Origin of the sequence: Streptococcus oralis subsp. tigurinus (genome assembly GCF_002096275.1) — a bacterium.
GTDB lineage: Bacteria > Bacillota > Bacilli > Lactobacillales > Streptococcaceae > Streptococcus > Streptococcus oralis_CN.
Genome location: NZ_NCUG01000018.1, coordinates 403,701 through 461,371 on the forward strand (window position 1 = coordinate 403,701; position 57,671 = coordinate 461,371).

The 57,671-nt window shown below is 41.3% G+C and carries 61 protein-coding genes and 1 other annotated feature (2 of these 62 cut by a window edge); of the genes, 2 read left to right on the top strand and 59 right to left on the bottom strand.

Features of this window, described 5'->3' with window-relative positions; genetic code table 11:
- The 32 genes from B7725_RS10005 to ybeY form a co-directional block, all read right to left on the bottom strand.
- Positions 1-145, bottom strand: the 5' portion of a protein-coding gene (locus tag B7725_RS10005; protein WP_000502578.1) for a hypothetical protein. 20 nt of this gene lie to the left of the window's left edge; 145 of the gene's 165 nt are visible here — the first part of the coding sequence; the start codon lies at positions 143-145; its stop codon lies beyond the left edge, outside the window.
- Between the two features lie 9 nt (positions 146-154).
- Complete coding sequence (gene obgE / locus B7725_RS07080) at positions 155-1,465, bottom strand: GTPase ObgE (RefSeq protein ID WP_084875365.1); 1,311 nt, start codon at positions 1,463-1,465, stop codon at positions 155-157.
- Positions 1,466-1,536: 71 nt separating this feature from the next.
- Positions 1,537-1,671 carry a DUF4044 domain-containing protein gene (locus B7725_RS07085; protein ID WP_000863851.1) on the bottom strand — a complete coding sequence of 45 codons (135 nt, stop codon included), beginning with the start codon at positions 1,669-1,671 and terminating at the stop codon, positions 1,537-1,539.
- 30 nt (positions 1,672-1,701) lie between these two features.
- On the bottom strand, positions 1,702-1,890 hold the full coding sequence (locus B7725_RS07090; RefSeq protein WP_000735791.1) for a PspC domain-containing protein: 189 nt from the start codon (positions 1,888-1,890) through the stop codon (positions 1,702-1,704).
- A gap of 20 nt (positions 1,891-1,910) precedes the next feature.
- The gene (locus tag B7725_RS07095; RefSeq protein ID WP_084875367.1) at positions 1,911-3,236 is read right to left on the bottom strand and encodes a glycosyltransferase family 4 protein; all 1,326 of its coding nucleotides are present in this window, start codon (positions 3,234-3,236) and stop codon (positions 1,911-1,913) included.
- 8 nt (positions 3,237-3,244) lie between these two features.
- Positions 3,245-4,288 (bottom strand): glycosyltransferase family 4 protein, encoded by a 1,044-nt coding sequence (locus B7725_RS07100; RefSeq protein ID WP_193431822.1) that lies wholly within the window; start codon positions 4,286-4,288, stop codon positions 3,245-3,247.
- Between the two features lie 112 nt (positions 4,289-4,400).
- On the bottom strand, positions 4,401-4,730 hold the full coding sequence (locus tag B7725_RS07105) for a metal-sulfur cluster assembly factor (RefSeq protein ID WP_000331931.1): 330 nt from the start codon (positions 4,728-4,730) through the stop codon (positions 4,401-4,403).
- A gap of 14 nt (positions 4,731-4,744) precedes the next feature.
- Positions 4,745-5,854 (bottom strand): RNA polymerase sigma factor RpoD, encoded by a 1,110-nt coding sequence (gene rpoD / locus B7725_RS07110; RefSeq protein ID WP_000201893.1) that lies wholly within the window; start codon positions 5,852-5,854, stop codon positions 4,745-4,747.
- Between the two features lie 2 nt (positions 5,855-5,856).
- Complete coding sequence (gene dnaG / locus B7725_RS07115; RefSeq protein ID WP_084875368.1) at positions 5,857-7,617, bottom strand: DNA primase; 1,761 nt, start codon at positions 7,615-7,617, stop codon at positions 5,857-5,859.
- 195 nt (positions 7,618-7,812) lie between these two features.
- Positions 7,813-8,571 (bottom strand): ABC transporter ATP-binding protein, encoded by a 759-nt coding sequence (locus tag B7725_RS07120; protein WP_084875370.1) that lies wholly within the window; start codon positions 8,569-8,571, stop codon positions 7,813-7,815.
- Positions 8,568-9,434, bottom strand: a complete 867-nt coding sequence (locus B7725_RS07125; protein ID WP_084875372.1) for an ABC transporter permease — start codon at positions 9,432-9,434, stop codon at positions 8,568-8,570. Before B7725_RS07125 ends, B7725_RS07120 begins: the two co-directional genes overlap by 4 nt.
- Before the next feature lie 65 nt (positions 9,435-9,499).
- The gene (trpX, locus tag B7725_RS07130; protein ID WP_084875374.1) at positions 9,500-10,495 is read right to left on the bottom strand and encodes a tryptophan ABC transporter substrate-binding protein; all 996 of its coding nucleotides are present in this window, start codon (positions 10,493-10,495) and stop codon (positions 9,500-9,502) included.
- Between the two features lie 117 nt (positions 10,496-10,612).
- Positions 10,613-10,828: a binding site (T-box leader), on the bottom strand.
- Between the two features lie 96 nt (positions 10,829-10,924).
- Complete coding sequence (ppc, locus tag B7725_RS07135) at positions 10,925-13,621, bottom strand: phosphoenolpyruvate carboxylase (RefSeq protein ID WP_084875377.1); 2,697 nt, start codon at positions 13,619-13,621, stop codon at positions 10,925-10,927.
- A gap of 24 nt (positions 13,622-13,645) precedes the next feature.
- The gene (gene ftsW / locus B7725_RS07140; RefSeq protein ID WP_084875379.1) at positions 13,646-14,869 is read right to left on the bottom strand and encodes a cell division peptidoglycan polymerase FtsW; all 1,224 of its coding nucleotides are present in this window, start codon (positions 14,867-14,869) and stop codon (positions 13,646-13,648) included.
- 187 nt (positions 14,870-15,056) lie between these two features.
- Positions 15,057-15,998 carry a peptidylprolyl isomerase PrsA gene (gene prsA / locus B7725_RS07145; protein WP_084875381.1) on the bottom strand — a complete coding sequence of 314 codons (942 nt, stop codon included), beginning with the start codon at positions 15,996-15,998 and terminating at the stop codon, positions 15,057-15,059.
- Between the two features lie 67 nt (positions 15,999-16,065).
- The gene (locus tag B7725_RS07150) at positions 16,066-16,779 is read right to left on the bottom strand and encodes an O-methyltransferase (protein ID WP_084875382.1); all 714 of its coding nucleotides are present in this window, start codon (positions 16,777-16,779) and stop codon (positions 16,066-16,068) included.
- A gap of 1 nt (position 16,780) precedes the next feature.
- The gene (pepF, locus tag B7725_RS07155) at positions 16,781-18,583 is read right to left on the bottom strand and encodes an oligoendopeptidase F (protein ID WP_084875384.1); all 1,803 of its coding nucleotides are present in this window, start codon (positions 18,581-18,583) and stop codon (positions 16,781-16,783) included.
- Between the two features lie 18 nt (positions 18,584-18,601).
- On the bottom strand, positions 18,602-19,558 hold the full coding sequence (locus tag B7725_RS07160) for a competence protein CoiA (RefSeq protein WP_084875386.1): 957 nt from the start codon (positions 19,556-19,558) through the stop codon (positions 18,602-18,604).
- A 77-nt stretch (positions 19,559-19,635) separates the two neighbouring features.
- The gene (locus B7725_RS07165; RefSeq protein ID WP_084875387.1) at positions 19,636-20,784 is read right to left on the bottom strand and encodes a PDDEXK family nuclease; all 1,149 of its coding nucleotides are present in this window, start codon (positions 20,782-20,784) and stop codon (positions 19,636-19,638) included.
- Between the two features lie 174 nt (positions 20,785-20,958).
- Entirely contained in the window at positions 20,959-21,819 is an 861-nt protein-coding gene (gene tehB / locus B7725_RS07170; RefSeq protein ID WP_084875389.1) for an SAM-dependent methyltransferase TehB, read from the bottom strand.
- A gap of 13 nt (positions 21,820-21,832) precedes the next feature.
- Positions 21,833-22,300, bottom strand: coding sequence for an SsrA-binding protein SmpB (gene smpB / locus B7725_RS07175; protein ID WP_001051742.1), 468 nt, complete (start codon positions 22,298-22,300; stop codon positions 21,833-21,835).
- On the bottom strand, positions 22,263-24,617 hold the full coding sequence (gene rnr / locus B7725_RS07180; RefSeq protein WP_084875390.1) for a ribonuclease R: 2,355 nt from the start codon (positions 24,615-24,617) through the stop codon (positions 22,263-22,265). The genes smpB and rnr overlap by 38 nt, the downstream gene beginning before the upstream one ends.
- A 35-nt stretch (positions 24,618-24,652) precedes the next feature.
- Positions 24,653-24,973 (bottom strand): hypothetical protein, encoded by a 321-nt coding sequence (locus B7725_RS10140; RefSeq protein ID WP_239823780.1) that lies wholly within the window; start codon positions 24,971-24,973, stop codon positions 24,653-24,655.
- Positions 24,952-25,881, bottom strand: coding sequence for a hypothetical protein (locus B7725_RS07185; RefSeq protein ID WP_239823781.1), 930 nt, complete (start codon positions 25,879-25,881; stop codon positions 24,952-24,954). Before B7725_RS07185 ends, B7725_RS10140 begins: the two co-directional genes overlap by 22 nt.
- A gap of 58 nt (positions 25,882-25,939) precedes the next feature.
- The gene (gene secG / locus B7725_RS07190; RefSeq protein ID WP_000282517.1) at positions 25,940-26,173 is read right to left on the bottom strand and encodes a preprotein translocase subunit SecG; all 234 of its coding nucleotides are present in this window, start codon (positions 26,171-26,173) and stop codon (positions 25,940-25,942) included.
- 39 nt (positions 26,174-26,212) lie between these two features.
- Positions 26,213-26,362, bottom strand: a complete 150-nt coding sequence (rpmG, locus tag B7725_RS07195) for a 50S ribosomal protein L33 (RefSeq protein WP_007519517.1) — start codon at positions 26,360-26,362, stop codon at positions 26,213-26,215.
- Positions 26,362-27,561, bottom strand: coding sequence for a multidrug efflux MFS transporter (locus tag B7725_RS07200; RefSeq protein ID WP_084875392.1), 1,200 nt, complete (start codon positions 27,559-27,561; stop codon positions 26,362-26,364). The genes rpmG and B7725_RS07200 overlap by 1 nt, the downstream gene beginning before the upstream one ends.
- Positions 27,548-28,153, bottom strand: coding sequence for a dephospho-CoA kinase (gene coaE, locus B7725_RS07205; RefSeq protein ID WP_084875394.1), 606 nt, complete (start codon positions 28,151-28,153; stop codon positions 27,548-27,550). The genes B7725_RS07200 and coaE overlap by 14 nt, the downstream gene beginning before the upstream one ends.
- Positions 28,153-28,977: a DNA-formamidopyrimidine glycosylase gene (gene mutM, locus B7725_RS07210; protein ID WP_084875395.1), complete on the bottom strand. Its 825-nt coding sequence runs from the start codon at positions 28,975-28,977 to the stop codon at positions 28,153-28,155. Before mutM ends, coaE begins: the two co-directional genes overlap by 1 nt.
- Positions 28,978-29,025: 48 nt before the next feature.
- On the bottom strand, positions 29,026-29,925 hold the full coding sequence (gene era, locus B7725_RS07215) for a GTPase Era (RefSeq protein WP_084875397.1): 900 nt from the start codon (positions 29,923-29,925) through the stop codon (positions 29,026-29,028).
- Positions 29,926-29,941: 16 nt separating this feature from the next.
- Positions 29,942-30,337, bottom strand: coding sequence for a diacylglycerol kinase family protein (locus tag B7725_RS07220; RefSeq protein ID WP_084875398.1), 396 nt, complete (start codon positions 30,335-30,337; stop codon positions 29,942-29,944).
- Positions 30,318-30,815 carry an rRNA maturation RNase YbeY gene (gene ybeY / locus B7725_RS07225; RefSeq protein ID WP_084875400.1) on the bottom strand — a complete coding sequence of 166 codons (498 nt, stop codon included), beginning with the start codon at positions 30,813-30,815 and terminating at the stop codon, positions 30,318-30,320. The genes B7725_RS07220 and ybeY overlap by 20 nt, the downstream gene beginning before the upstream one ends.
- A gap of 104 nt (positions 30,816-30,919) precedes the next feature.
- On the opposite strand from ybeY, the gene pavA reads away from it, so the two are divergent.
- Positions 30,920-32,575: an Rqc2 family fibronectin-binding protein PavA gene (pavA, locus tag B7725_RS07230; protein WP_084875401.1), complete on the top strand. Its 1,656-nt coding sequence runs from the start codon at positions 30,920-30,922 to the stop codon at positions 32,573-32,575.
- Between the two features lie 200 nt (positions 32,576-32,775).
- Here pavA and B7725_RS07235 read toward each other — a convergent pair whose 3' ends face one another.
- The 11 genes from B7725_RS07235 to B7725_RS07285 form a co-directional block, all read right to left on the bottom strand.
- Entirely contained in the window at positions 32,776-33,507 is a 732-nt protein-coding gene (locus B7725_RS07235) for an NAD-dependent protein deacylase (RefSeq protein ID WP_084875403.1), read from the bottom strand.
- A 144-nt stretch (positions 33,508-33,651) separates the two neighbouring features.
- On the bottom strand, positions 33,652-34,362 hold the full coding sequence (gene deoD, locus B7725_RS07240; RefSeq protein ID WP_084875955.1) for a purine-nucleoside phosphorylase: 711 nt from the start codon (positions 34,360-34,362) through the stop codon (positions 33,652-33,654).
- Positions 34,363-34,683: 321 nt separating this feature from the next.
- Positions 34,684-35,394 carry a type 1 glutamine amidotransferase gene (locus B7725_RS07245; protein WP_084875957.1) on the bottom strand — a complete coding sequence of 237 codons (711 nt, stop codon included), beginning with the start codon at positions 35,392-35,394 and terminating at the stop codon, positions 34,684-34,686.
- Positions 35,391-36,626 carry a chloride channel protein gene (locus tag B7725_RS07250; protein WP_193431823.1) on the bottom strand — a complete coding sequence of 412 codons (1,236 nt, stop codon included), beginning with the start codon at positions 36,624-36,626 and terminating at the stop codon, positions 35,391-35,393. Before B7725_RS07250 ends, B7725_RS07245 begins: the two co-directional genes overlap by 4 nt.
- 4 nt (positions 36,627-36,630) lie before the next feature.
- On the bottom strand, positions 36,631-37,440 hold the full coding sequence (locus B7725_RS07255; protein WP_061598545.1) for a purine-nucleoside phosphorylase: 810 nt from the start codon (positions 37,438-37,440) through the stop codon (positions 36,631-36,633).
- Positions 37,437-37,997, bottom strand: coding sequence for a DUF1697 domain-containing protein (locus tag B7725_RS07260; protein WP_084875406.1), 561 nt, complete (start codon positions 37,995-37,997; stop codon positions 37,437-37,439). The genes B7725_RS07255 and B7725_RS07260 overlap by 4 nt, the downstream gene beginning before the upstream one ends.
- Before the next feature lies 1 nt (position 37,998).
- Positions 37,999-39,210: a phosphopentomutase gene (locus B7725_RS07265; RefSeq protein ID WP_084875408.1), complete on the bottom strand. Its 1,212-nt coding sequence runs from the start codon at positions 39,208-39,210 to the stop codon at positions 37,999-38,001.
- Positions 39,211-39,233: 23 nt separating this feature from the next.
- Positions 39,234-39,917: a ribose-5-phosphate isomerase RpiA gene (rpiA, locus tag B7725_RS07270; RefSeq protein ID WP_084875410.1), complete on the bottom strand. Its 684-nt coding sequence runs from the start codon at positions 39,915-39,917 to the stop codon at positions 39,234-39,236.
- A 105-nt stretch (positions 39,918-40,022) separates the two neighbouring features.
- Positions 40,023-40,952 carry a peptidase U32 family protein gene (locus tag B7725_RS07275; protein WP_084875411.1) on the bottom strand — a complete coding sequence of 310 codons (930 nt, stop codon included), beginning with the start codon at positions 40,950-40,952 and terminating at the stop codon, positions 40,023-40,025.
- Between the two features lie 126 nt (positions 40,953-41,078).
- A complete protein-coding gene (locus B7725_RS07280; protein ID WP_009730039.1) occupies positions 41,079-41,759 on the bottom strand; it encodes an ABC transporter ATP-binding protein in 681 nt (226 codons plus the stop codon).
- Between the two features lie 13 nt (positions 41,760-41,772).
- Complete coding sequence (locus tag B7725_RS07285; RefSeq protein ID WP_084875413.1) at positions 41,773-42,828, bottom strand: ABC transporter permease; 1,056 nt, start codon at positions 42,826-42,828, stop codon at positions 41,773-41,775.
- A 385-nt stretch (positions 42,829-43,213) separates the two neighbouring features.
- Between B7725_RS07285 and B7725_RS07290 the strand changes: the two genes are divergently transcribed.
- Positions 43,214-43,498 (top strand): DUF3270 domain-containing protein, encoded by a 285-nt coding sequence (locus B7725_RS07290; RefSeq protein WP_009730037.1) that lies wholly within the window; start codon positions 43,214-43,216, stop codon positions 43,496-43,498.
- A gap of 63 nt (positions 43,499-43,561) precedes the next feature.
- On the opposite strand, the gene B7725_RS07295 is transcribed toward B7725_RS07290, so the two are convergent.
- From B7725_RS07295 to B7725_RS07365, 16 genes are all read right to left on the bottom strand, one after another.
- The gene (locus B7725_RS07295; RefSeq protein ID WP_084875414.1) at positions 43,562-44,899 is read right to left on the bottom strand and encodes a sensor histidine kinase; all 1,338 of its coding nucleotides are present in this window, start codon (positions 44,897-44,899) and stop codon (positions 43,562-43,564) included.
- Entirely contained in the window at positions 44,889-45,563 is a 675-nt protein-coding gene (ciaR, locus tag B7725_RS07300; protein ID WP_000590630.1) for a two-component system response regulator CiaR, read from the bottom strand. Before ciaR ends, B7725_RS07295 begins: the two co-directional genes overlap by 11 nt.
- Before the next feature lie 109 nt (positions 45,564-45,672).
- Positions 45,673-48,219 carry a M1 family metallopeptidase gene (locus B7725_RS07305; protein WP_084875416.1) on the bottom strand — a complete coding sequence of 849 codons (2,547 nt, stop codon included), beginning with the start codon at positions 48,217-48,219 and terminating at the stop codon, positions 45,673-45,675.
- A gap of 120 nt (positions 48,220-48,339) precedes the next feature.
- Positions 48,340-48,780, bottom strand: coding sequence for an ASCH domain-containing protein (locus B7725_RS07310; RefSeq protein WP_084875418.1), 441 nt, complete (start codon positions 48,778-48,780; stop codon positions 48,340-48,342).
- Positions 48,777-49,625, bottom strand: coding sequence for a putative PEP-binding protein (locus B7725_RS07315; protein ID WP_084875419.1), 849 nt, complete (start codon positions 49,623-49,625; stop codon positions 48,777-48,779). The genes B7725_RS07310 and B7725_RS07315 overlap by 4 nt, the downstream gene beginning before the upstream one ends.
- A 41-nt stretch (positions 49,626-49,666) precedes the next feature.
- A complete protein-coding gene (locus B7725_RS07320) occupies positions 49,667-50,272 on the bottom strand; it encodes a DUF6707 family protein (RefSeq protein ID WP_084875421.1) in 606 nt (201 codons plus the stop codon).
- 61 nt (positions 50,273-50,333) lie between these two features.
- Positions 50,334-50,705: an Imm51 family immunity protein gene (locus tag B7725_RS07325; protein ID WP_000568347.1), complete on the bottom strand. Its 372-nt coding sequence runs from the start codon at positions 50,703-50,705 to the stop codon at positions 50,334-50,336.
- A gap of 241 nt (positions 50,706-50,946) precedes the next feature.
- Positions 50,947-51,102 carry a hypothetical protein gene (locus B7725_RS10145; RefSeq protein WP_229035102.1) on the bottom strand — a complete coding sequence of 52 codons (156 nt, stop codon included), beginning with the start codon at positions 51,100-51,102 and terminating at the stop codon, positions 50,947-50,949.
- Positions 51,103-51,119: 17 nt separating this feature from the next.
- Positions 51,120-51,542, bottom strand: a complete 423-nt coding sequence (locus tag B7725_RS07330) for an SMI1/KNR4 family protein (RefSeq protein WP_084875422.1) — start codon at positions 51,540-51,542, stop codon at positions 51,120-51,122.
- 17 nt (positions 51,543-51,559) lie between these two features.
- On the bottom strand, positions 51,560-51,895 hold the full coding sequence (locus B7725_RS07335) for a hypothetical protein (protein WP_084875424.1): 336 nt from the start codon (positions 51,893-51,895) through the stop codon (positions 51,560-51,562).
- A gap of 36 nt (positions 51,896-51,931) precedes the next feature.
- Positions 51,932-52,630 carry a 3-oxoacyl-ACP reductase gene (locus B7725_RS07340; protein ID WP_084875426.1) on the bottom strand — a complete coding sequence of 233 codons (699 nt, stop codon included), beginning with the start codon at positions 52,628-52,630 and terminating at the stop codon, positions 51,932-51,934.
- Positions 52,623-52,859, bottom strand: a complete 237-nt coding sequence (locus B7725_RS07345) for a DUF2829 domain-containing protein (protein ID WP_049479736.1) — start codon at positions 52,857-52,859, stop codon at positions 52,623-52,625. The genes B7725_RS07340 and B7725_RS07345 overlap by 8 nt, the downstream gene beginning before the upstream one ends.
- A 113-nt stretch (positions 52,860-52,972) precedes the next feature.
- Positions 52,973-53,788, bottom strand: a complete 816-nt coding sequence (locus tag B7725_RS07350) for an EbhA (protein WP_084875427.1) — start codon at positions 53,786-53,788, stop codon at positions 52,973-52,975.
- 114 nt (positions 53,789-53,902) lie between these two features.
- Complete coding sequence (locus B7725_RS07355) at positions 53,903-54,928, bottom strand: DNA/RNA non-specific endonuclease (RefSeq protein WP_084875428.1); 1,026 nt, start codon at positions 54,926-54,928, stop codon at positions 53,903-53,905.
- Positions 54,929-55,099: 171 nt separating this feature from the next.
- Positions 55,100-57,352 carry a glucosaminidase domain-containing protein gene (locus B7725_RS07360; protein WP_084875430.1) on the bottom strand — a complete coding sequence of 751 codons (2,253 nt, stop codon included), beginning with the start codon at positions 57,350-57,352 and terminating at the stop codon, positions 55,100-55,102.
- Positions 57,353-57,462: 110 nt separating this feature from the next.
- Positions 57,463-57,671 carry the final stretch of a dihydroorotate dehydrogenase gene (locus B7725_RS07365; protein WP_162279021.1) on the bottom strand. 778 nt of this gene lie beyond the right edge of the window, so 209 of the gene's 987 nt are visible here — the last part of the coding sequence; its start codon lies off the right edge, out of view; the stop codon is at positions 57,463-57,465.

Consider the following 57,671-nt stretch of genomic DNA (forward strand, 5'->3'; position numbering starts at 1 on the left):
CTTCTTTCTTTGTACGTGCTAATCGAAGGGCACGTTTAGGGTTGAGACGATTAAACAATTCTTCTAGTTTCTTTTCATTCCATACATCTGCTGCAGAAACAAAATTTCCATCTGCATCTCGGAATGATATCGGTTTATCTCCCATATCAATCTCCTAGTCTACAAATTCAAATTCAAATTTACCGATGCGAACCAAATCACCATCTTTGGCTCCACGCGCACGAAGGGCTTCATCAACCCCCATACCACGAAGCTGGCGGGCAAATTTCATAACTGATTCGTCACGGTCAAAGTTGGTCATGTTAAAGAGTTTCATGAGTTTTTCACCAGAAAGTACCCATGTCGCATCATCATCACGACTAATCTCAAAGGCTTTTTCTTCCTCGTCAAAACCGTAGTACGCCTCTTCTACCATATCAGACTCATCATAGATTGGGAATTCTGGAGTCTTGTCTAACAATTCAGCTGTCGCATCCAAAAGAGTTGCCAAACCTTGCTTGGTCAATCCAGAAATAGGGAAGATGGCTGGAAGTTCCTCAAACTCGTCGTAGTTTGCTACCAACTTTTCCTTGAAAGTTTTAAGATTTTCCTGACTTTCAGGCATATCCATCTTGTTGGCCACAATGATCTGCGGACGTTCCATGAGACGAAGGTTGTAGGATTCTAATTCCTTATTGATAGCAAGGTAATCCTCATAAGGATCACGTCCTTCGCTAGCTGACATATCGATGACATGGAGGATAACTCGTGTACGTTCGATATGACGGAGAAACTGGGTTCCAAGACCAACCCCTTGACTAGCCCCTTCAATCAAACCTGGAAGGTCTGCTACTGCAAAAGATTCACCTGACTGTGTACGAACCATACCCAAATTAGGGACAATCGTCGTAAAGTGGTAAGCACCGATTTTAGGTTTAGCTGAAGTGATGACACTAAGCAAAGTTGACTTTCCGACAGATGGGAAACCGACCAAGCCGACATCCGCTAGAATCTTCAATTCCAGTTGCAACTCACGTTCTTGACCTGGCTCTCCATTCTCAGAGATTTCAGGCGCAGGATTTTTTGGTGTTGCAAAACGGATATTCCCACGACCACCTCGGCCGCCATGAGCCACGATAAATTCTTGACCATGTGCAATCAAGTCTGTAATGACTTTACCTGTTTCTGCATCACGTACAGTAGTTCCCTGTGGCACACGAACACGAAGGTCTTCTGCACCACGTCCGTGCATTCCTTTGGTCATTCCTTTTTCACCAGAATCAGCCTTGAAATGACGGTTATAGCGGAAATCCATCAAGGTACGCAAGCCCTCGTCTACTACGAAAACAACGTTACCTCCACGTCCACCATCACCACCCCAAGGACCGCCATTCGGGACATATTTTTCACGGCGAAAGGCAACCATGCCATCGCCACCATTACCAGCCTTGACCTTAATCTTGGCTGTATCTAAAAACATACTCATATTTTCTTCTCACTTTAAAAAGGCTGGGGAGAACCCAGTCATTAGTTATTGTTTCTATCCACGCAGCTTGCTTAGAATCTGCTAAATGCTCCAAGCGCTGTCGCAAAGATACCAGCAAGGGTTACAAACAACATGATGAGCACGACAACAAGTGTCACTTTCTCAAACAATGTTTTTTTACGTTTTCCATTATCTCCAAAAGCCATAACTTCTCCTTTTCACTTTATAATTCTAGTTTAATAGTCTGTCGAAACTGGTGCAACCACCCATAAAATGATGTAAGCAAGGATTCCTGCTCCATAACAAAATGCAAGAACACCCCAAACAACACGAACAATTGTTGGGTCAATATCAAAATAATGGGCAACTCCTGCACAGACTCCACCAATTATTTGGTTTTTTCCACTTCGCATTAATTTTTTCATAATATTTTCCTCTTATTCTATTATTTGAATTCGTCTCTCCAATAATCTCTGATACTAGACAATTGTTTTCGAGACGCTCTTAAAATACGCTTGGATTCTTTTACTGGGCTTGTAACAGCCTGTTGAGGTAGATAGAGAATCGTTTTTAAGAAGCGCTGAGTGACAGGTTGTCCATCATGTAGCTCATGTTCAAAGTTATTTGAGATAATGGCATCAAGGTAAAACTCATGAACTCGTTTCCCAAAATTTTCAGCCGAAATCTCGTACAACTTATCCGCTAACTTTTGTTCAGACATATCAGGAGTAGCGATCAAAGCTTCAAGGATAGCTCCTGCAAGCTCTCGTTCTCCATAGTAGAGGGTCCCAAACATTTTATCATTGATCAGATTTTCAAGATAGGGATTGCCATGAGCAATAACAGGCGTTCCACTGGCTAGACTTTCTAGATAGGTTAAACCCTGAGTTTCACTCGTAGAGGCTGAAATAAAGAAATCAGCTGCTTTATAGTACAAGGCTGTCTCACTTGGAGCAATCATACCTGTAAAAATCACATGTTTTTGTATGTTTAATTTCCCTGCTTGTTCTTTCAGACTATCCAGATAAGGTCCGTCTCCAGCAACAACCAACTTCACCTTGTCTTCTTCTTTCAATACTTCAGTAAAAGCATCTAGAACTGCTTGGATATTCTTCTCGTAAGAAATACGCGAAAGGCTCAGTAGCATTTTCTCGTCTTCCTGAATACCTAACTTCGAACGAAGTTCTTGCAAGTTTTCCTCTTTAATCTCAGGTCGTTCAAACTTAGCTAGCTCAATTCCGGTTGGAATGACACGTTTTTCAACCTTCACTTTGTATTTAGATAAAAGGTCCCGAACAATCTCGCTAGGACAGATTACTCCATCTACATCACGAAGGAAACCACGTACCAGATATTTTACCATACTTGGACGAATCAACATCCCCTTAGCAATATAATGCACATAGTCTTCGTACTGGGTATGGTAAGTATGGATAACAGGAATTCTCAATTCTCGTGCAATCCAAATTCCTAATAATCCAAGTGAAAATTCTGTCTGGGTGTGAATGATATCGAGTTGATACTGCTTGGCGATTTCAAGTGCCTTTGTAAAACCTCGATAGGCAAATCGTCGATCCTTAAATGCAAAGAAAGGAACACTCGGAATTCGAATGATTTGCCAATCCTCGTAGCGATTCACATCTTTATCTGTTGTTGTAAAGATAAAAACTGCATGCCCCTGCTTCTCAAGCTCTGTCTTCAAGGTTCGAATACTGGTCGCAACCCCGGAAACCTGAGGAAAATAGGTGTCTGTAAATAAACCAATTCGCATAGATTACCTCACTTTTTACCTAGAGCAGCCTGTTCCCGATAAAATTTTAACCAAATTCCCAGTAAACGCTCTTCCGAATACTGCTTGGATATCCTTTTCGCTTTTTCTTTCAATTCTTTCAACGCTTCAGGATTTTCTTTATATTCTAGGATTGCTTCTCTCATCTCTGAAACATCACTTGTCGCACGATAATTCCCTTCAAGGATGACCTTGTATAGATCTAAATCCCTCAACATAATCGGTGCTTCACAACTAGCTGCCTCTAAGATAGTCATAGGGAATAGTTCATTGTAACTTGGTAGCAAGAACAAATCTGCCAAAGCGTAGAGCTCTCGCATTCGCTCTGGAGGAACAATACCTGAGAAAATTAGATTTTTAGGTGGATTCTCCATGATTTTTTTATAGCGTTCATAACCATCTGTCATCCCGCCAAATGAAAAACCTCCAGCCCAGATAAAAGTAACTTCTGGCAATTCCTCCGCAAGACGAATAAAGTCATCAATTCCTTTACGTTTCTGAACCTGACCCGCACCGATAACAACAAACTGTTCTTCAGCTAAATCCATTTCCTGACGAAGTTTTGCTACTTGGTCAGCTGGCAGTGGATGCCATTTTTCCTTATTTACAAAGTTTGGAATATAAGTTACTTTTTCACGTGGAATACCAGCTGCCACCAAATCCTCTATAAACATGGGATTAACCACCACCAGGTGTTCCATTCGGTTGTAAAAGGAAAAAACATAGCGTTTGACAATTCCTTTTAAGAAAAATGGAATTTTCAAACTCCCCTCAAGCGTATCAGGCAAAAAATGCACATAGCCAATTTTTCTCCCAGAGCGTTTCTTTTGGAAAGTAGATAAATAATAGGGGAAATCAATGGTATGAAAGTGGGTTACATCTGCCTCTACAGGAAGATTCTCCGTAACAATCAACTGATCTTTGGCATCACGATGAAGGAGACTCACCAATTCACGGTAGGCTCCTGACACTCCTTGACCAGCCACCTTTTCACTTGAACTTAGCATATTAATACGCAATTTTTTGTTTTCCATACTACTCATTATACCATTTTATTTCAAGAAAATCAGTAAAAGAAAGAAGAGACCAGAGGAAAATGGAGGAGCCCCTCTCTTTTCCAATCGTCTCTCGCAATTTTCCAATCGATTACTTAATTCCTAGGGCGATACGCGCATAGCGACTCATTTTTTCAACCGTCCATGCTGGATACCAGACCAATTTGACTTCGATATTGGTTACCTCAGGAACCTCAGTCATCGCATCGTGTATCTGGTCTGTTAAGAGGTCAGCCAGTGGGCACCCCATAGTTGTCAAGGTCATATCAATTTCAGTGTGACCAGTTTCACCATCAAAACGAATTTCATAAATCAAACCTAGGTTGACAATATCAATTCCCAACTCAGGGTCAATTACTTCTTCCAAGGCATTTAAAATGCGTGTTTTAATCGTTTCAATTTGCTCTTCTGTATAAGCCATGTTCATCCTCACTCTTAATCTTCAATAAAATCACGAAGCGGTTTGCTGCGACTTGGTTGACGTAGTTTTCTCAAAGCCTTAGCCTCAATCTGACGAATACGTTCACGAGTCACGTTAAAGACTTTACCAACATCTTCAAGAGTACGCATTTTCCCATCATCTAGCCCGAAGCGCAAGCGCAAGACGTTTTCTTCACGGTCTGTGAGAGTATCCAAGACTTCATCCAACTGCTCACGTAAGACGATACGAGTTGTGTAGTCTACTGGATTTTCAATCACTTCGTCTTCGATAAAGTCCCCAAGATGACTATCGTCCTCTTCACCAATCGGTGTTTCAAGTGATACTGGCTCTTGGGCGATTTTTAGGATTTCACGGACCTTGTCAGGTGTCATATCCATACGCTCAGCGATTTGTTCAGGAGTTGGATCTTGACCCAATTCCTGAAGGAGATTCCGCTGTTCACGGACAAGCTTGTTAATGGTTTCCACCATGTGGACAGGGATACGAATAGTACGCGCCTGATCAGCGATGGCACGAGTAATCGCCTGACGAATCCACCAAGTTGCATACGTAGAAAACTTAAATCCTTTTGAATAGTCAAACTTATCCACGGCCTTCATCAAGCCCATGTTTCCTTCTTGAATCAAGTCAAGAAACTGCATGCCACGACCTACGTATCGCTTAGCAATCGAAACTACCAAACGAAGGTTGGCTTCCGCAAGACGTTGTTTGGCTTCGATATCACCAGCCTCAACTGCAAGTGCCAATTCTTTTTCTTCTTCGTTGGTCAAGAGAGGAACAACCCCAATTTCCTTCAAATACATACGGACAGGGTCATTAACCTTAGCAGAAGTTGAACCAATCAAGTCCTCATCACTGAGTTCAGGCTCTTCTTCTGTACTAAGCACACGCGCACTTGGATTTCCTTCGTTATCTGTGATAGAAATTCCAGCATCCTGAATCCGTTGCAAAAGGTCTTCAATGCCATCTGCATCCAGGGTAAAAGGAATAACCAGACTTGAATTGATTTCGTCGTCTGTTGCTGTTCCTGTCTTTTTGTGGTTACGGATAAAATCTGCTACTTGCACATCAAATGTAGTTACTTCTTTTTGTTTTGTTGCCATTATTACTCCATTCTTCTCTTTTGGGAAATCAATCGTTGCAATTCTTCCAAGGCCATGTCTGTATCTCCTACATGACTAGCTTCCTGCACTTTCTTTTTAATCCTTAAATTGTCCTTGCTGAGGAGGGCACGGTTTCGAGTCGCTTCGACTTCCACTAGCTCTTGAGGCGACATCTCAGCTGGCAAATCCAGGCTAAGCACGTGGTACCAGGCATTTTCAACTTCAGGTGTCTGATGAGAAAGCTCCTCTGAGCCGATTTCTCCCTGCTCACTTAATAATTCGTAAAGAATCTGAAATTCTGGGGTATCAAAGAAAAAATCTTCTCTTAATCGATAGTCATTCAAAACAACTGGATTCTCAGCCATCCTATAGAGGAGATGAGCCTCTGCTCTCATGACTGCTGTCAGTTGCCGCGTTACAGGTAGACTAATCGCTGCCGGAGGTTGCTCCTCTTTGACTCTTTCCTGCCTTCGAACAATCCGACTTTCATTTACAATCTGCTCCACCTGCTGGTAATCAAAAGAAGGTAGATTATCCGCCAGAATGTGGATATAGGAATTCTGGGCGGTGATAGACTTTTCCTTGGCGATTAGGGGCGCAATCTTTTCAATAAATTCGATTTGTGCCTGCAAGTTGTCACTATTTTCTGGCTTGAGCTGATGAATATAGAACTCTATGGGACTAATCCGAGTCTTTGTTAAGAGGTAAGCCAGGTCTTCAGCAGAATTCTTTTGTAAATACTCATCTGGGTCCATGGCATCAGGTACTCGGACAACTTCCACCGAGAAGTCTTTTAACTCCTCTAGTGCCTTGGCTGTTGCTGCCTGCCCTGCCTTATCGCCATCATAGCTGAGAACTATCTTTTTGGTAAAGCGTTTGAGGTGGTCGACATGCTCCTTGCTTAAGGCTGTTCCCATGGAAGCTACAGCATTTTCTATACCAGCACGGTAGGCTGCAATCACATCCATGAAGCCTTCCATCAGATAGAGCTCTGTGATCTTCCCTGTTCCCTTTTTTGCCTTGTCCAAATGATACAATTCGTAACTTTTGTTAAAAATTGCAGTCGAACGACTATTTTTATACTTAGCAGTCTGACTATCCGTTTCTTGCCAAATGCGACCTGAAAAAGCAATAACCTGCCCCTTGTCATTGGTCAAAGGAAAGATGATACGTCCAAAAAAAGTATCATAAAACTGATTGCCATCTGACAAGTAAAACAAGCCCGAATCCAATAAATCCTTTTCCTCAAACTTGTCAGATAAACGTTGGTAGAGATAGGTTCTCTCTGCTGGAGCCAGTCCAATTTGAAAGTGCTTCAGAACATCATCCGTCAATCCACGTTTGTAGAGATAAGCCCTTGCTTCTTCTCCCATCTTGGTCGTCATGAGAATTGCATGGTAAAAACGGGCAGCTTCTTCATGCATATCATATAAAGCTTGATGAGGCGAAGCCTGTTGAGGACGAGACTGGACAGGCATGGCTAATTGAATACCGACGCGCTCCCCTAAGAGCTGAACAGCTTCCATAAAGGACACACCTTGGTACTCTTCGATGAACTTAAAAACATCTCCTGAACGACCACATCCGAAACAGTGATAAAACTGCTTGTCTTCCACAACGTTGAAAGAAGGGGTCTTCTCACCATGAAAAGGACAGAGCCCTAAATAGTTCCGTCCAGCCTTTTGTAAAGAAATCACGTCGCCTATGACTTCCACAATGTTGGTATTGTTTTTGATTTCTTCAATAACTTGCTTGTCAACCATACACAATACCTCCATCTTATCATAGTTTTACGTTAACTAGTATAGCTTATTTCTGAAAAAAAGTAAACCATTTCATACGCTTTCCGGAATTCTCTTTGCCATATTTTTCTGGATAGAAAAGGAAGATAAAAAACTCAGAAACACTTTCAGGATTCTAAGTTTTTCTTCACTATTTTTGATGATAATTTAACTCATCTATTCAAATAATTGATAGTAGTCTGAAATTTTCATCTTAGCTTTTTCTTCTTTATTGAGGTCTTGGATGATACGGCCTTCCTTCATGACAATCAGACGATTTCCATACTTCAGTGCATCTTCCATATGGTGGGTAATCATCAAGGCTGTTAGATGACCCTTGTTGACAAAGTCATCTGTTAATTCCATCAAGGCCACACTCGTTTTTGGGTCAAGGGCTGCTGTGTGTTCATCCAACAAGAGCAACTCTGGTCGCTTCAAGGTTGCCATCAAGAGACTCAATGCCTGACGCTGACCGCCTGATAGAAATTCAATAGGAGTGTCCAGATGTTTTTCAAGCCCATTTCCCACTTTTTCAATGGTAGACTGAAATTCTTCCCGATGGCTTGAAAGTCTTCTAGGAAGGAGTCCTCTCTTCTCACCACGAAACTTGGCAATCAAGAGATTTTCCGCCACCGTCATACGGGGAGCCGTCCCCATCTTAGGATCCTGAAAGACACGAGACAAATACTTAGCCCGCTTTTCAGGTGAAAAATGCGTTACATCCTCGCTCATGATACGGATACTTCCACTTGTTAAAGGTAGGGTACCTGCAATAGTGTTAAAAAGTGTTGACTTCCCAGCTCCATTTCCACCTAGAATGGTAATGAAATCATGTTCGAAAATTTCAAGAGAAACATCATTAAGAATGATTTTTTCCTCATTAAAGCCATTCGTGATGACTTTGGTAGCATTTTTTAATTCTACAATTGCTGTCATTTGCTAAACTTGACTCCTTTCAGATATTTGCTTTTGAAGGTTGGAATCATAAGGCAAACTGCCAAAATCAAGGCGCTGTACAAACGAAGATAACTTGTATTAAACCCAAGAGCAATCACTCCCCAGACGAGGAACTGATAAGCAATAGACCCTACAACGATGGTCATGAGTCGCTCTGCCAAGCTCAAACTCTTGAACAAAACCTCACCAATAATCAAGCTAGCAAGCCCTACGACAATCACGCCGATTCCTCGAGAAACATCCGCGTATCCTTCTTGTTGAGCAATTAAGGCTCCTGCAAGTGCGATGATCCCATTTGAGAGAACCAAGCCCATAAGTTCCATTCGTCCTGTATTGATACCAAAGCTACGAGCCATATCGGGATTGTCACCTGTAGCGATGTAAGCCTGACCTAGTTTGGTATCAAGGAAAAAGAGCATAAGGCCAATAACAAGAGCTACAAAGATTAATCCAGTCAGGAGTTGGTTAAGATCTGAATCAAAAGGAAAGACATCCTGAATTTGCTTGGTTCCAAGAAGCCCCAGATTGGCACGTCCCATAATCATCAGCATGATGGAATGGCAAGAAGTCATTACTAAAATTCCTGATAAGAGAGTTGGAATGTTTCCTTTAGTATATAAGAGTCCCGTCGCCATTCCAGCTAGACAGCCAGCTCCTACTGCGGCTAGGGTTGCTAAAAATGGATTGACTCCCTGCGTTATCAGGGTTACAGCTACTGCTCCCCCTAGAGGAAAAGAGCCCTCAGTAGTCATATCAGGGAAATTCAAAATTCGAAAAGTCATAAAGATTCCCAAACCTAAAATCGCCCAGACCATCCCCTGAGAAATAATGGATACTATCATAATCTTTCACTCATTTCTTTCTTTAGTAAAAATGGGAGGAGATGTGTCCAGCTCCTCCTTTATCTTTATTCAATCACTTGTCCTGCTTCTTTTAGAACGGACTCAGGAATAGTGACACCAAGTTCCTGCGCTAGTTTTTTATTAATCACTGACTTACCAGTTGAAAAGACATTAACTGGCGTATCAGCTGGTTTTTCACCTTTCAAAACTTTGGCAATCATTTTACCAGTAGCCACTCCAAGATCGTGTTGGTCAACTACTACAGATGCTAATCCACCTGCTTCTACCATGGCAGTAGCACTTGGGTAGATTGGCTTTTTAGCTGTTTGGTTGCTTGAAACAACTGTTGAAAATGCGGATGCGATGGTGTTATCAATTGGAACCCAAATCGCATCGACCTTGCTTGTCATAACATTGACTGTTGAAGCAATTTCGTTAGTCGAAGGAACGGCAAAGGTTTCGACTGTCAAACCTGCTTTTTCAGCATAAGCCTTGAATTCTTCTACCTGTGTTTTTGAGTTATCTTCGCTACTTGAGTAGAGAGCGCCAATTGTTTTGACATTTGGTGTGAGGGTTTTAATCAATTCCACTTGTTGTTCTGCTGGGTTGTGGTCTGATACCCCTGTGATGTTGCCACCTGGTTTTTTCAAATCTTTAACCAAGTTAGCACCGATTGGGTCTGTAATAGCAGCCATGATAACAGGTAGGTCTTTTGTAGCACTAGCGAGTCCTTGAGCAGCTGGTGTCGCAATCCCAACAACAACATCGTTTCCATTTGCCACCAATTGTTTACTCATGGTTGCGACCTTGCTCTGATCGCCTTCAGAGTTCATAAAGTCGATTTTTACTTGGTCGTCCTTATAGCCTTCTTCAGCTAGTCCATCTTGAATCCCTTGGTAAATCAAGTCCAAGGATGGGTGACTAACAAATTGAAGGACACCAACCTTAGCAACCTTTTGCTCTTCTTTAGATGCTGGCTTGTTCATTGATGAATAAATCAAGCTAGCCACCACCAATATAGCTAATCCAGCGATAATTCCAATCAAACGTTTATTTTTCATATTCTTTCTCCTTTTAAATCACTTGTATAATACTCTTTTCACTCAAAACAAGCGACACCATCGTTTAAATTTCATCATCATCCTCCTAATAGAAAAAGTCCTCACACAAAAAACTTGTGTGAGGACGTCGATGCGCGGTACCACCTCAATTATAGGGAATATCCCTATCGCTCTTTCTCGCAATAACGAGTTGCACTGTAAGGTGTGCTCACCGAATTTTTATGATTTCAAATTCTTTATAACATTCAGCCCAATTTCATCACTTTCATCTATCTGTTTCCACCAACCACAGACTCTCTAAAAAATGAGCATGATTACTTTCTGAATGTTTAAATTATATCATTTTTCAACTACTTGTCAAGGCTATTTTTAGAATTTTTTAAACAATTCAAAAACTTCCCCTTGAAAAAAGAGGAAGTTTGTAGAATATCAGCCTGAATTACGCAAACCAGTTGCAATTCCGTTGATAGTTGTATGGATCAGTTTTTCTTCGTCAACTGACAATTCGCCGCGACGTTGACGTTTGATCAACTCCAACTGGATGTAGTTAAGGATGTTAAAGTAAGGCATACGATAGTTTAGGCTGTCTTTTAGGTAAGAGTTTTCTGCCAAGAGTTCGTCATAGCCTTCGATAGCTAGAATAACGTCCTTGGTCAATTGCCATTCATCTAAAATAGTGTAGTAGATAGCCTGCACTTCTTCATCTTCACAGAGCTTGGCATATTCAAAAGCAATGTTCATGTTAGACTTAGATAAGACCATGTCTACATTGGAAAGCAAAGATTGGAAGAAAGGCCAGTTTTGGTACATGTCACGAAGAAACTCGATGTTCTTCGGATCTTGATCTATAAACTCTTTAAAGCTGGATCCCACACCATACCATCCAGGGAACATGACACGACTTTGTGACCATGAGAAGACCCAAGGAATGGCACGTAGACCACCGATTTCAGTGATGGTCTTACGAGCTGCTGGACGCGAACCGATATTGAAGCTTGAAATAGCCTTGATTGGGCTTGACTCGAAGAAATAGTCATAGAAATGTTCATTTCCAAAGACCAAATCACGGTAGATATCGTAGCTACGGTCCACCACTTGATCCATAACAGCTTCATAACGATTTGACGTGTTGGTATCGCTCTTCTTCTTGGTAATCATACGGTTAATAGCTGCAGAAACCAACATTTCAAGGTTATAATAGGCAGCGTCTTTGTTTCCGTATTTGTTTCCGATCACTTCTCCTTGCTCAGTCAGACGGATACGGTCCTTGATAGACTTGAGCGGTTGAGATGTGATGGCTTCATAAGTTGGACCGCCACCTCGACCAACAGTACCACCACGACCATGGAAGAAGGTGACTTTAACGCCAAATTCATCCCCAATAGCAGTCAGTTGTTGTTGAGCTTTATAGAGAGTCCAACACGATGATAGATAACCACCATCCTTGTTACTATCAGAGTAACCAAGCATGATTTCTTGGTAGTTGTCTTTTGAAGCAATCCATTTTTTAGCCAAAGGTAGAGAGAAATATCTTCTCATGGTTTCTTCTGAGTGATCCAAATCTTCAATCGTTTCAAAGAGGGGAACAATCTGAACGCGGGCTTTTTGGGCATCCACCAAGCCGACTTCCTTGAGCATGATGGCTAATTCTAGCATATCAGATACACTTGTCGCGTGAGAGATGATGGTTTGGCGAATGACATTTTCACCCAGTTTATCCTTCAACTTGCGAGCAGTTTTGAAGATAGACAATTCTTTCTCAAGCAATTCTGACTTTTCAGCATGAGTAGCTGAGAGGATACGAGGATCTTCTTCCAACTCTTTTAAGAGGAGGGCGCATTTTTCATCTTCAGAGAGATCGCTATAATGGTCGTTGATGCCAGCAGATGCTAACAATTCAGCCACACAGGCTTCATGAACACTAGAGTCTTGGCGCATATCGATAGAAGCAAGGTAGAAGCCAAAGATTTCAACGGCTTGCATCAGTTCAACAAATTCTCCTGAAATCAGGTATTCCCCTTTGTTCTCAAGGAGAGAATCTCGAATGGCCAACAAGTCTTGATAAAATTCATCTGCAGTAGCATATCTAGGCTGAAGATCCTTGTCTTCAATCAAATAAGCCTTAGTTGCCTGCATCTTAGCTTGGATATCAAAAAGAGCACGACGATAGAGTTCTTTTTCGCGATAAATGGAGTTATCTTGTGACTTAAGCGCCATCTCACGAACTTTATCACTGACATTCACAATACTGGTTGACAGTGAAAATTCACGATAAAGATTATAAATCTTTTCATCGTAGTAGTTCATGATGACTTCGCACTGAGTCAAGGCTGATTTGTTGAGGGTTTCCGCTGTTACGAAAGGATTTCCATCGCGGTCTCCCCCAATCCACATCCCCATAGTAATTGGTTTTGGATGTTGGAGCTCAATTCCTTGTTCTTTAGCTAGTTTCTTATATTCAGCCGTCAAACGTGGCACAGCATTCAGGAATGAACTTTGATAGTACTCCATCACGTTCGTGATTTCGTTGGTTACCTTCAATTTCTTCTCACGAATCATGTCTGTTTGCATGATAATTTCAATGTAACGACGGAGATCCATGTTCCATTTTTCTTTATTAATCAAACCTAGTTTGACATCACGATACTTGCGCAAGAGAGTATGGATATGGTTGGTCAAGTCCAGCATACTCTTGCGTTGTACTTGCGTTGGATGGGCGGTCAAGACAGGAACGACATTTAACTGTTCTAAAATTTCAGCTGCATTTTCTTTTTCAGCTACCATCTTTATGGTTGTAGACAATTTCCCTAGATAGTCTTGGTCCACATTGTTCTGGTGGTTAATTTTATAGGCTAAGTCCACATCCTCAGATATATTAATCAAGAGTGGAAGGATAGAGAAATAACGAGAAATGTAAATCATTTCTTCATTGGAAAGGCTAGTCACCAGTTCATTGAGCCCTTGATAGTTTTCATTTGTTGATAATTCCTTCAACTGCATGATTTTTTCAAAGGTCTCTGGCGCTAGCATATTTTTTGTAATATCTTCTAGTAGCTCTGTCAAAATCAAGACTTCTTCTTGGATGACGGCTTTATTACTATAGTTTTCTAATTTCTGAAGAGACATATATTTTTCCTTTCCATACAATCCTTACAGACCTTCAACAGTTTGAGATTCGTATTCTCTAATGAGTTTAGCACGTTTCTCGCTGGCATCGATATTTAATACAAGGGCAATGGCTACGGATAATACCAGGAGACTGTTCCCACCTTGTGAAAGGAAGGGGAAGGTTACCCCTGTAGAAGGAATCAACCCAGAAATCCCACCGATATTGACAAAGACCTGAACAAGAATCATCCCTCCAACACCGATAGCAACCATGGAGTTAAAGGGATCCTTAGCTCGAATACCAACCAAGATGATTCGCAAAATTAAGAAGAAGAGTAAAGCCAAAATCATACTCGCTCCTACGAATCCAAACTCTTCGATGACAATCGAAAACACGAAATCCGTATGGGCTTCTGGCAGATAGCCACGCTTCTCGATAGAATTTCCCAATCCTAGTCCGAACCAGCCTCCATTAACCATGGCATAGTAGGAATTTGCAAGCTGGTGTCCTGCACCCGCCAAGTCATTAAAGGGATTAAAGAAGGCACTGAAACGTTTAGCAACGTAACCAAATACCGGTATCTGAGAAAATTTTTCAACCCCAACGAGACGAATGATAGACAATACTAAAATTGAACTCCCTGCCAAGAGAGCTAGAATGGTTGAGAACCAACGATAGGCGATTCCACTAACGGTATACATGATGAGCGCCACCAAGACCAAGATGGTCGCATTTCCCAAGTCGGGGAAAATCCCCAAGCTACCAATCAAAACCAGCAGAACAAAACGCCAGTCGTTAAAAGCCCGAGGTAGCCATTGATTTTGGGTCAACACCTGGAAATCATAAACCGCAATCTCATCTTGCTGTTTTGAAAAACGATGTGCCAAGTACCAGATGATGATAATCTTAAGGTATTCAGCCGGCTGAATCGTTACAGGTCCTACAGAAATCCATCCGTATGCTCCATTGACAGGTGTTCCGACCAGACGCGCTAGGGCTAAAAGAACTATCTCCACAATCATCACGATAAAAATGAGACGTCCATTTCTCAGGAAACCTAATTTTAATTTATAGATTAAGGCAATCAAAACCAAACTAGCTACCCAGAAAATCCCCTGGTTACGTACCAATTGAAAAGCGCTTTTTCCTTCTTCGATTAGGGTTGCACTCGTTGTCGAGTAAACTACAATCAACCCCAAAATTGACAGAAGGAAATAAGGAATCAAAATGGAATAGTTTAGTAGGTGCCTTTTACTAATTTTCATATTTCACCACTCTAATAGGAACAGAGGTGGTTGTCCCTAATTCCGTTTTATTTTCTAGTTTTGATTGTTATTATACCACTTTTTCAGAAAGAAAAAAACACTTATCCTTTAATCCTTCGAATTTTACTTATTTTCTAGTTTTAAGTATAAAAAAACAAACCTCAAATGAGATTTGTATTTTCATTGCTTAGTTAGATGAAGAGCTACTGCTTGAGCTTGAGTCACCACCACCGATGTATTGGGTGAAGATGTTTTGGAAGGCTTGGTCTTTGACCTTGATGTTTGCTGCTTGTAATTCTTTACCAATTACTCCTTGAACAAAGGCTGAATCATTTTGTTTTTGAGTCAAAATGATGGTCTTCAATTTTTCTTTGTAATCCTCTAAGTTAGAAGATTTTTCTGTCTTCTTCGTTACTTTAACGATGTAGAATTGATTGCTGTAGGCTTGTGTTCCAGTAGCCGTAATCACATCAGAAACACCGTTCACATCCAAGGCGAAGGCAGCTTTTTTGACTTGTTCTGGAAGTTCTGTAGAAGCAGAGTCAAAAGTAATTTCTCCACCATTTTCTTTTGTTTTGTCGTCGTTAGAGTTGTCTTTCGCCAACTGAGCAAAATCTGCACCTTCTGCTTTGGCTTTCTCAAGCACTTCTTTTGCCTTGTCTTCATTATCCATACGGATGATTTGAGCTGTCACATCTGGTGTATAGGACTCAAAAGCCTTTTGGTAAGCCTCATCTGTCAATTCACTCTCGGCAGCTTTCTTAACTGCCAATTCAACCAATTTGCTAGTACGGATTTGAGCTTTACGAGTCTCAGGTGTCATACCTGCACGTTGAAGCACGCTGTTGTAGCTATCGCCGTATTTCTTTTGTTCCTCAGCAACGGCGTCATCCACATCTTTGTCAGTCACTTCTGACCCATATTGTTTTTCAAATACTTTTTGGATGGTCATATTGAGCAAGACTTGTTGCGCGGTTGAATTATTCTTTACTTCTTCAAAAAATTGATGCTCAGTAATCACATCACCCTTCATGCTGATCAAATCTTTTCCTTCAGAACTATTTGAACAAGCTGCAAGTGTGGCTACTGATAAAAGTGTGATGGCTCCTGCCATAATTTTTTTCTTCATGTTTACTCCTTTTACGGTAAGTGTTACTTTATCTATTTTACTATAATTTCTTAAATTTTTCTGAAAATCATTTATCATCAGGTAGCTGTACATCTGCTACATTCTTTCGTAGCATGAGAATGCCATCACCAAGAGGAACTAGAGTTGCTGTTAGACCTGGATTGTCCAAAGTTGCGTCGAAAAGTCTTTGCAAACCACGATAAATGGTTCGTTGTCCACGGCGGACTTCCATGATGTCCCTTGCAACATCTCCTCCTTGAAAAATATCATCCAAGACAACCACTCCACCAACTTCAAGTCGTTTGAGAATTTCAGGTAGAAAGACGATGTACTTGGACTTAGCCGAATCCATAAAGACAAAGTCATAAGTTTCTGTCAGAGTAGATAAAACATCGACGGCATCTCCCTCTAAGAGGGTGATTTGCTTACGACTGTCAAACTGGGCAAAGTTTTCCTTGGCAAAGCCTATCATCTCAGGATTACGGTCAATGGTTGTAATCTTGGCATCTGGCGCATGTTCCGCCATCAAGAGGGCTGAAAAGCCAATTGCCGTCCCAATCTCCAAAATGTTCTTGGGCTGTATGGTCTCCATGAGAAACCGGAAGTAGGCAACTGTTTCATGAGGAATGATAGGAATATTTTCCTTACGAGCAAAGGTTTCCAATTCTTTCAAAGAACCAGTCACCTGCTTTTGACGCTGGCGCATGAGTTCAACGATTTCTTCCTTGACGACGGGCCGGCGCATGTTATGGTTGGCATTTTTACTATAAGACTCTACCATCTTAAGCTAGTCCCAATTTTTCAACAAGAGCTTCAAACTCGTTCAAGCGACGTTCAAAGACTGCAAAGGCGTCGTTAAGATAGTCTTCTTTTTCCATATCCACTCCCGCTTTTCTCATAACATTGAGTGGATAGTCTGACTTACCTGCTTTGAGATAGTCGATATAGCGGTCACGATCTTCTTGACTACCATGGACAATCTTCTCAGCCAAGGCTGAAGCAGCTGCAAAACCTGTTGAATACTGATAAACATAGTAGTTATAGTAGAAGTGTGGAATGCGCGCCCACTCGTATTGGATTTGAGTATTGTCTTCCTTGCTGAGTCCATAGTAATCTTGGTTCAGGTCAGCGTAGAGCTTATTGAGGAAATCACTTGTCAAGACTTCTCCATTCTGGTCTGCTTGGTGGATGGCATGTTCAAACTCAGCGAATTGAGTTTGACGGAAGACTGTTCCACGGAAACCATCTAGGAAGTTATTGAGGATAGCAAAGCGTGTTGCGTCGTCTTCTACTTCTTCCAATAATTTCTCCGTCAAGATATTTTCATTAGTAGTTGAGGCAATCTCTGCCAAGAAGATAGAGTAATCTCCATAAACATAAGGCTGAGTTTCACGAGTATAGCTTGAATGCATACTGTGACCTGTTTCATGGACAAGGGTAAAGAGATTGTCTAGATTATCTTGCCAGTTGAGAAGCATAAAGGCATTGGTATCATAAGAACCACCAGAGTAGGCACCAGAGCGCTTGCCTTGGTTTTCATAGACATCAATCCAACGCTCACTGAAGGCACGTTTGACACGGCTCAAGTAGTCTTCACCCAAAACTGCCAAAGCTTCTTCTGCCTTTTTCAAGGCTTCTTCGTAGGTAAAGCTGTATTCTACTGAAGATAGTGGTGTGTAGACATCGTACATCTTGAGGTCGGAAATACCCAAGATTTTAGAACGAAGTTCTAGGTAACGATGCAAGAGCGGCAAATGCTTGCGAACTGCAGCTACTAGATTGTCATAGACGCTTTCTGGAACAAAATTTGCTGCGAGGGCTGCATGGCGAGCACTCTTATAGTTGCGAACTTTTGCTCGGTAGTTTTGCACCTTAACATTTGTCTGTAAAGTCTTAGCGTAAGTATGTTGGAATTGCTCGTAAGTCGCATAAAGGGCTTCATAGGCACCACGACGCACTTCACGGTTTTTAGACTCCATCAAACGGATGTAAGTACCGTGTGAGAGTTGCACTTCCTTGCCTTCGTCATCAAGGACATATGGGAAGCTAATGTCCGCGTTGTCCAAAATAGCAAAAGTTTCACTAGCAGCGCCAAAGATTTCTCCTGCTCCAGCAAGCAATTCTTCCTCACGTTGCGAAAGAACATGGTCTTTCTTCTGTAAGAGCTTATCAAAAAAGTGTTTGTAAACTTGGAGTTTTGGTTGAGCTTCTAGGAAGGCAGCATACTGCTTTTCGCTAACCTCCATAAACTCAGGTTCATAGAATGAAAAGGCTTGTTCTAACTGACTGTACAGGGTCATTGCCTTAGCATAGTACTCTTGATACTTGGCTTCACGCGTGTCCTGATCATTTTTCATATGCGCATAGACATAAAGCTTTTCAACTTGGCGTTCCAAGTCAAGTGAGAATTCTGTAATCTCAAGCAAACTGTCTGCACTATCCAAGAGATGCCCCTCATACTGAGATGCTATTTGTACTTTTTCAGTTAAATCTTTCAAGGCTTCTTCCCAAGCCTGGTCTGTTGGGTAGATTGTCGAAAGATCCCATGTATCTTTTTCATTTATTTCATGTCGTTGTAATACCATAAGATTCCTCCATCCTTTCTATTTTACCACATTTTTTGAGAAATATAAGTGATAAAAGGCTGGTGGATAGAGCTTTTGGCGATTATTTTTCGGATTTTTTTGATAGTAGGCCTGAAAATTTCTATAATAGCTAGTCAAATCCGTTTCAATCTGCAAAAAATCACCTGACTCTATCGGTCTGACCTGGGGATACCAGTCGTCCAGTTGATGGTTTAATAGATTGTCTCCTTGATAATAAGCTTCCTCCTGCTTCTTCATCCAGTAAGGCGTTTGGTAGTACAACTGCTGGCGAATGTAGTGACAGATAGTGGAATCTTGCACAACTGCAAAACGAGACAGTTTTTGTTTTTGATAAGGAAATCGTAGAATTTCCAAGAGATTTCCTTGGCCATAGGGAAATTCCTTGACCTGAAAATGAAGCTTGCCACGTAGGTCCTGATGTAAAAGGTATTTAAGTCTCAAAACTTGCTTTTTGAGATCCAGTTCCCAAACATAGAATCCCATATTTTTACTAAAATAGAGAAATCCCCTTTGCAGTTGTGTTAATCGCTCCTTTAACCAGAGTTTCTCTCCCAGTAGCCAGATAACCTGATAGCCTTGGCTACGGTATCCTTGGCTTCTATCACCTAAAAGCTTTTGAGACAAGGGGCTGCACTGAACCTCCAGAGCTAGTTTCTCATTGACAAGAACATCCGCTATCTGCTGGATCTCGGGAAGAGCGTACTCTAGGGCAACCTGATAGTCTTTCTTGGCCCAGTGATAAAGGGCCTCTTTGTTGCCCAAGTGTTCTGGACTTTCATTCTCGAATATAGCGATGCAATCTCTTAACCTTTCATGGGCAAAGTGCGTTCGAATGCTCTGTCCTTGGCGTAACCGTAGTCCGCCTCCACAGGCTGGACAAGTATAAGCTTGCTTGGTCACATCTTTTTCGAGGGCATTTACCAAATTCCCCTTGGCATCTCTGGCTACAAACATGGTCTACCTCCTTTTCCCATTTATTCGAAAAAGAAGAAAAAAAAGACTGGAATCCCAGCCTTTCATGATATTATTTCTTATCTTTTTTGTCTCTTAGAATATTTTTTTAGCATGGGAATGAGATTGGAAATCTGCTCACTTCTAATGACCAGCACGCCGTATTCCTGGCAGCGATTGGCATAAGCAGGATTGATTTTCCCCGTACAGACAATTAACTTGAGGCAACTCTCCCCAGCAAAATGATTGGCATAGACTTCTAGTTCATTGATGGCTTCAACAGATAAATCTGTCATCTTACAAGAGATAAAGGTAATCGAGCGTCCCTTTCTCAGAATGACATCAATCTCATTTTGAACATTGTCCGCCTCTGGAAAGATGCCATTCCAATCAATCTCACCACCTATCATGCACTCATCAAACAGCTGCGATTCAAGTGCCAAGAGATAGAGATATACCTCTAAAATATGTCCCTTATTGCGGCAAAAGACTTGAGCTTCTTGACTTGGAAAGCTGTATACTACTCGCTCCTTGTCCTCGCCTTCAATACGAAGCATCCCCGCTTCCACAAGTAAGGGGACAAGGGATTCTGGATAGTGATAATACTTGCCGTTGTTATCCAGTATTTTTTCGGTCTCAGCATGAAGGTCATTGGTCTTAGCTAGAGAGAAAAATTGGGTCACTTGGTACCAGTGGGCAGGATTGGCAATAGCTGAGCTGGCTAGCTTTTTGATGGCTGCAATTTGCTGAGCTGAGTGGATAGGGCGTTTGGATTTGAGCATTTTTCCACCACGCAAGGCTATCAACTGTTGGATGCTTAGGGTTGGAATGTCCAAGTCTTCTTTTTCTAACTGACCGGCTACCCACTTGTATTGTTTTCCTCGCTCGACATCCATGGCAACGATGGGGAGGTCCCGATCCAAGCCGTATTGATAGAGGGATAAGGCTAGTAGCGAATCCCCACCAAAAACATCGAGAAGGACTTGGTCGTAACCTGCTAGGCAATAATCTAGCTGGTCCACTAGTTGTTCTAAGGAGAGCTGACGAAAGGTCACTCGTTGGATATGAGGCACCTCATCCATGATAAACTGACGGAGGGAGACTTTCTCATCATTGCTTATTTTCGTCAAAGAAAGGAAGAGAATCTCGTCACAATCACTGATAAAGGCTTGGTAGACATTCTTTTCCAATACATGCCGATCATACAGCTCCACCAAAAGACTCGTCATTTGATCACCTCCATCATCTACAACTGATTAAGCAGAGAGACAGTAATAGACCTCTACTGCTCAGATTTCCTACTTCTAGTATAGCATAAAACCTGCTAGTCCCAATCAACCAACGCAAATAAAAACGAATAGAAACCTTGCAAAGTGATTTCTATTCGCTGGGTTAAGTTTGATTTACTTAACTTTTTTGGCTAACATGGTCGCAAAGCGTAGTTGAATGCGATTGCCATTTTCATCACGACGGTGCAGCTGTCCTGGATTTTCATTGTACTTGACCAACTCCCAATCTTTGTAGTAGTCCGCCAACTCCCCTTCTTTAAAAGTGAATGGGAAGTTAACTGAGCAAGGATAATCCTCTGTATCCATGGCACAGACGATAAGGTTATAGCCACCAACCGTGGTGTGCTCCTGCATATTTTGGATGATAGCTGGAATGCGGTCCGCTTGTAGGAACATCAGAACAACTGTTGAAACGATGAAATCATAGTCTTGGCTAACACTGGCTGAATTGATATCGTAAAGACCAACAGGCATGTCTAGATCCTCTTGTTCCACAATGCTTTGCAAGATTTCAAGGGACAATTCATTTTGATCAACAGCTGTCACATCAAAACCATTCTGTGCGAGAAAGAGAGAGTTACGGCCTTGACCACAACCCAAATCCAAGGCTCTTCCTGGTTTCACCGTTTGCATGGCTTCTAGAACCTCTGAATGGACTGGATTGGTCTGGTATTTCTTAGGGAAATAATCCTCAGGTTTACAATAAAATTCCAAGTACCACTCTACATCGTCTGTTGCAGCCTCTACTCGGTGCCAGGCTTGCGGTTGTGCCATAGGATTGTCAGCTCCTGCCTCAAAGAGGTGCTCAGCTAGAACCTCACCATATTCGGTCAACTCAATAAACTTGAGTACCCCTTTCAAGACAGTAATTTTTCCCCAAGTGCCGACTTTAGTATTGTGCTTTTGCTGAACTGCTTCAGGCATGGTCTGTTTATTCCACAAGGGCATCCGTTTATAGGCAATTAATTTTTCCATTTCACTTCCTCTTTTATCGCTGGTTGACAGCTTTCATCACACGCGCGATGTCGCGGTTTTGTTCACGACGCTTGATTGACTCCCGTTTGTCATAGTCATGTTTCCCTTTAGCAAGTCCTAAAAGGAGTTTAGCGTAGCCATCTTTGATATAGACTTTGAGGGGAACAAGGGTCATTCCTGTCCCTTTGGTCTCTTGTTCCAATTTTTGAATTTGCTTCTTATGGAGCAGGAGTTTGCGACGGCGTTCTGGTTCCTGGTTCCAGATATTGCCCTCTTCGTAAGGGGCGATATGAACATTGCTCAGCCAGACTTCCCCATTTTTTACTTGGGCAAAGCCGTCCTTGAGATTGATTCGAGCAGCTCGAACGCTTTTGATTTCAGTTCCGGTCAGGACCATTCCTGCCTCTAGCGTATCTACGATTGTATAGTCGTGGTGCGCCTTTTTATTTTGTGCGACGACCTTTCCCTCGCCCTTTGCCATGCTTGGCTCCTTTCTTAGCTACTTTCTTGTAAAAAGGTTTCTTGCCTTTTTTCTTTTTATCTTTTTGTGAATGCTTGTGCTTATCATTTGAGTGCCCTGATTTTCTCTGGTCTTCCTTCTTGTCTGAACGACGACTTGAACCACGACCTCTGTCTTTGCGCCCAGCTTGTTTCAAGCCTTTTTCGATGACATCAAACTCACTTGGGATATAAGAGAAGTCAATCTCACCTGTCATCTTATCCGCTCTTTCAACTCGAATGCGAATCTGCTGTCCTACACGGAAAGTTATGCCCGATTTCTCCCCACAGAGTGTCAAGTCACGCTCATTGAAATGATAAAATTCAGGTAAATTGGTAATGTGAATCAAGCCTTCGACTGTATTTGGCAATTCGACAAAAAGACCAAACTTAACAATGCTGGATACAACCGCATCGTACTCTTCACCAACGTATTCTTCCATGTACTCAGCCTTTTTCATGGCTTCGACTTCACGCTCCGCCTCGATGGCACGACGCTCACGGTTGGAAGACTGGGTTGCAATCTCTGGAATCACTTGCTCAAAATGCTCTGCTATTTCCTTAGAACGGCCGTAATCCCGAATCATACGGTGGACAAGGAGATCTGGATAACGGCGAATCGGACTGGTGAAGTGAGTGTAATAGTTAGCGGCTAGTCCATAGTGACCGTGATTGTGCTCAGAATAGCGAGCTTGTTGCATAGAACGGAGAAGCATCATGGATAATACATCCGCATAAGGCTCTCCCTCAACAGCACGCATGATGTCTTGAAGCGTTTCCTGGCTAATCTCGCTAGCAGTTCCATAAATTCGCAAACCAAAGCTCGAAGCGTAATCAATAAACTTCTGAACTTTTTCAGCCTTAGGCTCCTCGTGAATCCGATAGATAAAAGGCAACTCTAGTTTACTGAAGTGTTCCGCAACCGTTTCATTAGCAATCAACATGAAGGACTCAATCATCCGCTCAGCAACACCACGCTGACGAAGGACAATATCCACAGGCTTGCCTTTTTTATCCACCAAAATCTTAGCTTCACTGGTATCAAAATTGAGTGCTCCACGTTTCTCACGCATGCTTTCTAACGTTTCATGGAGCTTGGCCATGAGCTCGATACTAGGAACAATTTTCTTAAACTCTTGTCTCTTTTCCTCGTCACCAGCTAGGATGTCATTGACAGCGCTATAGGTCATACGAAAACTAGTCTTGATAACCGTTTGGGTAATGGTGTAATGAACTACACGACCATGTTTATCAATTTCCATAATGGCAGACTGGGTCAAGCGATCGACTTGAGGATTGAGTGAGCAGATGCCATTTGACAGTCGTTCTGGTAGCATAGGCACTACACGGTCTGTCACGTAGACAGAAGTTGCGCGGTTAAGTGCTTCCTTGTCAAGGGCAGAGCCCTCAGTCACATAGTAGGAAACATCCGCGATGTGAACTCCGAGTTCGATATTGTCATTTTTCAAAGCCTTGATGTGAACTGCATCGTCCAAGTCCTTGGCATCCGCTCCGTCAATGGTAAAAGTAAGCTCATCTCTTAAATCAAGACGGCCTTCCATATCCTTTTCTGATGGAGCATCAGGCACACTTTCCGCCTCCTTGAGAACAGCTTCTGGAAATTCTGAGACAATATCCATGGATTCTAAGACTTCAAGAACGTCAATCCCAGCATCAGTCGAGTGTCCCACCACGTCCAGCACACTAGCGACAAAGAAATCATGTTTCTTACTTGGATATTTGTCGATAAAGACCTTGAGAACCTCTGTACCTTCCAGCTTGATAGCTGGTTTCTTCACATAGATTGGTTGGCTGATTTTCTGATTTTTTGAACGGATGTAGCCCGCATACTTGGGCTTTTCCTGATCCAAAACGATTTGCCCGACAACTGTCGTCAGGCTATGCTCTAGGATATCGATAATTTTTGCTTCTGCAGCAGTTCCCTTGTTACGGTCAGCGACTTTCTTAATCACGACCTCAACGATATCACCATCAATGGCATAGTTGACATCGTTTTTTCCTACAAAAAGGTCGTCCTCTTCCCCTTCTAGACTAACAAAGCCAAAGCCGTTTTTATGGGCATGAAAAATCCCTTTGAGGGTAATTTCATGTTTCTTCTTTTGGTCCAGACATAAACTACCATCATCTTCAAAACGAATCTGGTGCTTTCTTTCCATCAGAGACAGGGTTTTAATCAACTCACGGAAATCCTTGGACCCATCCTTTCCGAGAGCCTGAGCAAGGTCATTTACCGTCACTCGCCCCTTCTCTTGCAAATATTCTTTAATTTTATCTTTCATGTTTTCTTTCTAGTAATTCTATAGCAACTATGTTTTCAGTCCTTATTAGTATTTAAAATAATATTTACCTTATTTTTTATTAACTCCTCAGATATTTCTTCATCGTATTTTATATAAACTAGATAAACATTATTTTCTTTGCTCAATTCATACTTTTCTCTATCTCTAATTAATTGGCGCTCGAAATTTTTTTCCCCACCAAAAAATTCTACCGGTTGAAAATGCTGAATCCCCTGATATTCAATTGCAACATTTAATCCTGATATAAAAATGTCATAGGATAATTGTGCTCCGGTAGTCTTACTGCGAAGAAAAAAAGGTCTCATTTGATATACTACCTTGTAATCTTTAAACATTTTTTTGTTAAACGATAAACAAGTTCTTCTGAAATCCATTTATTATTAGGTTGTAACCAGCTACTTCTCTCTAATTTATCAAATTTACAACTATTCTCATTAAATTCATTCGCAAGCTCGTCTGCTCTTTTATAAACCAAACTTTTTTCTTTGTGGTATTCTTCTATGAAAAAGTATGTTAAATTTTCTTCTAATCTCCTAACACGCTTGACTCCTTTCCACAAATTGAATGCTTTTTCCAATGGGGTCATCCAACCATAATTACCTCCTCTCATAGTATCTCTATATAATTTACCTGTTTTCACCGTATTTTTACAAAGTGTATTAATATAGACTCGAGGAGAACTTACGGAGTATGCTACAGCTTTTGCATAAGTATTATTTGGTTTCTTAAATTCTATAAAAATAAAGTAATATCGAAATCCGTCCCATTTTTCGTATCTTTCTTTTAATCTTAATTGAGGTACTTCTTTATCAATATATTCAATTTCAGAAGGAATATCCATAGACCAATAATATCTAGACCAGCCTTTAAACTTTACATACTCAATAGGTACAAATATCAATTCTTCTCCAATATAAGCAATTACTTTTCTCTTAACCTCCTCATTATTATATTTCCATCCTATTTCATTATTTGTTAATTCAACAATCCGAAAAGAATAATAGTGATTTCCATATATACCTGGCTCTATATACCTATTATTTGTTAAATCTTCCTTACATAAACCTTTATTATTTACATAATCTACCTTGTTTCTGTTAACTTCAAATAGTAAGATTAAGGAGTCATTAAGTATGTATATTTTTGAATAATGGTCAAAATCTAATACCTCAATAGAGTAGCCAGTTAAGTAACTCTCAAAATAATCTTTAACTAATTGAATAGACTCCCCAGATAGATGCATTTTAAAGCTCCTTCTCATTCAAAATAAAAATAGGCTAAGACCTAGTCTCGCCCATTTCTTATCTACTTGATAATACCGTCAATGCTAAGGCAATGGCTAGCCAGAAAAAGACTAAGATACCTGTCAAACGTTGCATCACGGCTTCAAAACCACGCGCCTTACTACGTTCAAACAAGTCACCTGAGCTGGCATCAAATACATTGCTGGATTGGTTCTTAGTTGGTTGCATGAAAATCGCAATCACAATCACAACAGATAATACTAATAAAATGGTTAACAATAGGTTATACATATCAAACTCCTTAAAATCCCTATTATTTTACCATAAAATCTACTTAGATTCAAGATGTAGGGTTACTTTTCTTTCCTTGGGACAATACTTTAAAACCTCAATCTTGTCAGGATGAGTTTTGGAGTTCTTACTGGTTAGATAATTCATGCTGCCACAAGAGGAGCACTTAAGATTGATTTTTACTCGCACTAGATTTCCTTTACTTTTAATAACGATCTAAATTGCACCAAGTTACATAAACAACTGAAAGCCACACAAGCTGCTGTCGCATAAAAGACAGCATGGTAGCCCAAATATCCTGCAACTGCGGATCCCGCCATAGGTCCGATCACTCCACCAAGGTAAAAAAAGACTTGGTTGAAGGCGAAAATCCTTGAAATACCTGATTTTGGAGTCATTTTGCTAAGAAGGGCATTGACAACTGGTATGAGAGCTCCCGTTCCCAAACCAAAGAGAAAACGATACAAGCCAAGTTGAAGGGGGCTGGTTGCATGAGCACAAAGAAGGTAAATGATGACGGAATAAATCTGCGCCGCGACCAACAATCTATGATTCCCTACCTTATCGCCAAGTTTTCCTAGAAATCCAGCACTCATCATGCTAGAAAATCCCATGCTGGATACGATCAATCCTGATACAAGGAGGAGATTTTCGGACTGCCCTAAGTCCCGCACATAGAGAGCTAGAATGGGGCCAATTGATTGAGCTGAAAACTGAATGACAAAGCTCGTCAAAAATAGGTTCGCTAAAAGCCTAGGATACTTGAAAGAAGAAAATACTTCTTTCGTTGGGATAGCCTTCTCCTTAGCCACTGGCTGAAAATCTTCCTTGATAAAGAAAATGGTTAGGATTGCAGCTAAAAATAAGAAAGCACCTACCAATAAAAAGACATTACGAATGCCAAAAATTTCAGCAATAAAGCCTCCAACAAAGGGACCCGTCAGTGTTCCTGCAACAACACCTGTAGATAGTGTTCCCAGAGCTGCTCCAGACTTATCTTTAGGTACCTGACTAGCAATCAAGGCTGTTGCATTGGGGACAAAACCAGTAAATACACCATTGAGCAAGCGCAAAAAGAGTAGCCAATAGATATTTGGCACAAAGGCCAAACCTCCCATGGTAATGGTCATGGCAAGCCCTGCTCGAATCATCATGGGTTTACGACCGTACTTGTCAGCAAGAATACCCCAGATAGGAGAAACTAGAGCTGCTGAAACAGCCGAAACTGAGATGGCTAATCCAGCATAGAAAGCAACTTTGTCCCCTTCAATTCCCAACTGCTCTACAAAGATAGGCATGAAAGGAACGACCAGGGAAATACTTGCGCCCGTTAGAAAATTACCGAACCAGGCGACACGAAGATTCTCTTTCCAACTAATCTCTTGCACAGCTATCGCCTCCTTCAAGTAACTTCACTACTTGACTCACAAGCTGATCACGACTGCCATTATTATCTAATATATGGCTCGCCAATTTTTTCTTTTCTTCTAAAGACCACTGAGCTACCAGACGGGACTCTGCTACTTCCTTAGAAAGATGATCCCGTTCCATGAAACGTTCCACCTGAACATCACGGTTCACATAGACCAGCCATGTTTCATCAAACCAGTTGGCGTAGTCCTGTTCAAAAAGCAGGGGAATATCCATGAAAAAAATCGTTTCTGTCTGGGCTAACTGGTCTCTCAGTGCAGCCAATTCCTCACGAATAATCTCCCCTTGGGTTTGCTTAGACCATTCTTGCTCCTCAGGATTTGAAAAGATAAGACTAGCCAGGAGAGGGCGATTGAGTTCTCCATTTTCAAGTATGATTTCCTGCCCAAAATGCTGAACCAGGACTTGATATAGGCGCCCTCCAGGTTTTTGTAACTGGTGGACGACTGCGTCAGCATCGACCACTTGAAAGCCTTTTTCTCTTAGGAAATTTGTCACAGTTGATTTACCAGAAGCGATACCACCTGTGATTCCGATGATTTTTCCCATCAGTCCCTCCTTTGACACCGAGGACAAAAATGAGTTCCCCTTCCGCCAAGCTGGAATTTCTCAATGATGGCGCCACAGCGTGAACATGCTTGACCAGTCTTATCATAGACCTGATGAAAATCTTGCATGGTTCCATCTTCCCCAAAGGCATTGGTATAGGTCCGAATAGTTGAGCCCCCTTTTTCAACAGCCTGACTCAAAACAGCAATAGTCTGCTTATGTATAGCTGACGCTTCTTCTAACGTCAAAGTCTGGGAAGGTCTAGCTGGATGAACCTGAGCTCGCCAGAGGACCTCATCCACATAGATATTGCCAAGACCAGCGACCAAGGTTTGGTCTAGGAGATGGGATTTGATAGGCTTTTTAGATTTGGCTAGGGCAGCCTGGAAGGTCTGCAAATCAAAGTCTTGCACTCTTGGTTCGGGGCCCAATTTTTTAGAAACAAAGTAAGCTTCCAATAGGTCGGGTGCCAGCAGTTCCATGGTACCAAACTTGCGAACATCCTCATAAACAAGCGTTCCTCCATCTTCAAACCGAATGAAAATATGAGCATGCTTGCGTTCAGGTACCTGGTCTGGATAGTAAAAATACTTGCCTTCCATTCGCAGATGGGAAATCAAGACCTTGTTTGTCAGGTAAAAAAGTAGATATTTTCCACGGCGCCCCATGGACTCAATTACTTGGCCAGCTAGTTCCTTTTGAAACTCGTCCACATCTGTCTTGATCATCTTAGGATAAGCAATCTCTATATTAGAAATCTTCTTTCCTAAAATCAATTTTTCTAAGCCACGACGAACCGTTTCAACCTCAGGTAATTCAGGCATAGTTCCTCCTTCTGTAAAAACAAGAAGCAGGCATGAGCCCACCTCTACTTAGTATTCTTTCTCATTATAACCAAAGTCAGCCAAATCTAGCTTTTTATCACGCCAGTTTTTCTTGACCTTGACCCAAGTTTCTAGGAAAACCTTATCCCCTAGCATGAGTTCGATATCACGACGGGCCATGGTCCCAATTTTCTTGAGCATAGCGCCACCTTTTCCGATGACAATACCCTTTTGGCTATCGCGCTCAACCATGATGGTTGCCCGGATATGAACCTTGTCGGTCTCTTCGTCACGCTTCATAGAGTCTACCACTACTGCAACTGAGTGAGGAATTTCTTCACGCGTCAAGTGGAGAACCTTCTCACGAATCATTTCTGAAACTAAGAAACGCTCAGGATGATCTGTGATTTGGTCAGTTGGGAAATACTGGAAACCTTCCTCCAGATTTTCACTCAAAATATCGATTAGTCGAGAAACGTTATTTCCCTGAAGGGCTGAGATAGGAACAATTTCCTTAAAGTCCATCTGGTTGCGGAAGTCATCAATCTGAGACAAAAGCTGGTCTGGATGAACCTTGTCAATCTTATTCACCACCAGAATCACAGGAACCTTGGCAGCTTTCAGACGCTCGATAATCATGTCGTCGCCCTTACCACGCGCTTCGTCAGCTGGCACCATGAATAGAACAGTATCCACCTCACGCAGGGTACTGTAGGCAGATTCCACCATGAAATCCCCAAGAGCTGTTTTGGGCTTGTGAATTCCTGGTGTGTCGATAAAGACGATTTGCTCCTTATCTGTGGTGTAAATCCCCATGATTTTATTGCGCGTTGTCTGCGCCTTGTCACTCATAATGGCAATCTTTTGCCCCATGACGTGATTTAAAAAGGTTGACTTCCCAACATTGGGACGCCCTAAAATGGCTACAAAGCCTGATTTAAATGTCATAATTTCCTCTTATTGTTTAAAATAGTATATCCCAAATGCGTGGGAGAAAGATAAGTGCACCAATCACCGCAGCAAGAAGGGAAACCACAAGCACGGCTCCTGCTGCCATGTCCTTGGCTTTCTTTGCCAACATAGAAAAGTGATAGTGACTGGCTAGATCCACCACATTTTCGATAGCAGAGTTAATAATTTCAAATGCTACTACCAAGAAAATGCTCATTAGGAGAAAGAGCCATTCGATCCGTGACACCTGAAAAGCAAAACCTGCAAGGACGACTACCAGAGCCGTCACTGCATGTTTTCGCATATTGCGTTCTTCCTTGATGGCAGTCAGAATGCCTGTCAGGGCAAATTCTAAACTGGATACCAGGTCACGATTTTTCCATTTTCGTTTATTGTCTTGTGAGTCCATAGGCTGTTAAAATCTCTTCTTGTAAACCGAACATCTCCGCTTCTTCTTCCGGAGTGTAGTGATCATAGCCGTTAATATGTAAAAAGCCGTGTACTGCCAAGAAGCCCATCTCACGCTCAAAGCTGTGGCCGTATTCCTCAGCCTGCTCATGCGCTTTATCGATAGAGATGAAAAGTTCCCCAATATAGGCATCAAACTCGGACATCATTTCTGCTAATTCAGGATTGTCAAGCAAATCTTCCTCATCAAAGGAAATGTCCAATTCCGGTTTATATTCAAGGCTAATGACATCTGTCGGACGATCCGTATCACGGTACTCGAGGTTGAGTTCGTGACTACGCTCATTGGTCACAAAAGTAACTGCCATCTCCTTGTCTTCTTTTCCTATTTTTTGGGCTGCAAATTCCAAAATTTCTTGGGTTTGTTGCAAGATTTCTTGTGAAACTTGACCAGTTTCATCCACCATTTCAATATACATGTGCTTCTCGATTCTCTTTACTTGGCTTTATTATACCATATTTCTATGATTTTATTCTACCTTTTTGATATAATACTATGGAATACAATCACAAGGAGAGAACGATGTCATTTGACGGATTTTTTTTACACCACATGATTGAGGAATTGCGAAGAGAGTTAGTCAATGGTCGCATCCAGAAAATCAATCAACCTTTTGAACAAGAGTTGGTCTTGCAAATCCGCAGCAATCGCCAAAGCCATCGCTTGCTCCTCTCTGCACATCCAGTTTTTGGACGAATCCAACTGACCCAAACGACCTTTGAAAATCCAGCCCAACCTTCTACTTTTATCATGGTTTTGAGAAAGTATTTGCAGGGTGCTATGATTGAGTCGATTGAGCAAGTGGAAAATGACCGCATTGTGGAGATCACGGTTTCTAATAAAAACGAAATTGGAGATCATATCCAGGCTACCCTGATTATCGAGATTATGGGCAAACACAGCAATATTCTCCTCGTAGATAAAAGTAGCCATAAAATCCTCGAAGTCATCAAACACGTTGGTTTTTCACAAAACAGCTACCGCACCTTGCTCCCAGGGTCAAGCTATATCGCTCCACCAAGCACGGAATCTCTCAATCCTTTTACTATCAAGGATGAAAAGCTCTTTGAAATCCTTCAAACCCAAGAGCTAACAGCAAAAAATCTTCAAAGCCTCTTTCAAGGTCTAGGACGCGATACGGCAAACGAATTGGAAAGGCTCTTGGTCAGTGACAAACTATCCATTTTCCGAAACTTCTTCGATCAAGTAACCAAGCCCTACCTAACGGAGACTTCCTTCAGTCCGGTTCCTTTTGCGAATCGTGTAGGAGAGCCTTTTGCCAGTCTTTCTGATCTTCTGGATACCTACTACAAAGACAAGGCAGAGCGCGATCGCGTCAAACAGCAGGCCAGCGAACTCATTCGCCGCGTTGAAAACGAGCTTCAGAAAAATCGCCACAAACTCAAAAAACAAGAAAAAGAATTACTGGCGACAGACAATGCTGAGGAGTTTCGCCAAAAAGGAGAGTTGCTGACAACTTTCCTCCACCAAGTTCCCAATGACCAAGATCAGGTTGTTTTGGACAATTACTACACCAACCAGCCTATCACCATCACGCTTGATAAGGCCTTGACTCCCAGCCAGAATGCCCAGCGCTACTTTAAACGCTATCAGAAGCTTAAAGAAGCTGTCAAATATCTGACTGAGCTGATTGAAGAAACAAAGTCAACCATTCTCTATCTGGAAAGTGTCGAGACCGTCCTCAACCAAGCTGGACTGGAAGAAATCGCTGAAATCCGTGAAGAATTGATCCAAACAGGCTTCATTAGAAGACGCCAACGTGAAAAAATCCAGAAACGCAAAAAACCAGAACAGTATCTGGCGAGCGATGGCAAAACCATTATCTATGTCGGTCGAAACAATCTTCAAAACGAAGAATTGACCTTTAAAATGGCCCGCAAGGAAGAACTTTGGTTCCATGCCAAGGACATTCCAGGAAGCCATGTCGTCATCTCAGGAAATCTTAATCCTTCTGACGAAGTTAAGACAGATGCAGCGGAGCTAGCTGCCTACTTCTCCAAGGGACGTCTGTCAAATCTGGTGCAGGTTGATATGATAGAAGTCAAAAAACTCAACAAACCAACAGGTGGCAAACCCGGTTTTGTTACTTATACTGGACAAAAGACCCTCCGTGTCACACCAGACCCAGAAAAAATCGCATCCATGAAAAAATCCTGATTTCACTTGAGATCAGGATTTTCTATTACAAATTTACTCTGCTATCAAGGTTTCCAAGCTAACCTTCATCATATCAGTGAATGTGTTTTGATTTTCTCAGCCAGTTTTTAGTAACTCTTAAAGAGCGAGATTGTGGTCAATAAATGAGATAGTTTTCTCTTTCAAGTAACAAGGTTTTGTTGCTATCTTCTAAAATTCTTTTATTGTCTCAATTTCGAAAATACTTCTCCTATCTTGCCTTCAATGACCAATGTAGCTTGGCTGTCTTGTGGAGTACTGGTTTTATTGATAACGACCAGATTTGTCCCAGAAAAATAGTTTACTAGGCTAGCTGCAGGATAAACAACTAAGGAAGTCCCACCAATAATCAGCAAGTCAGCTTGCCGAATAGCTTGTGCAGCTTGGCTAAAGACATCCATGTCAAGTGATTCTTCATACAAGGTCACGTCAGGCTTGACCACCTTGCCACAGTCTAGGCAGTGGGGAACAGGTCCCTCGAGGGCCAGAAAACCAGTTAAGTTATAGAAACGTTGACAACCTAAGCAGTAATTTCGGTCCGCGCTCCCATGCAATTTAAAGACCTTTTGGGAGCCTGCCATTTCATGAAGACTATCAATATTTTGTGTCACAACAGCCTTTAGCTTGCCTGTCTTTTCCAAAGCAGCTAGATAAGTATGAGCAGCATTAGGCTTGGCTTCTGGATAAATCAGGTATTTCTTATAAAAGTCAAAAAAATCTTCTGGATAGCGCTCAAACATGGTCCGAGAAACGAGTTGCTCTGCCGTAAAATGACGGCCTAACTGATGACTATAAACACCATCTGAACTACGAAAATCTGGGATATTAGACTCGGTTGACACTCCTGCCCCTCCGAAAAAGACTATTCTGTGGCTTTTATCAATCAAATCTTGTAATAGTTCTATTTTATCCATCACATCTCTCCTTAAGCTGGGTTCTAAAAAAGTTGAAAATCAATAGTTGGATTTTCAACTCTTTCTTTATCATTGCTTAGATATTGAAAATAAATCACTTACAACAGTTCTTGTAACTAATGTAATTGAAAATCTATTCTCTGATTACTCTGCAATCAATGTTTCCAATCCAACCTTCATCATATCAGTGAAGGTGTTTTGGCGTTCTTCTGCAGTAGTGTCTTCATCTGGATTGACCAAGCTATCAGAAATGGTCATGATAGCAAGTGCATCAACGTGGTGTTGGGCAGCAAGATAGTAAAGAGCTGCTGCTTCCATTTCTACAGCCTTGACTCCCCATTTACCAAGCTCGATATTCTTTTCAAAGTAGTTTGAGTAAAAGACATCAGATGACAAAACATTCCCAACGTGGGTAGTCATACCAAGTCCTTTAGCAATGTGGTAAGCCTTGTCTAACAAATCAAAGCTAGCAATTTGTGGGAAATCGTACTGTGGCCAGTCGTTGCGGATGATGTTTGAGTTGGTTGCAGCAGCCTGTGCCAAAACCAATTCACGAACGTGGACATCTTCATTCAAAGAACCAGCAGTTCCCACACGAATCAATTTCTTCACACCGTAGTCCACAATCAACTCACGCGCATAGATAGAGATTGATGGCATCCCCATCCCAGTTCCCATGACAGATACACGGTGACCCTTGTAAGTACCAGTGTAACCAAACATGTTACGCACTTCGTTAAAACAAACAGCATCTTCAAGGAAATTTTCCGCAATAAACTTAGCACGAAGAGGATCCCCCGGAAGAAGAATTTTATCAGCAATTTCACCCTGCTTAGCAGCAATATGGATAGACATAGTTAAGATATAAAGGGCGACAGAGAACAAAGTAAAAATAGGAAACTGACGACGCATCGCAGATGCTAGACAGTTTATCTTTTTTACACAGTTCTCCGCCCGTATTCAGTTCAGTGAATACAGTTAACCCATCCTTTCTTTTATTGTTATGAAAAGTTTTCCGCTCGTGTTCAAATCAGAACATCTCGCTCTACCTTTCCTTTTATATATTATATAAAGTTTAAAGAGGGGTAGTATTAAATACTTACTACACTTTTTGATTTCATAGTAAGATGATTCCAAGTTCTCTTCCAAAGCTGGAATCCTGCCTTTCTGTAGTTCCTAGTTTACCAACGAATCTAAAAATGCATACAGTTTTACATTCATTTCAGAGTAATCGTTTCCACGTAATTCTTCTGGTGTTTGAACAAAAGATAACTTTTCACTTTGCTCTCTTAATTGCTCCTCACCATCCGCAGTAATTAAGAGTTCTACTACTTCGGGATCAAATTCCAAATGGGCCTGAAATGCATAATGCTTCGGACTAAAGCGAATAATTTGGCGTGGACAACCTTGACTCGTCGCAAGAACAACAGCATCCTCTGTCAGCCCTGGCATATCACCGTGCCAGTGGCCGGTTTCTAAGGTTTCTCCGAACAAGCTGACATGAGGATCTGTTAGGCCTTGCATCGTCAATGTCACAGGATAAACGCCTATCTCGCGCTCTGGACTATGTTCATACTTCGCACCATAGGCAACAGACAGGAGCTGCGCACCAAGACAGACACCAACAATATAGATATCTGCAGCAATCGCTTCTTTCATAAAAGCAAGCTCAGCATTAGGGTCATAGTATGGGAAGTTTTCTCTATCCTCATCAGGAGATTGGGGACCACCCATGACAATCAGAAAATCAATTCCGTCAATTGTTTCAGGAAGAGGTTCTTTTTCGTAAACCTTTGTTGATGTAATGTGATGCCCTCGTGCCAGAGCCCATTTTAGATAAGCGCCCGGAACCTCAAATGTTTCATGCAGTACAAAATGTACCTTCATTGTTTCTTCTCCCATCTCTTTCGAATCACGTAAGACATTCCTGCCGCTAGTACAAGCGGTATTGTCAAACTCCAATCCTGGCCTGTAAATCCAAGGCTCAGTGCAATGGCCGTCAGAGGAGCTTGTAAGGTCGTTCCTAAAAAGACTGTTGCTCCTAGTAGCATTCCTAGAGCTGGATCCAGATGAATGCCAACTACTGTCAAAAGCAAAGTCACAAAATAGCCAGATCCAATCCCCAAGGCAAATGATGGCGTCAAGGTTCCCTCATAGGCACCATTACGCAAGAGGAGATAAACTAGAAGCCCCTTTACTGCAAGAGTCAATGGAAGATAGGGAATTGGCTGGCTAGACAACAAGGCTTGGGCTAGTACCTGGCCATTTCCCATAAAGATAGGGAAAAAGACTGCCAGGCTCCCCAGCACGAGAAAGGCTAGAGGAAGAGCCCAAAGGATCGTCTCATCCTTGCGCCGTTTGCGATTAGCTTGCTTGGCCAAGGATCGAAAAACCAGTGCTAGAGGAGTAACCAATGAAGCAATCAGAATCGCCTGCAAGAAACTGCTAGACGACCAAGAGACTAGAGCCAAGTGATACATGACATCATGACCAACAATGGGCTGAGCCACCCAGGTTGCCAGATAAGTACTAGCCAAAACCAGCAAAAAGTTCTGCCAACTATAGGTAAGTCCTAAGGTCTCAAAGACAAACAAACTACTAGCAAAGGGAACCTGATAGACCGCAGCTAGACCTGCTCCTGCCCCACAGGCAACCAACACCTTCCGTTCTTTAAGGGCTAGAGAGAACCCCTTTGACAAGCAACCAGCTAGAAGGGCCCCAACCTCGCGTGGTGCTCCTTCTTTTCCGACCGATGCGCCTGCTCCGACAATCGCAACCTGCATACCTGCATGAAAGAGGTGGGCTAAGAGCGCTGGCTCCCTGTCTCCAGCTAATATAATTTGCTGACGAATAGACAAAATCTTATGGCGCCTTTGTAGGACATACCAGAAGCCAGCTGCCAAGACCCCTGTCACACACAGAACGAAGAATCTACGGAGACCCCCAGCTTCTTGAAATTGCTGAAGCAAATCCGAACTAGTTTGGCCAAAGGCCAGCCATTGCACACTTTCTAGTAAATAATGGCAAGCAATTCCGACCAGACCCGTCCCTATTCCCAATGATAGAGTGGCTAGAAGTAGCCTCAGTCCGTAGGGCAGGCTTTGGAGTCGTGCTTTCATAGGATTAGAGTTCAGCAAGAATAGCTTTAACCAAACCTTTGAAGTCGCCTTTAACACGTTCAGTCACTTCTACAACTTCTTCGTGGTTGAGTTCTTCTTGGAAACCAGCAGCATGGTTAGTGATACATGAAATTCCTAGAACTTTCAAGCCTGAGTGAGCGGCCACAATAACTTCAGGAACAGTGGACATACCAACTGCATCTGCCCCCAATGTCTTATAGGCACGAATTTCTGCTGGGGTTTCATAAGTCGGACCTGTTACACCAATATAGACACCTTCATCAAGCTTGATACCAAGTTTCTTGGCCACTTCATGGGCAGTAGCACGATATTCTGGAGTGTAGGCTTTAGACATATCTGGGAAACGTGGACCAAAATCATCCAAGTTTTCACCCATCAATGGGTTCTGCCCCGTCATATTGATATGGTCTGAGATAGCCATCAAAGTACCAGGACCGAATCCAATACCGCCAGCTGCATTGGTTATAATGACACCTTCACATCCGAGGACTTTCATCACACGAACTGGGAAAGTCACGACTTCAAGAGGATTTCCTTCATAGAAATGAAAACGACCTTGAAGAGCCAAGACTTTTCGACCTGCGAGTTCACCATATACCAATTTACCAGCGTGACCAACTACTGTAGAGCGGCCCCAGTTTGGAATCTCAGCATAGTCTACTACAACTGGATTTTCGATCTCTTCTGCCAATTCTCCAAGACCTGATCCAAGGATTAGACCAAACTCGGGAGCTTGGATTCCCTTGCTTTTCAAGAAAGCAGCTGTTTCCTTGATTTTATCTAAAAATGTCATTCTGTATCTCCTTTATTATTTTTTAGCATTTGACCGATTTTGTCAAAGGTTTTGGCATTGCGAATGGTGATATTGCTATAAAAAGGCATCTTGAGCAAGTACTTATGATAGGCAGTTGCATAGTAGGATTCTTCAGAGATCTTCCCCCAGAAAATCCCATGTTTTCCAAAATGAACCACTTCATCTTTCAGTTCCAAACTTTCAACTGTCTCAATGACTTGAGCAACATCCAAGCCCTCCGTGTAAAAGAGGACGTCCTTTCGTGCCAAATCTTTGGTCCACCAATCTGGCAGATTCTTCAGCTCTTCTTCATAATCTTCCTGACTCAGCAAAGAAAAGCTCTGAATAAATGGATAATGGACTGCAAAGAAAACCTCTAACTTTTCAACCAATCGGGCTTTGGGAACTATAGAAGTAAAGAAAATGTTGCCACTGTTGATGTAGGTTTCAACCTTTTCCAGTCCCAACTCTGTCAGTTCTTGACGAAGTTGCGCCATGACAACCTTATTTTTCCCTCCGACATTAATGCCCCGAACAAGTAAAGCATATCGCGTCATCTTATACCAATTTATCTAAGAAACTTTCCCCAATCATGGCAGTTTCAACACCAAAGTTATCGGCAACAGTCGCTGAGATATCTGCAAAATGTCCAACTGGAATGACACCATTTCCTTTAAAGGAAGGACTGTAAGCCAAAAGTGGAATATATTCGCGGGTGTGGTCTGTTCCTGCATAGGTTGGGTCATTTCCATGGTCCGCTGTAATCAAGAGAAGGTCATTCTCTCTCATGGCTGCGATAATTTCAGGCAAGCGTTCATCAAACTCATGCAAGCAATCACGATAACCGTGAGCATTACGACGGTGGCCGTAAAGGGCATCAAAGTCAACCAAGTTTGTGAAGGAGAATCCTTTTTCAAACTCAGCAAGTCCCATGGTCTTCAATAATGTATCAATTCCGTGGCTGTTTGACTTGTTGTGGCCCATGTCATGATTGATACCAGCGCCATTAAAGATATCGTTGATTTTACCAACAGCGTAAGTATCGATACCAGCTTCGTTCAATTTATCCAAAACAGTTGGTGCAAATGGGGAAACGGCCAAGTCACGACGATTTGCCGTACGAGTGAAATTACCTGGTTCACCAACATATGGACGGGCAATGATACGACCCAGAAGAGCAGGACGTTCAAGGGTAATTGAACGAGCGTATTCACAGATACGGTACAGTTCATCCAAAGGAATGATATCTTCGTGGGCAGCAATTTGCAAAACAGGGTCAGCTGAAGTATAGATAATCAACTCCCCAGTTTCCATCTGACGTGGTCCAAAATCATCGATAACAGCAGTTCCTGAGTAAGGTTTATTGGCTTCACGAATGACCTTGCGCCCTGAGAATTCTTCGATTTTTGTCAAGATTTCTTCTGGGAATCCGTTCCAGAAAGTATCGAAAGGCTCGGTAATATTGAGTCCCATGATTTCCCAGTGTCCAGTCATGGTATCCTTACCAAGAGATACTTCTTCTAATTTCGTTGCATATCCTGTTGGATTGCTTTCTGCTGGTACAGTCTTAAGAGGAGTTTCACGAGGAATATTTCCTAGACCGATTTTAGCCATGTTTGGCACAGTCAAACCAACTGTTTTGGAAATGTGTCCAAGTGTGTCAGAAGCTCCGTCTGGAACCCCCGCATTGACAAAGTTATTGGCATCTGGTGCAGCACCGATTCCTACAGAATCCAATACCACCAAGTGAATTCGATTAAATTTTGACATAATCTGTCTCCTTATTATTTTGATTATTTTGCTTTTGTTGAAGTTAAAATCTGAACCCCATCTCGTCCCGCTACGATGACCTTATCCACCATTTGGTTGAACAAGCCATGCTCTACGACACCAACGACATGATCCAATTCTTGCCCGAATGCAATTGGATTTTCAATGACATCCAAGGCTAGGTCAATGATAAAATTCTGCATATCGGTTACAAAACGCTGACCGTCTTTTTCACGGAAACTTGGTTTGTAGCCAGCTCGCTCAAAACGACGAAAAACCTGTTCTGCGCCATACTGAACCACTTCCACAGGCAATTTAAAAGCACCTAGTTTATCAACCAGTTTGCTTTCATCCACCACCCAAATATATTCTTTTGAGGGCGTTGCGACAACCTTCTCCATCAGAAGGGCACCACCACCACCTTTGATCCCGTTGAACTGGCTATCTACTTCATCCGCCCCGTCAACCGTCACATCAACAAAGTCTACTTGATCAATCGACTTGAGCGGGATGTTAAGACCTTCAGCCTGCTTACTGGTCACACTGGAAGTCGTTACAGCAGTAATCTGCAAACCTTCTTCCTTAATGCGACGACCGATTTCTTCTACGAAATAGTAGGCAGTAGAGCCCGTTCCAAGTCCGACTACCATGCCATCCTTGACAAACTCAGCAGCCTTGATACCTGCCATTTTCTTCAGATTTTCCACTCAAACACCTCCATTAAAGAGCTATTTTTATTATAACATGTATCCGTTTTTATTTCATGGATACACTGGAAAAACCCGAACATTTTTATTTCGGGTTTTGGTGTCCTATTTAACCATATCAGGATCGTAATCATAGAATCCCGTATCGAGGAAACGGTTTTTAGGGTGTAACTTGCGCACTTCCTCATCTAACAAGAAGGCTTGGTCATGACTGAAATTCCCCTCTTGAATCAAGCTGCGTGCTTGGACAAAGAGTTTAGCAATTTCTACAAAATTCTGACCAGGTGTGTAGAGCCCCTCTAGCTTCCAGTGGGTAAAACCATGCTCAACCAACTCAGTTAATTTGGTCATCAAATCAAGGTCATTGTTGGCAAAGATATGGGTACCATGATTATCTTCAAAGATAGAATAATGGCTTTCTGGGTCACTTGGTTCTGCCAAGAAGAGATCACGTTTACGCGTCTTTTCGTCATCGATATGCGTGAAGTTATAGTAGTTTTGTAAGAGCGGACGCTTAGAATGATGGATGACGCTAGCTCCATAAACCAAAACTTCAGCAGGAATTTCCAAAATCTCTGGCATTTTGAAAAGTTCAGCTGATGGAATTTCACGCGCCAAAACAGCCTCAGATGCGCCAGCCTTTTGTCCCCAGAAGTTAATCTGGCGACTGCTTGTCACCATAGTTGAAGCATCATAGATGGTCTTAAAGGAATAACCATCACGGTTGACTACGTAAAAGACACCCGCATCTCCTACTGTAATATAGTCTGTCTTGATTTCTTCCAAGAAGTCTAAGAAGGGCTTAATACGATCCATCATGTCTTGGTGCATGAGGGCGTTGACTGCAACGATCAATTCCTTACCCCCATCATGAACGAGCTTAGCGATTTCTCGCAACTCTTCATAACTAAAGGTCGTTGGCAAACGGAGGCCAAAATCTTTCTCACCGACATAGATACGGTCTACGCCAGCTTCGAGTAGTTGTTCAACTTGTTCAATACTTTCAGCAGTTGCTGTAATGATAATCTTTTCCATAAGGAAAATTATACCACAATTCTCAAAAATCAGCTATGAATACTAAGAGTTTTATAAAAAGTCAAAGTCATTTTTGAAGTTTGCAATCAAAAAGTGAACAGTAACCAGAACCGTCCACTTTCTTTTTTATACTTGTGTTTTTTCAACTAGGTGGCCATCATTCATAACATAAATACGGTCAACCTTATCAAGAAGACGTGTATCATGAGTAATCATAACAACTCCTCTACCTTGTTCGTGGGCAATAGTAGCCAACATTTCCGTTACTTGGTAGGCACGCTGGGTATCCAGACTGGCCGTTGGCTCATCTGCAAGCACGATGCTTGGATTGTTATAGAGCGCTCTAGCTATTGCCGCACGCTGACGTTCGCCACCCGATAGGGCCTTGGGATAATGATCTTTTACTTTTTCCAAATCCAACAACTCAAAGAGCTCTTTTCGGTCACTTTTACTATTTTTTCCCTTATCCAGTCTGTCTATCAAGTCCAGCTGTTCCTTGACCGTTAGAAAAGGAATTAAGTTTGAAGCCTGGAGAATGAAGCCAAACTCTCTAAAACGGAGATCTGTTTTTTCCTTCTCCGTCAAACTGCCTGTTTCCTTCCCTTTGACTAGAATCTTTCCACTCGATGCTTCCTGTAGTTGTCCTAGAGTTGTTAGAAAGGTCGTCTTTCCAGAGCCTGAAGGCCCAACGATAGCTACGAACTCTCCCGCATTTAGCTGAAAATTCGTCTCATGCAGAGCTACGACTTTCATCTTTCCTTCCCCGTACGTTTTTGTCACTTGAGTCATTTCAATCAATGCTGTCATACTATTCTCCTTATCATTCTGCAATCGCAGTAATCGGGTCCACCTTTAGCAAGCGTGGAAGTGAAATGACACCACCTAGAAGGGCCATCAAGGAAATTACCAAGCTTAGGACAGAGTAGGCTATCCAACTTGGGTAGAAAAAGAAGGTAGCTGGTAAGACTAAAATCACTCCACCAATAGCAAGCAAGGCTAAAGCAATCCCCATACCAGCTAGGAGGAAGATTTGACAGAACAGAGACCATACAATGGTTTTGATTTGTATTCCCTGAGCTCGCATTATTCCATAAAGACCTAGTTTTTGTATGGTAATGATATAAACAAAAATCCCCACAATCAAGCCTGTGATAACAATCATAGCAAGAATCATCCCTGAAAATACATTAACCTGAGGTGTGTAACCAGGAATTTTCGATATCATTTTTGGGATGGAAATCTGTTTCAGTCCATCGCCAGCCACTTCTATATCATTTTTCAATACCAAGGCAGAGATAGAACGATTGGCTTTCAAGGTTCCTTGTAAGGTCCAATAAGTTGTCAGACTCGTAAAGACAACGGGCTCGGTGAAAAACTTATTTCCTTGAGTCAAGCCTACGATCTTGTAACTTGAATCGCTTCCATTGAGCTGAATGGCATCGCCTAGCTTAATCCCATAGTTCTCAAAAGACTGATCCACGACAACCTCATCATCTCCTTCAGGATAACGACCCTCCGTCAAACTAGGTGAGATAAAAGCGTCCCAGTCTTGAGCAAAAATGGAAACATTGACCTTTTCACTACCATCGACTAGATTGGTCACAGCAAACATATAGCCCAATGGAGCGGCCTCTTCAGAATTTTTATCCTTGTAGTCCTTTTCAGGAATAAAGGATGCCGTCAAATTATCATTTGCGTAGTCGGATAAAACGACACCCGTCGCTTGCCAATTATCAATAGCGGCCCGGTTGTTCCGCACAAGACCAAGAGCTAGACTGATCATAAAAAAGACCATAAAAGCGATAAGAAAAATGGTAGTTAGAATCAAACTATATCGAAGTTTGTTTCGTACTATTTCTTTGATAGCAAGATACATGTTTATCTCCTTTAACTTTCCCCAGAGGTAGCAAGAAGGCCACCCAGTCCAATAGACAAAATCTCTGTCCATCCATCCATTCAAAACAACTCCTACCAATACTCTTCAAAAGTATCCAGGTAGCAACTTAACAAATCATCTTAGGAAAAAGCCTCAGCTTGCTATCAATTTATATAAGTTATCCCTTCCTTTCTCAGTATATTTATAATAGAGAAGGTCAGGTCATCTGTTTTAAGTGTAACATCCATGCTATCACTTTCCCTAGTGGGTGTCAAGAAGAGCGACTTAGATAATGATAAGAGACTTTAGTAGTTTTGTAACCATTCTGTAATAATTCTCTGCATAAAAAATGATAAAATAGTTAGGTACTGTTAAGGAGAGAATCATGCCCGCAAGAAAATTAGAAGCTTATGAGTTTGAACAAACTCCCGAATCGAATCAAACTCCGCTTTATCAAGACTATACACTGGAAGCACCTGTTAGCTCCAATTTAAAAGAGATTTTATTTTTTGTAAATATTGCTTGTTTTTGTATTTTTATGGTGTTTTTTAGTTTTATCTTTTTAGCCTTAAAATTGAACACAGCTTTATCATTTGTTGCTGCTATGGGGGCAAGCTTGACACTCCTCCAACTCCAACGAAAGATTATTAAACGAAAAATTTCAAAATAAAGGTTGGTACCACTACCAACCTCTTTTCTAGTTAACAAAAAAGACAGTTTTAAAACTGTCTTTTTATTTATTCTTACGTTTGGGAGGAGATTGGATAGCAATTTTAACTTCAAAAATCGTTCCTCTAGGTTTGTTATCTTTAACGGTAATCGTTCCTCGTAAGGCATCTACGATCTGCTTGGCCAAAGATAGTCCAAGACCAAACCCACCTTTCTGACGGGTTCTCGCCTTGTCTACACGATAAAAGCGGTCAAAGATTTTCTTCTTATCGGCAGCTGAGATCCCAATTCCGTTATCCGTTACTGATAGATATAGGTGGCGATCCGTAGCATGGACCACAAACTCAATTTTTCCATCTTCTTCAGTATACTTGATAGCATTATCAAACAAGATAGTCATGAGCTGTTTTAGGAGCAACTGATCGGTCATGAAGGAACGATAAATCCGATTTTCATATTCAAAAACACGATCATTTTCAGAAGCAATCAACTCATAGTTAGCAAAGGTTGTTTTAAAGAATTGCGGAGAAACTTCTGCTATTTCTGGTTTGATTCCATCATCTCGACGTGCAAGATTGAGAAGATTTGTCGTGAGGAAACGCATGTTGCGAACTTCTTCAAGACTAGAAGCAATGCTTTCGCTGGATTCCATAATCGTCGCTTCTGGTTTTCGAAAGAGAGTCTCTAAACGATTTTGTAAAACAGCCAAAGGCGTTCTCAGTTCGTGACTCGCATTTTCTACAAAGGACTTCTGCTTTTGCATACTTTCCAGTAAAGGTTTGACACTGACACGTGCCAAGTAAACACTGGCAATTAAAGACAGAAGCCAGAAACTAGCCATCACTACAACAATTAAATGCTCGTGGTTTTGGCTGATTTGCTCAAGCTGGCTAGTATTGATTAAAACCGCCGCATATTTGACATTACTTGAAACAGTGGATGAATTGGTTTCCATCAAGATCATCCGGTAGGTTTCTTCCTGACCGTAGCTATTGACAACTTGAATTTGCCGAATGTGATTCAACTCTTTCTTGTCCAGCTTGATCTTGTCCAAACCTAAAAAGCGATTGCCCAGTAAGAGTTGGTTAAAATCCTTATCAAAGAGCAAGACTTCCGTATTGGAGCTGACATTGGGTTTGATTTCAGCCTTGCTGGCATCCGCTGTTGCTGGTTGAATATCTTTGACTTCTTCAGTTGCCCGATTAAGGGCTAATTGGATAACAGCTTGAGGGCTAGTGCTAAGGGCTTGTAGTTTTTCATCTACAGAAGTGTAGAGACTCGAGTGCATGACCTGGAGGATAATCAAGGTCATAGCAGAGAAAATCAGAGTAAACACTCCAAAGTTTCGAATGAAATAGCTGAAATCATCTGCATACCATGTTTTTCTTAGTTTATTGAACATCTTTTAAAATATACCCGACACTACGCAAGGTTTGAAGATTTTCAGCAAAAGCTGTACCCTTCAGTTTCTTACGAACTTTTGAGACATAGACTTCTACAACGGAAATAGTCGTATCGCTATCAAATCCCCATAGGCGGTCAAAAATTTGCGTCTTGGGAAGAATGACATTTTGATTTTGAAGGAAGTAAACCAATAACTCGAACTCTTTTCCGAGTAGTTCCACAGGAGTATCTTCCACCTTCACTTCATTCGTTGAAAGGTTGACGACAATATCCCCATAGGTCAAAGTGTTTTCGTTAAACTTACCTGAACGTTTGAGAAGGGCTTGGATCCGCATTTTGAGTTCTTCTAGATAGAAAGGTTTGGTGAGGTAGTCATCCGCTCCCAACTCAAAACCATGTCCCTTATCATCCAAACTTTCCTTAGCAGTCATGATAAGGACTGGTGTCGTAATTCCTTTTTCGCGCAACTCTTTCAAGACCTGGAAACCATTTTTTTCAGGTAACATCAGGTCAAGCAAAATCAAGTCATAGACGCCACTTTCTGCTTCGTAGAGACCTTCTTCTCCATCAAAGACCTGCATGACATCTGCAAAATCATCTAAAAAGTCAAATACTGAGTTTGACAGGCCTAGGTCATCCTCTACTAATAAGATTTTTATCATCAGAAACTCCTCCTTGTTATGATTATTATACCAAAATTGCCTTAAAAAAAACTCAACTCTCTCTTCTTTTAAGATAGAAAGTTGAGTTTTTGTTTACATTTCGAATGAATTAAGCTTTGCCATATTGAGCTACAACAGCTTCGACTGCTGCTTTCTCACGCTTAATCAAGTCAACACGCGCTGCGATTTCCTTGATTCCCATACCGATATTACGGCTAAGAGCTAGGTCAGAGAGTTGTGGTTCAAAGAATTCCTTGTACTCTGCCAAGCGTTTCTCAGTCTTAAATACATGGGCAGGTAGGATAACAAAGCTATCAAAGCTCATATCCCCACCAAGAGCTGCCTTGATCCAATCCCAGTTTTCTCGCGCCCATACCCAAACAGTTTCTTGAGTTGTTTGATGATCTAGGAACTGGTAATACCAAGCAGACAAGTCTTGTGGTTTAACAACAAACTTATCCTTCCATGAGCCAATTAAGGTTTGGATATTGTCAGCATCTGTACTGTATGCAAGAGCCGCAGCCAACTGACGTTTGAAGACAGCATCTGTGGCATGAGTATAGAGGTCCAGATAAGTTGCGACCAAGTCCTTGGTCTCATGGTGTTTCATCTCATTGATGAGAACTTGTGCACGGATAGCTGCTGGAAGTCCTGCAAGATTATCCTTGTGAGCTGCAAAGATTTGGCTAGCAACTTGACTAGCTTCCACATCATTTGAGCGAATCATCATGGAAATGGTCAACTGACGAACCAATTCGTCTTCATCTGATTCACCATCTTTGGCTTCAAAACCAAGACGGGCATAGTTATGACGAGCCAATTTAGCAACCAGACGGTTAAAGGCTTTCTCAATTTCTGTTCCTTCATCAATAAAGCGCTCAAGGGCAGAAATCACTTGAGAAACAGCTGAAACCACCAGATAAGACTCTTCCTTAGCAAGTTTATCAAGGACTGGAAGCAAGTCTGCATAAGAAATGTGCCCTGCCTCAGCCAACAAACGACGTTCTTGAACAATTTGCAGTTTGCTTGTGTTATCAAGTGTCTCTAGCTCAGCAAGAACAGCTTCTAACAAGTCTCCTTGATAGTCGGTAATATAGTGGGCAGTATTTTCAGTGTTGAGACGAAGAGCTCCTTCATTTTCAGCAAGAAGAGCTGCGTAGCCAGGGATTTCGATACTTTCAGTTTCGAGTGTATCTGGCAAGCCTTTCCAGTTGCTGTTGAGTGGCACCACCCAGAGACGGTTCTTGTCTTCGTGCTCACCGATAAAGAATTGTTTTTGTGAAATCTTCAAGACATCATTTTCAATTTTGACAGTGAGAACTGGATAACCAGGTTGTTCCAACCAAGAATCCATGAAGGCTGCGACATCACGGCCTGACGCTTGTCCAAGGGCATTCCATAGGTCACGACCAATGGTATTTCCATATTGGTGTTTTTCAAAGTAGGCATGCAACCCTTTAGCAAAATCAGCATCGCCGAGCCAACGACGAAGCATATGCATGAGACGGCTTCCTTTGGCATAGACGATAGCTCCGTCAAAGAGGGTATTGATTTCATCTGGGTGTTTGACTTCGACGTGGACAGACTGAACGCCATCAGTCGCATCACGTTTAAGTGCTCCCGGAACACCACCTGTTTGGAAGTCTTCAAAGATATTCCAAGTTGGCTCGATGGCATCAACACAGACGTATTCCATCATGTTAGCGAAGCTTTCATTGAGCCAAAGGTCATCCCACCATTTCATAGTAACGAGATTGCCAAACCATTGGTGAGCCAACTCATGTGCTACAACTAGGGCAACTTGTTGACGGCTAGCAAAGGTTGAGTTCTCATCCACAACCAAATAAACTTCACGGTAAGTCACAAGACCCCAGTTTTCCATAGCACCAGCTGAGAAGTCAGGAAGGGCGATGTGAAGTGATTGAGGGATTGGATACTTAACTCCATAGTAATCTTCGTAAAACTCGATTGAGCGAACGGCGATGTCCAGTGAGAAATCAAGGTTAGATAGTGGATGGGCTTTGGTTGAGTAGACACCGACGAGGGTACCGTTTTTAGTTTTAGCGGTCACTCCTTGCAAATCACCAGCAACAAAAGCCAACAAGTAGGAAGACATGCGAGGTGTTGTCTCGAACTTCCAAATGCCTGTTTCCTTGCGGTTTTCAACATCAATCTCAGGCATGTTTGACAAGGCAACTTCACCTTCTACTTGGTCAAAACGAAGAGCGAGGTCAAAAGTTGCTTTTGCTTCAGGCTCGTCCACACATGGGAAGGCTTCGCGCGCAAAATGGCTTTCAAACTGGGTAGACAAGACTTCCTTCTTGACACCATCCACTGTGTAGTAAGAAGGGTAAATACCTGTCATGTTATCTGTAATCTTTCCTGAAAAAGCAATGACTAATTCAACTTGACCTGCCTCATCCAGTTCGATATGAAGGGCTTCATTTTCATGATCAACTGTAAATGGACGAGCTTGACCCGCAACTTCTACAGAAGCGATTTCCAAGTCTTTTTGGTGAAGGGAAATACGGTCACTCTGTGCTTGACCAGTAATGGTCACCTTACCAGAAAACGTTTTGGTCTCACGACTCAAGTCTAAAAATAAATCATAATGTTCAGGAACAAATTGCGTAATAAAATGTTCAACTGCTTGCATAGTTTTCTCCTATTCTAAGTTTAAGAGTTTTTCTCTTATTCAAACAAACTTATTATATCATGTTTTGCTTAAGAAAAAAGGATTGGACGGTGATTTCCAAAACTTTCTTTCTACTAAAGTTTACTGTGGATAAACCTTGCGAAATTCTTCTAAAACAACCTTGCTGTCAGGTGTAAAAGTTAGTCCTGCCTCTCTCAGCCACTCGGCGAAACAGTCCTCATGAACCTGACGCCAATAGGCTAGGGATTTGCCACCTTCCCCTTCCTTAAAGGCATGTTCAGCAGAAACTTGATTAAAGGGTTCGACAGAAATCTTTGTAATTTCGACAATGCAGACAGCCTGATCTTGACTGTCTAGAATAACATCGAAGGTCCCTTCTTGCGGAAGAGGTTCGTCCTCTATTGCATAGAGGTCATAGGCTGAGGCAGTTGCTGTCTTTTCACCTTTTAAAACCAAATCTGCCAAGAGATCGGCTTCTACTCCAAAAGCCCAAGCATCGATCTCATCTCCGATCGAGGGGTTGATTTTCTTGTATACATTCCACATTTCTTGCGGTGTCATGGGTTGCTCCTTTGTAATTTTTTACTTTTTTCTTTTATGTGTTTGAGATGGTCTGCATGGTCAATCTCTAAATCAAAAATCTCTGGAATAGAACTGTAGTGGATAATGCACTCAATCCCCATCTGATTCATTTTTTGTATGAAAGAAAGATTCAGATAGCCTGCTACAGCAAAGTCAATCTTTTTAGTATTTGATTTTTCCTGCATTTGTCTCAGCATATCTAACATAATGGGACTTTCCATATCATGCCATTGACTGTTTCTCACAGTCGCAAAAACAAAAGAAGTCAAATCATTCATTCCAACTATAATCTTTGAAATACCAGTTTCTATTATTCTGTCCAAGTCAAAATACGCTGACGGTAATTCAATCATTGTGCCGACTTTTCCAGTAAAACCATGCTGACGTAATACTGTAATAGCTTGCTTTAACTGGTCGGCATCATTGACAAAAGGAAAGATAACAGATAGATTGGGATTTGTTTGATAAACTTCTGTAACGACAATTGCCTCAGCCTGAAATTCATCCGGACACGCCAGTAAACGCCTAGTTCCTCTGTATCCAAACAAGGGATGATTTTCATCCAAATACTCTTTAGTCCCCTTTAGACAATTAGCTTCTGTATTCGTTAATTCTGAAAAACGATACCAAACCTCTTCATCTGAGTACAAGGAGCAAATGGTGTCTAGATAATCTTTTATAAATTGCTGACAACTTGCTAATAGGATGTTTTGATTGAGCTCTCTCAGTAAGTATTCCCCACGAATCATACCAATATGGTGAAATAGTTGAGGATAAACTTTTTCAGCGATTTTCTCGCCACTAAGGGCTAGCTGGTTTTTCATTTCTTCCCCTCTTTCCATCCTTCAAATTTAGCCACACTTCCTCATCCCTTAAAAGGGAAAAGGCTAACAATACCTTGCTCCTTGATAAAGCTTTGTAATCTTTCGATTTGTTCTTCTATTTTAGACTGGATATCCGCCTCGTCCAGAGTTGATTCCGCACTAAACAACTGAAGTTTTAACAAGTCTGCTAAGTAAAGTAAGCACCATTCCATCTCAGATGTAAGGGTCGAAGCTTGCTCGATTTTTGCAAGCTTTTGTTCCAAAGTATCACCATTCAAAAATCTCTGATGTACTCTCCTTCTTATTTTTCTAGTTGATTCTCCCCCAGAATCTAGTGGACTTAAAAGGAGATTTTGATAGATGGATACCTGATTTTCCGTCTGCTTTTCCATATAGGCCAATAAGACTATCGAACTCTCAACAAAGGTCCAACTATTATAATCTCCTTCAAAGGGAATTTGTAGCAAAATATCTAACAACTTTTTAGCTAGTTCTTTTTGACCATATAGATAGAGTAAATAAGCAAGGTGATTAAGAGACTCAAGATAGGAACAGTTGGTCTTCTTGTACTTTTTTAATATTTTTTCTACATAGGGTTTTAAATCAGAATGATTTTCCACTAGATCAAATACTTCTATCAGCTTCATCTTAACTCCTTTGTGTCTTTTCCCTAGTCAAATATCTAGTAGTTAAAGCTTTTCTAATCAGCTAATCTAACTCTGCTCGACTAAACAAGTCTATCATAGACTCAGAATCGTCGCAAAACTCCTTAAAACCTAAAGCAAATGTTGCTAAGGCATCAATATTGGAAGAATAGGCACAAAACATACTTCCTTCTGGATCAAAGTCAATAGATTCGCTTAATTCAGGCATTTTTTCCTCTAAAAATATCAAAGCAAGAGATGCCCAATCGTATCCATTTCCTTCGAATCCCTCATCTTCCCGAGTGTCGAATACTTCCTGTCTGTATTCTCCACCAGGATAATAAATGAGCGACCCTCGAACACTTTGTGTCTCTTCATCATGGACTAAAAATTTAAAAGGTGAAATTTTTTTATTTACCATTTTGTAATCTATCATTTCTTGACTCCTTACTGTATTCGCTTATGTTTAATAGAACTATGCAAATCCAGCTTAGTTACTAGGCAAAGGGAATAAAAGTATCATGTTTATTATAATAAATTAAGGCATCGACCAAGTATTCAGGGCTTGCGTCTGGCTTTTCATCCAATGCACTAGAAGGACATCTATCAGATGCTCACCATAATATACCAGATTAAGATTTCTCTCTACTACTTCCACAGGGTAGACATCTTTATCATCAACTACAACTGGATAATCCGACACCAAAATAAAGGCTATCGAGAACCAAATTCCCTTCATCATTGCCATAGAGGCAAAAGTCATCTTGAGTACATTGTTCTAACTTAACTTGCTCTAAAATATCTGCTAGTGAAAAGAATTGGTGTTTACGCATGATTGCTCCTTTTATTTCTACTCACCTTCCACAAAACTAGTCAGAAAAGCCTCAAATGAAAGCCATTGACCAAAAATCTCAGCTCTTTCTTCTAAAACATAGTAGTAAACCTTGCCATAATCTTCTTCCCTTAGAGACAGAGCATAGTTTCCAGACCCAGGATCATAGGCAAAATGAAGGAGGTCTTTAGCCTGGAATCCGGCAGGAACAACCTCATCGTCAAACCAGTTGAGGGCCTTCTCCATCTCCTCTAATGAATAAAAAGCATTGAAAGGAAAGAGATGTTTGTCATCATGAACACCAGACACACAAGATTGACCACCATTGTACTTGAGATAAAAGTTTAACATGGCTTCCGGCAATTTCTTTCCAAGGTTCTCCTCAAATTGTAAAAGGTCTTCTCTTGTAATTGCCTCATTCGCATCTGTTGCTCTCAGCATAATTATCCCTCCGATTTTTACAATCTTTCTTCTAAGACCTTGTCAATAAAGTCATAGACAGTTGCAGCAACTTTTTTCATCTCTAAGAAACCTAAAGCTCCCAAATCATTTTCATAAATGCAATCATCAGCATTTTTCTTGATAAAATAAGCCAGATCGCCTTCTTGACCAATCATAAAGAAATCTGGTTCATCTACTTCTATCTGATAGGTCTCATTACGCTCTAAGAGATCCTCCTTAGCATATAAACAGATGCCAGAATCATCAATTTCATAAGAGTCCGCTTCATCCCACTCTGATAGAAACTGATAATATAGGCTTGGTAACACAAATCCGAACTCATCTCTTTTCATAGCTTCCCTCCACATATTCACTAAGTATCAACTATATTACTTCAAAGACCATCCACCATCCACAGTCAAGATTTGTCCTTGCATGGCAGATGCGTGACCGCTAGCTAAGAATAAGCTGATTTCTGCAATTTCACTTGGCTCAATCCAGCGTTTGATGGGTGTTTCACTAGCCACCCAGTCAGCTAAGCCACCGGGTTCAAAGTCCGCAGCAGTCATGCTCGTCTTGACAGCACCTGGAGCAATCCCAAAGACCTGAATTCCAGCTTCCGCATAGTCTAGAGCCAACTGCTTGGTAAATCCAGCCAAGGCATGCTTAGAGGAAGTATAGGCGTGTCCACCACCTCCTGCTAGGTTTGAAGCAATAGAACACATATTGATAATGATTCCCTTTTTACTTTCCAGCATTTGTGTCAAATAATGTCGTGTCATCTCAACTGGAGTCATATAGTTGATTTCAAAAATCTCTTGAATTTCCTGTGCTGATTGTTCCAAAAGCGGTTTGTAATCATCCAAAACTCCAGCAGTATTGCACAAAACATCCACCTGAGGGCACCAGTCAAAAACAGGTTTCAAGTCTAATGTCAAATCCCTCTGTAAAAAGTGGAAATCGCCCTGAAAAAGTGGATTTTCACCTTGGTCAACTCCATAAACTTGATAGCCATTCTCTAAAAAGAGGCGAGCTTGAGCCAGACCAATCCCTGAACTTACTCCCGTAATCAATACACGTCTAGTCATGCACTTCTACCCAATCCGTCGCCAAAACATCACAAGGTGTCGGGCTCCACATGGAAAAACCTTCCCCTTCTCCAGACACATTGATTAGGAAATAAGGCGTCACTTCAAGTGCAATCCCATTTTGCTCGATAGTGTCAAAGAGTTGGACATAGTTTTCAGCCCCTCCCCAGCCAGTTCGTACATATTTTTTCTTAGCCTTTAATCCAGGCAAGATTTCTTCAAAAGTCATGTTGTTCTCCTTTAATGCTACATTCTTAATTTAATTATAACAAAAAACCGTTTTCCAACGGCTTTTTGACTGTATCTTAGTGCAATAAAACAAATAGCTATCCAATTTTTTTATTATTTCAGTTCAATTAATTTATTGTAGATTTTCTCAGTCAGTTCTTTCTGTTGCGTTCCTGTTAAATAGTGTGAAGTACGAATTAAAACAGTTCCATAAACATAGTGGGATCCCGGATTTAAAGCAGTTCCATCAAAAGCACTAATATAAGTATTGCGCTTTTCTGCATCTTCTTTTGTCTTATAAACCTCTATATTTCCACCAGCATCATTACCTTTTTGAACAATATCTGAGCCTTCTACAGATTCATTCACCTGCTTGTCAACAAAATATACAGACGCTGTATACCCACCTTGTTTATTTAATTTTTTATTAGGATCATTATCCTCCGTAACAGATTGTACTCCAGTAATTGATTCAATTTCTTTAAGTCTTTCTTCAATAAAAGAACTTGAAGGATTTGTAATTTGTTTTAATTGAAGAATGCTATTTTGATAGTGAATCAATTTTTCAGATAAATTCTTTTTTGTTTCACTATAATCTAATGGTTGACTTAATTCTTCAATTTGCTTCTCAATCTTAGCAGTCGCTTTCTCCATTTCTGGTATTTTACGAAGTGAATCTTTGCTATCCTTTATAGTTGATTTCAATTCTTCCAATGTCTTAGAATCAAGAGGTTCTTCATCATTATCAATAACCTTTTCAGCCTCAGCTATTTGATCTTCAACTTCTTTATTTTTTTCATTTAAATCCTTTACTACATCTTCAAACTTAGTTACAGCAGCTTGATGTGGTGCATAGGATAAGAAATAGTATCCTAGACCAGAAATTCCTATGATGAGACACATTGACAATATCATTATTTTTTTCTTCATTTCAATCTCCAAAAAGTATTTAATATCTTCACAATTTTACTATAATACATCAAAACAAGCAACAAAAAAACCGTTTCCCAACGGCTTTTTGACTGTATATCTACTAAATTCTTCCTACCACTGCAATCCAGCTTCTCTGATTTCTTTCTTAGAAGCAAATTTACCATTTGGTCTGTGCCATCTCCCTTTTCTATCTCTGAAGTAGCCACCTGAATTTGTTGATTGCGAGTTTGATTCCTGGCTTTCTTCCTTTTCTTGTGCGGCTTGGCGAGCTTTTTCTTGCTCTTCTTCTTTTGCTTTCTTTTCAGCTGCTTCTTTTTCCTCAGCCTCTTTCTTGGCTTTTTCCTCAGCTTCCTTCTTAGCCTTTTCTTTTATCTTTGCATCTTCAACTGTATTTTTAGCAGTACCATCCAAATAATTGATTTCCGCATTAGCTGAAACATTGTCTAGAATAACATGCGTCACAGAATACTGATCAACCTTTTCCTTACTACCACCTAACTTGATTTCCAAGAGTTTGCCATTTTCATCTATTCCCACATACTGCAATTCAATTTGTCTCGGAAGCAATTCATCTTTCTGATAGATTGGGGTCACCTTGTAGTCAAGATAGTAGTTCGGGTGATTGGCCAACCAAGAGTCCAATCGATTTTCATAATAAAGCATGCTACTTTGGTTTTGGTCATCTGTTCCAGAATAACTCCCAGCATTGAGCCAGTTAGTCATTGGAACCAGATTCCTCTTTTCATCGTTTAATCCGCTAAACTGATAACCAATCAGATGACCTCTACTCATCAACCAAGCTTCTTTTTTACCATCACCATAAAAGAATTTATAATTGTGCCATCCAACTGGATCATAAGTCAACTTGGACTCTCTCTTCTCAGTTGGTTCATCGCTATCCTTAAGTTGAATATGAGCACCCGTTGCGCGTGATTTAGAATCCAATTCCCCAAGTTCTAGTTGCTTTTCATTTTTAAAAGGCAAGAGTCCAGCTTCTTTAAATAACTTTTCATCGAACTTAATTTGCTTCTGTTCAATTTTTTCTTCTGGGACCTTTGATTCCGCCTTATGTCCAGAACAAGCAACTAGTGTTGTGATTGAAAGCAAGGCAATTGAGAAAGATAGTAGCTTTTTCATAAAAATCTCCTTTATTTTTATATAGTGATTAGATTAATATCCCCTCTTTCATTCTACTATCATTTTGTTAATTATTCAAGAATAAAGAGACTATTATCATACTATTCCTCCTCCAAGGTCCAAAACAAAAACGATAACCACTTTTCAGTAGTTACCGTTGGTTTATTTTGATTAGTCTTTCCCACCAAGTTTGCTGTTGATAGTCATCATGATGCTGGCTATCTTCTCACCCCAGTATGGATCTGAGGCATAGCGAACATTCATTCCGGTCGCTTTATTTCCGAGGTGGTCTCTGCCATAGTCAATGTAATTCTCACGAATCCATTTGGCCGCCCCGAGGATTCCTTTATCCACATCATCAAAGCTCTTGGCTGAGAGATATGGGCTAGTATCATAAGCAGCAATACCAAAGAAGTTGTTCTTATCTCTGGCAATTTGACTGCGTCCCCACGCACTTTCAAGAGCGCTATGTGCCATCAAGTAAAGGGCGTTGACACCGTAGCGTTCCTCAGCTTCTTTGAAAGTCGCTCCTTTACCTGCAAGAGGACTATCCTGCAAGTTCATCAACGAATACAGTTTATCCAATTCAGCTGCACTATAATTACTTGGTTCTCTCAAGTTTTTATAAAGGAAAGGATTTTTTATGGTAAAGCCATCAAAATGCTCTCCGTCAGTTGAATAGTACTTCTTACCAATAACCATAGCAGATGTGTGTGGAGCTACTTTGATACTCGTGTATGGAGAGAGTTCATGGTAGAGGAATTTCCCATCACTAGTATAATGAGGGATAAACTCGCTTCCTTCATCCACTGCTGTCAAATCACTTTGATTCATATAGCCAGACAAACCTGAAATTGAAACTGCAAGTCTGCCTCCTTTACGGGTCGAGCTATCCAGTGAAACGATGCTTCCTTGGTTAATGTAACTCAAGATTTCTCCAGATGCACTATAGACATAGGCTGTGATAGGTTTTACCTTATAATACTTGGTTTTATCCGCAACATGCCATTTACCAGAGGCATCCAAGGTATGACCATCTACAGTTTCATTTTGTGCCATATAGCCGCCGGATTTGAGATAATACCAAGCTTGGTTAACTGAATCATATATCAGCTCTTTTTCGGCCATCTTCCCATTCGACTTGAGGTAGAACCAATTATTCTTGTACCAAACCCACTCATTTGAAGCCATATAGCCACCTGATTTGAGATAATAGTAGCCATTATCCCAGACCCATTCTTTGTTGGTGTAATTTCCATCAGCCTTGATGTAGAACCAAGAGTTATATTTTTTATCAAAGAGCCAGCCCTTTCCTGCTTTTGCTCCACTGCTGGTCACATAACTGCGATCAATCCAAGTTTCTGTAGAAAGGTAGCCTCCTGATTTGAAATGGTAATCCTTGCCTTTAATGGTTTTCCAACCTTTTTCAGCATAGGTTCCGTCCTCTTTCAGGTAGAACCAAGACTGGTAATTTTTATCAAAGAACCACTCTGATTTTAGCTTGGCACCACTCTTAGCAACGTAGAAACGCTCAATCCAACTTTCTGTAGAAAGATAGCCTCCTGATTTGAAATGGTAATCTTTTTCTTTAATCGTTTCCCAGCCTTTTTCGGCATAGCTACCGTCTGCTTTCAAGTAAAACCAAGAATCGTAATTCTTATCAAAGAGCCATTCGGATTTCAGTTTGGCTCCACTCTTTGCAACATAGAAGCGGCCAATCCAGCGCTCGGTAGAAAGATAGCCTCCAAATTTGAAATGGTAGTCCTTTCCATCTATGGTTTGCCAGCCATTTTCAGCATAGGTACCATCTTGTTGAATGTAGAACCAACTGCTATAGTTGTCATCATAAATCCAACCTTGTTTGACCTTATTACCATTTTCTGACAAATAGGTCTTACCAAGCCAAGTACTTTTCAGCATTTTACCTTGAGAATTAACGTAGTATTCGTTTCCACCTTGAGTGACCCACTCATCTTTGGCCATTTTCCCATCTTCTTTAAGGTAATATTTTTCCTGACCTTGTTGGATCCACTCATTTTGAGCTTTCTGACCATCAGACTTGAGGTAAAGCCAACTCTGTCCTTCTTGGTCAAAAAGCCACTGGTCCTTGGCCTTGGCCCCACTAGAATTGACATAATATTGGGTGACCCAAGTATTTGTAGCCAAAATTCCATTAGCATCAAAATAGTAGTCCTTGCCAGCAACAGTCAACCAACCGTTTTCTGCACGTTGACCATCTTCTTTAAGATAAAACCACTTCTGATGCGTTTGGTCAAAAAGCCATTGCTTGGTTGCTGGTTTCCCATCTGCTTTGAGGTAGGTCTTTCCTTGCCACGTTCCCTCTTCTGCTTTTGCTGTCTCCACTACAGTAAAAAAACACCCCAATAAGCCAGCACTTACTAGGGCCACTTTCCATCGTTTCATTTAAATGCTCCAATAACGTTTTCTAATCCCTATTGTAACATAGTTAATAGACGAAAATATTACAAATTGATGAAGATTCTATTTCTTGTTGACGATAAGGAAGACCTAGCTTATCTCAGACTGGCTTTGACTTCTTGACGGAGATCTTCTAAACTGCTAATGCCGTATTTGTCCATGACTTTTGGCAGATTTTCGATGATATCAGGACAGGCATAAGGATTGGTAAAGTTGGCTGTTCCAACTCCGATGGCAGATGCCCCAGCCAGATACATTTCTAGCGCTGCTTCAGCCGAATCCACTCCTCCCATTCCAATGATGG

Excerpts from the sequence above, each read along its gene's own strand:
- B7725_RS07220 (WP_084875398.1), bottom strand. The coding sequence starts at position 30,337 with ATGGACTCACAAGACAATAAACGAAAATGGAAAAATCGTGACCTGGTA.
- rnr (WP_084875390.1), bottom strand. The coding sequence starts at position 24,617 with ATGAAAGATAAAATTAAAGAATATTTGCAAGAGAAGGGGCGAGTGACG.
- trpX (WP_084875374.1), bottom strand. The coding sequence starts at position 10,495 with ATGAAAAATAAACGTTTGATTGGAATTATCGCTGGATTAGCTATATTG.
- B7725_RS07345 (WP_049479736.1), bottom strand. The coding sequence starts at position 52,859 with ATGACTTTTGAAGAAATCTTGCCTGGATTAAAGGCTAAGAAAAAATAT.
- prsA (WP_084875381.1), bottom strand. The coding sequence starts at position 15,998 with ATGAAGAAAAAAATTATGGCAGGAGCCATCACACTTTTATCAGTAGCC.
- B7725_RS07285 (WP_084875413.1), bottom strand. The coding sequence starts at position 42,828 with ATGTATCTTGCTATCAAAGAAATAGTACGAAACAAACTTCGATATAGT.
- secG (WP_000282517.1), bottom strand. The coding sequence starts at position 26,173 with ATGTATAACCTATTGTTAACCATTTTATTAGTATTATCTGTTGTGATT.
- obgE (WP_084875365.1), bottom strand. The coding sequence starts at position 1,465 with ATGAGTATGTTTTTAGATACAGCCAAGATTAAGGTCAAGGCTGGTAAT.
- B7725_RS07160 (WP_084875386.1), bottom strand. The coding sequence starts at position 19,558 with ATGTTTGTAGCCAGAGATGCCAAGGGGAATTTGGTAAATGCCCTCGAA.
- B7725_RS07360 (WP_084875430.1), bottom strand. The coding sequence starts at position 57,352 with ATGAAACGATGGAAAGTGGCCCTAGTAAGTGCTGGCTTATTGGGGTGT.
- B7725_RS07245 (WP_084875957.1), bottom strand. The coding sequence starts at position 35,394 with ATGAAGGTACATTTTGTACTGCATGAAACATTTGAGGTTCCGGGCGCT.
- B7725_RS07275 (WP_084875411.1), bottom strand. The coding sequence starts at position 40,952 with ATGGAAAAGATTATCATTACAGCAACTGCTGAAAGTATTGAACAAGTT.
- coaE (WP_084875394.1), bottom strand. The coding sequence starts at position 28,153 with ATGGGAAAAATCATCGGAATCACAGGTGGTATCGCTTCTGGTAAATCA.
- tehB (WP_084875389.1), bottom strand. The coding sequence starts at position 21,819 with ATGGAAAAATTAATTGCCTATAAACGGATGCCCTTGTGGAATAAACAG.
- B7725_RS07295 (WP_084875414.1), bottom strand. The coding sequence starts at position 44,899 with ATGTTCAATAAACTAAGAAAAACATGGTATGCAGATGATTTCAGCTAT.
- B7725_RS07325 (WP_000568347.1), bottom strand. The coding sequence starts at position 50,705 with ATGATAGATTACAAAATGGTAAATAAAAAAATTTCACCTTTTAAATTT.
- B7725_RS07260 (WP_084875406.1), bottom strand. The coding sequence starts at position 37,997 with ATGACGCGATATGCTTTACTTGTTCGGGGCATTAATGTCGGAGGGAAA.
- B7725_RS07120 (WP_084875370.1), bottom strand. The coding sequence starts at position 8,571 with ATGACAGCAATTGTAGAATTAAAAAATGCTACCAAAGTCATCACGAAT.
- B7725_RS07090 (WP_000735791.1), bottom strand. The coding sequence starts at position 1,890 with ATGAAAAAATTAATGCGAAGTGGAAAAAACCAAATAATTGGTGGAGTC.
- deoD (WP_084875955.1), bottom strand. The coding sequence starts at position 34,362 with ATGTCTATCCATATTGCTGCTAAGCAGGGTGAAATTGCTGATAAAATT.
- B7725_RS07100 (WP_193431822.1), bottom strand. The coding sequence starts at position 4,288 with ATGGAAAACAAAAAATTGCGTATTAATATGCTAAGTTCAAGTGAAAAG.
- B7725_RS07290 (WP_009730037.1), top strand. The coding sequence starts at position 43,214 with ATGCCCGCAAGAAAATTAGAAGCTTATGAGTTTGAACAAACTCCCGAA.
- B7725_RS07320 (WP_084875421.1), bottom strand. The coding sequence starts at position 50,272 with ATGAAGCTGATAGAAGTATTTGATCTAGTGGAAAATCATTCTGATTTA.
- ciaR (WP_000590630.1), bottom strand. The coding sequence starts at position 45,563 with ATGATAAAAATCTTATTAGTAGAGGATGACCTAGGCCTGTCAAACTCA.
- pavA (WP_084875401.1), top strand. The coding sequence starts at position 30,920 with ATGTCATTTGACGGATTTTTTTTACACCACATGATTGAGGAATTGCGA.
- ybeY (WP_084875400.1), bottom strand. The coding sequence starts at position 30,815 with ATGTATATTGAAATGGTGGATGAAACTGGTCAAGTTTCACAAGAAATC.
- B7725_RS07310 (WP_084875418.1), bottom strand. The coding sequence starts at position 48,780 with ATGACACCGCAAGAAATGTGGAATGTATACAAGAAAATCAACCCCTCG.
- B7725_RS07350 (WP_084875427.1), bottom strand. The coding sequence starts at position 53,788 with ATGAAGAAAAAAATAATGATATTGTCAATGTGTCTCATCATAGGAATT.
- B7725_RS07105 (WP_000331931.1), bottom strand. The coding sequence starts at position 4,730 with ATGGCTTATACAGAAGAGCAAATTGAAACGATTAAAACACGCATTTTA.
- B7725_RS07265 (WP_084875408.1), bottom strand. The coding sequence starts at position 39,210 with ATGTCAAAATTTAATCGAATTCACTTGGTGGTATTGGATTCTGTAGGA.
- dnaG (WP_084875368.1), bottom strand. The coding sequence starts at position 7,617 with ATGGTTGACAAGCAAGTTATTGAAGAAATCAAAAACAATACCAACATT.
- B7725_RS07315 (WP_084875419.1), bottom strand. The coding sequence starts at position 49,625 with ATGAAAAACCAGCTAGCCCTTAGTGGCGAGAAAATCGCTGAAAAAGTT.
- B7725_RS07280 (WP_009730039.1), bottom strand. The coding sequence starts at position 41,759 with ATGACAGCATTGATTGAAATGACTCAAGTGACAAAAACGTACGGGGAA.
- B7725_RS10145 (WP_229035102.1), bottom strand. The coding sequence starts at position 51,102 with ATGCGTAAACACCAATTCTTTTCACTAGCAGATATTTTAGAGCAAGTT.
- B7725_RS07235 (WP_084875403.1), bottom strand. The coding sequence starts at position 33,507 with ATGGATAAAATAGAACTATTACAAGATTTGATTGATAAAAGCCACAGA.
- mutM (WP_084875395.1), bottom strand. The coding sequence starts at position 28,977 with ATGCCTGAATTACCTGAGGTTGAAACGGTTCGTCGTGGCTTAGAAAAA.
- ftsW (WP_084875379.1), bottom strand. The coding sequence starts at position 14,869 with ATGAAAATTAGTAAAAGGCACCTACTAAACTATTCCATTTTGATTCCT.
- B7725_RS07305 (WP_084875416.1), bottom strand. The coding sequence starts at position 48,219 with ATGCAAGCAGTTGAACATTTTATTACGCAATTTGTTCCTGAACATTAT.
- era (WP_084875397.1), bottom strand. The coding sequence starts at position 29,925 with ATGACATTTAAATCAGGCTTTGTAGCCATTTTAGGGCGTCCCAATGTT.
- B7725_RS07095 (WP_084875367.1), bottom strand. The coding sequence starts at position 3,236 with ATGCGAATTGGTTTATTTACAGACACCTATTTTCCTCAGGTTTCCGGG.
- B7725_RS07340 (WP_084875426.1), bottom strand. The coding sequence starts at position 52,630 with ATGACTAGACGTGTATTGATTACGGGAGTAAGTTCAGGGATTGGTCTG.
- B7725_RS07335 (WP_084875424.1), bottom strand. The coding sequence starts at position 51,895 with ATGAAAAGAGATGAGTTCGGATTTGTGTTACCAAGCCTATATTATCAG.
- B7725_RS07185 (WP_239823781.1), bottom strand. The coding sequence starts at position 25,881 with ATGCATCTATCTGGGGAGTCTATTCAATTAGTTAAAGATTATTTTGAG.
- pepF (WP_084875384.1), bottom strand. The coding sequence starts at position 18,583 with ATGGTATTACAACGACATGAAATAAATGAAAAAGATACATGGGATCTT.
- rpoD (WP_000201893.1), bottom strand. The coding sequence starts at position 5,854 with ATGGCAACAAAACAAAAAGAAGTAACTACATTTGATGTGCAAGTAGCA.
- B7725_RS07355 (WP_084875428.1), bottom strand. The coding sequence starts at position 54,928 with ATGAAAAAGCTACTATCTTTCTCAATTGCCTTGCTTTCAATCACAACA.
- B7725_RS07150 (WP_084875382.1), bottom strand. The coding sequence starts at position 16,779 with ATGGTAGAGTCTTATAGTAAAAATGCCAACCATAACATGCGCCGGCCC.
- B7725_RS07085 (WP_000863851.1), bottom strand. The coding sequence starts at position 1,671 with ATGGCTTTTGGAGATAATGGAAAACGTAAAAAAACATTGTTTGAGAAA.
- B7725_RS07125 (WP_084875372.1), bottom strand. The coding sequence starts at position 9,434 with ATGATAGTATCCATTATTTCTCAGGGGATGGTCTGGGCGATTTTAGGT.
- B7725_RS07255 (WP_061598545.1), bottom strand. The coding sequence starts at position 37,440 with ATGACATTTTTAGATAAAATCAAGGAAACAGCTGCTTTCTTGAAAAGC.
- smpB (WP_001051742.1), bottom strand. The coding sequence starts at position 22,300 with ATGGCAAAGGGCGAGGGAAAGGTCGTCGCACAAAATAAAAAGGCGCAC.
- B7725_RS07330 (WP_084875422.1), bottom strand. The coding sequence starts at position 51,542 with ATGCTGAGAGCAACAGATGCGAATGAGGCAATTACAAGAGAAGACCTT.
- B7725_RS07165 (WP_084875387.1), bottom strand. The coding sequence starts at position 20,784 with ATGACGAGTCTTTTGGTGGAGCTGTATGATCGGCATGTATTGGAAAAG.
- B7725_RS07250 (WP_193431823.1), bottom strand. The coding sequence starts at position 36,626 with ATGAAAGCACGACTCCAAAGCCTGCCCTACGGACTGAGGCTACTTCTA.
- ppc (WP_084875377.1), bottom strand. The coding sequence starts at position 13,621 with ATGTCTCTTCAGAAATTAGAAAACTATAGTAATAAAGCCGTCATCCAA.
- B7725_RS10140 (WP_239823780.1), bottom strand. The coding sequence starts at position 24,973 with ATGTTTAAAGATTACAAGGTAGTATATCAAATGAGACCTTTTTTTCTT.